At 71.7% G+C, this 53607-nt stretch carries 61 protein-coding genes and 1 pseudogene (2 of these 62 cut by a window edge); 29 read left to right on the forward strand and 33 right to left on the reverse strand.

Annotated features, from left to right (window positions below):
• The 3 genes and pseudogenes from FDO69_RS34605 to FDO69_RS34615 all read left to right on the forward strand — a co-directional run.
• Positions 1–749, forward strand: partial view of a hypothetical protein gene (locus tag FDO69_RS34605; protein WP_104786339.1) — the 3' portion only. The gene continues 280 nt to the left of window position 1, outside the view; the window shows 749 of its 1029 coding nt (coding positions 281–1029); its start codon lies beyond the left edge, outside the window; its stop codon occupies positions 747–749.
• 62 nt (positions 750–811) lie between these two features.
• On the forward strand, positions 812–1237 hold the full coding sequence (locus FDO69_RS34610) for an SsgA family sporulation/cell division regulator (RefSeq protein WP_104786342.1): 426 nt from the start codon (positions 812–814) through the stop codon (positions 1235–1237).
• Between the two features lie 83 nt (positions 1238–1320).
• Positions 1321–1953 (forward strand): annotated as a pseudogene (locus FDO69_RS34615) (DUF2238 domain-containing protein); the annotation flags it as partial.
• Here FDO69_RS34615 and FDO69_RS42455 read toward each other — a convergent pair.
• Positions 1954–2451: a DUF6328 family protein gene (locus FDO69_RS42455; RefSeq protein ID WP_234388224.1), complete on the reverse strand. Its 498-nt coding sequence runs from the start codon at positions 2449–2451 to the stop codon at positions 1954–1956. It lies immediately after the preceding pseudogene.
• 149 nt (positions 2452–2600) lie between these two features.
• Here FDO69_RS42455 and FDO69_RS34620 point away from each other — a divergent pair, with 149 nt between their 5' ends.
• Positions 2601–2948, forward strand: coding sequence for a hypothetical protein (locus tag FDO69_RS34620; protein WP_104786348.1), 348 nt, complete (start codon positions 2601–2603; stop codon positions 2946–2948).
• Between the two features lie 9 nt (positions 2949–2957).
• On the opposite strand, the gene FDO69_RS34625 is transcribed toward FDO69_RS34620, so the two are convergent.
• Entirely contained in the window at positions 2958–3941 is a 984-nt protein-coding gene (locus tag FDO69_RS34625; RefSeq protein ID WP_104786351.1) for an aldo/keto reductase, read from the reverse strand.
• 139 nt (positions 3942–4080) lie between these two features.
• Here FDO69_RS34625 and FDO69_RS34630 point away from each other — a divergent pair, with 139 nt between their 5' ends.
• Complete coding sequence (locus tag FDO69_RS34630) at positions 4081–5805, forward strand: cholesterol oxidase substrate-binding domain-containing protein (RefSeq protein WP_104786354.1); 1725 nt, start codon at positions 4081–4083, stop codon at positions 5803–5805.
• Here the strand turns inward: FDO69_RS34630 and FDO69_RS34635 are convergent.
• Both FDO69_RS34635 and FDO69_RS34640 read right to left on the reverse strand, forming a co-directional pair.
• Positions 5802–6386 (reverse strand): TetR/AcrR family transcriptional regulator, encoded by a 585-nt coding sequence (locus tag FDO69_RS34635; protein WP_104786357.1) that lies wholly within the window; start codon positions 6384–6386, stop codon positions 5802–5804. The two genes, FDO69_RS34630 and FDO69_RS34635, sit on opposite strands and share 4 nt — an antisense overlap.
• A complete protein-coding gene (locus tag FDO69_RS34640; protein WP_104786360.1) occupies positions 6383–7873 on the reverse strand; it encodes an MFS transporter in 1491 nt (496 codons plus the stop codon). Before FDO69_RS34640 ends, FDO69_RS34635 begins: the two co-directional genes overlap by 4 nt.
• 420 nt (positions 7874–8293) lie before the next feature.
• Between FDO69_RS34640 and melC1 the strand changes: the two genes are divergently transcribed.
• Both melC1 and melC2 read left to right on the forward strand, forming a co-directional pair.
• Entirely contained in the window at positions 8294–8662 is a 369-nt protein-coding gene (melC1, locus tag FDO69_RS34645; protein ID WP_104786362.1) for an apotyrosinase chaperone MelC1, read from the forward strand.
• A 32-nt stretch (positions 8663–8694) separates the two neighbouring features.
• The gene (gene melC2, locus FDO69_RS34650; protein ID WP_104786365.1) at positions 8695–9516 is read left to right on the forward strand and encodes a tyrosinase MelC2; all 822 of its coding nucleotides are present in this window, start codon (positions 8695–8697) and stop codon (positions 9514–9516) included.
• On the opposite strand, the gene FDO69_RS34655 is transcribed toward melC2, so the two are convergent.
• Complete coding sequence (locus FDO69_RS34655) at positions 9517–10230, reverse strand: ribonuclease H family protein (protein ID WP_104786367.1); 714 nt, start codon at positions 10228–10230, stop codon at positions 9517–9519.
• Positions 10231–10271: 41 nt separating this feature from the next.
• The gene (locus FDO69_RS34660; protein WP_104786557.1) at positions 10272–11069 is read right to left on the reverse strand and encodes a VOC family protein; all 798 of its coding nucleotides are present in this window, start codon (positions 11067–11069) and stop codon (positions 10272–10274) included.
• 164 nt (positions 11070–11233) lie between these two features.
• Between FDO69_RS34660 and FDO69_RS34665 the strand changes: the two genes are divergently transcribed.
• Positions 11234–12133, forward strand: coding sequence for an SGNH/GDSL hydrolase family protein (locus FDO69_RS34665; RefSeq protein ID WP_104786370.1), 900 nt, complete (start codon positions 11234–11236; stop codon positions 12131–12133).
• Positions 12134–12165: 32 nt separating this feature from the next.
• Positions 12166–13041, forward strand: a complete 876-nt coding sequence (locus FDO69_RS34670) for an aminoglycoside phosphotransferase family protein (RefSeq protein ID WP_104786373.1) — start codon at positions 12166–12168, stop codon at positions 13039–13041.
• 48 nt (positions 13042–13089) lie between these two features.
• Here the strand turns inward: FDO69_RS34670 and FDO69_RS34675 are convergent, their stop codons facing one another.
• On the reverse strand, positions 13090–13572 hold the full coding sequence (locus tag FDO69_RS34675; RefSeq protein ID WP_104786376.1) for a VOC family protein: 483 nt from the start codon (positions 13570–13572) through the stop codon (positions 13090–13092).
• 416 nt (positions 13573–13988) lie between these two features.
• Here FDO69_RS34675 and FDO69_RS34680 point away from each other — a divergent pair, with 416 nt between their 5' ends.
• Together FDO69_RS34680 and FDO69_RS34685 are read left to right on the forward strand one after the other, a co-directional pair.
• Positions 13989–14630 carry an ATP-dependent Clp protease proteolytic subunit gene (locus FDO69_RS34680; RefSeq protein WP_104786379.1) on the forward strand — a complete coding sequence of 214 codons (642 nt, stop codon included), beginning with the start codon at positions 13989–13991 and terminating at the stop codon, positions 14628–14630.
• Positions 14630–15232: a ClpP family protease gene (locus FDO69_RS34685; RefSeq protein WP_104786382.1), complete on the forward strand. Its 603-nt coding sequence runs from the start codon at positions 14630–14632 to the stop codon at positions 15230–15232. The genes FDO69_RS34680 and FDO69_RS34685 overlap by 1 nt, the downstream gene beginning before the upstream one ends.
• Positions 15233–15250: 18 nt before the next feature.
• Here the strand turns inward: FDO69_RS34685 and FDO69_RS34690 are convergent, their stop codons facing one another.
• A complete protein-coding gene (locus tag FDO69_RS34690) occupies positions 15251–15655 on the reverse strand; it encodes a helix-turn-helix domain-containing protein (RefSeq protein ID WP_104786385.1) in 405 nt (134 codons plus the stop codon).
• Between the two features lie 215 nt (positions 15656–15870).
• On the opposite strand from FDO69_RS34690, the gene FDO69_RS34695 reads away from it, so the two are divergent.
• Positions 15871–16758, forward strand: coding sequence for an RNA polymerase sigma factor SigF (locus FDO69_RS34695; RefSeq protein WP_104786560.1), 888 nt, complete (start codon positions 15871–15873; stop codon positions 16756–16758).
• A 265-nt stretch (positions 16759–17023) separates the two neighbouring features.
• Here FDO69_RS34695 and FDO69_RS34700 read toward each other — a convergent pair whose 3' ends face one another.
• The gene (locus FDO69_RS34700) at positions 17024–17488 is read right to left on the reverse strand and encodes an ATP-binding protein (RefSeq protein WP_104786388.1); all 465 of its coding nucleotides are present in this window, start codon (positions 17486–17488) and stop codon (positions 17024–17026) included.
• A gap of 141 nt (positions 17489–17629) precedes the next feature.
• Positions 17630–17776 (reverse strand): hypothetical protein, encoded by a 147-nt coding sequence (locus FDO69_RS41395; protein WP_159030676.1) that lies wholly within the window; start codon positions 17774–17776, stop codon positions 17630–17632.
• A 36-nt stretch (positions 17777–17812) separates the two neighbouring features.
• On the opposite strand from FDO69_RS41395, the gene FDO69_RS34705 reads away from it, so the two are divergent.
• Together FDO69_RS34705 and FDO69_RS34710 are read left to right on the forward strand one after the other, a co-directional pair.
• Positions 17813–18397, forward strand: a complete 585-nt coding sequence (locus FDO69_RS34705; protein ID WP_104786391.1) for a PRC-barrel domain-containing protein — start codon at positions 17813–17815, stop codon at positions 18395–18397.
• Positions 18394–18810: a PRC-barrel domain-containing protein gene (locus tag FDO69_RS34710; protein ID WP_104786394.1), complete on the forward strand. Its 417-nt coding sequence runs from the start codon at positions 18394–18396 to the stop codon at positions 18808–18810. The genes FDO69_RS34705 and FDO69_RS34710 overlap by 4 nt, the downstream gene beginning before the upstream one ends.
• A gap of 10 nt (positions 18811–18820) precedes the next feature.
• Here FDO69_RS34710 and FDO69_RS34715 read toward each other — a convergent pair whose 3' ends face one another.
• Positions 18821–19825, reverse strand: a complete 1005-nt coding sequence (locus FDO69_RS34715; RefSeq protein ID WP_104786397.1) for a DUF6777 domain-containing protein — start codon at positions 19823–19825, stop codon at positions 18821–18823.
• Between the two features lie 335 nt (positions 19826–20160).
• Here FDO69_RS34715 and FDO69_RS34720 point away from each other — a divergent pair, with 335 nt between their 5' ends.
• Positions 20161–21459 carry a streptophobe family protein gene (locus FDO69_RS34720; protein ID WP_104786400.1) on the forward strand — a complete coding sequence of 433 codons (1299 nt, stop codon included), beginning with the start codon at positions 20161–20163 and terminating at the stop codon, positions 21457–21459.
• Positions 21460–21468: 9 nt separating this feature from the next.
• Here the strand turns inward: FDO69_RS34720 and FDO69_RS34725 are convergent, their stop codons facing one another.
• Genes FDO69_RS34725 through FDO69_RS34745 form a run of 4 tightly spaced genes read right to left on the reverse strand, consistent with a single transcriptional unit; the run spans position 21469 to position 27426 of the window.
• Positions 21469–22464 carry a serine/threonine-protein kinase gene (locus FDO69_RS34725; protein WP_104786403.1) on the reverse strand — a complete coding sequence of 332 codons (996 nt, stop codon included), beginning with the start codon at positions 22462–22464 and terminating at the stop codon, positions 21469–21471.
• On the reverse strand, positions 22461–24611 hold the full coding sequence (locus tag FDO69_RS43145) for a hypothetical protein (protein ID WP_420878567.1): 2151 nt from the start codon (positions 24609–24611) through the stop codon (positions 22461–22463). The genes FDO69_RS34725 and FDO69_RS43145 overlap by 4 nt, the downstream gene beginning before the upstream one ends.
• A 9-nt stretch (positions 24612–24620) precedes the next feature.
• On the reverse strand, positions 24621–26960 hold the full coding sequence (locus FDO69_RS34740; protein ID WP_104786406.1) for an FHA domain-containing protein: 2340 nt from the start codon (positions 26958–26960) through the stop codon (positions 24621–24623).
• A 55-nt stretch (positions 26961–27015) separates the two neighbouring features.
• Entirely contained in the window at positions 27016–27426 is a 411-nt protein-coding gene (locus tag FDO69_RS34745) for a hypothetical protein (RefSeq protein WP_104786409.1), read from the reverse strand.
• 335 nt (positions 27427–27761) lie between these two features.
• Here FDO69_RS34745 and FDO69_RS34750 point away from each other — a divergent pair, with 335 nt between their 5' ends.
• Entirely contained in the window at positions 27762–28145 is a 384-nt protein-coding gene (locus FDO69_RS34750) for a nuclear transport factor 2 family protein (RefSeq protein ID WP_104786411.1), read from the forward strand.
• A 96-nt stretch (positions 28146–28241) separates the two neighbouring features.
• Here the strand turns inward: FDO69_RS34750 and mgrA are convergent, their stop codons facing one another.
• Positions 28242–29234, reverse strand: a complete 993-nt coding sequence (gene mgrA, locus FDO69_RS34755) for an L-glyceraldehyde 3-phosphate reductase (protein ID WP_104786562.1) — start codon at positions 29232–29234, stop codon at positions 28242–28244.
• A gap of 118 nt (positions 29235–29352) precedes the next feature.
• On the opposite strand from mgrA, the gene FDO69_RS34760 reads away from it, so the two are divergent.
• From FDO69_RS34760 to FDO69_RS34770, 3 genes are all read left to right on the forward strand, one after another.
• Positions 29353–30270 carry a LysR family transcriptional regulator gene (locus tag FDO69_RS34760; RefSeq protein ID WP_104786414.1) on the forward strand — a complete coding sequence of 306 codons (918 nt, stop codon included), beginning with the start codon at positions 29353–29355 and terminating at the stop codon, positions 30268–30270.
• 67 nt (positions 30271–30337) lie between these two features.
• Positions 30338–31834, forward strand: a complete 1497-nt coding sequence (locus tag FDO69_RS34765) for a carotenoid oxygenase family protein (RefSeq protein WP_104786416.1) — start codon at positions 30338–30340, stop codon at positions 31832–31834.
• Positions 31835–31902: 68 nt separating this feature from the next.
• Complete coding sequence (locus FDO69_RS34770) at positions 31903–32418, forward strand: mycothiol transferase (protein WP_104786419.1); 516 nt, start codon at positions 31903–31905, stop codon at positions 32416–32418.
• On the opposite strand, the gene FDO69_RS34775 is transcribed toward FDO69_RS34770, so the two are convergent.
• Both FDO69_RS34775 and FDO69_RS34780 read right to left on the reverse strand, forming a co-directional pair.
• Positions 32400–33479: an adenosine deaminase gene (locus FDO69_RS34775; RefSeq protein ID WP_104786421.1), complete on the reverse strand. Its 1080-nt coding sequence runs from the start codon at positions 33477–33479 to the stop codon at positions 32400–32402. The two genes, FDO69_RS34770 and FDO69_RS34775, sit on opposite strands and share 19 nt — an antisense overlap.
• A 42-nt stretch (positions 33480–33521) precedes the next feature.
• Positions 33522–33914, reverse strand: coding sequence for a VOC family protein (locus tag FDO69_RS34780; RefSeq protein ID WP_104786424.1), 393 nt, complete (start codon positions 33912–33914; stop codon positions 33522–33524).
• A 135-nt stretch (positions 33915–34049) separates the two neighbouring features.
• Here FDO69_RS34780 and FDO69_RS34785 point away from each other — a divergent pair, with 135 nt between their 5' ends.
• Together FDO69_RS34785 and FDO69_RS42800 are read left to right on the forward strand one after the other, a co-directional pair.
• Positions 34050–34481: a tautomerase family protein gene (locus tag FDO69_RS34785; protein ID WP_104786427.1), complete on the forward strand. Its 432-nt coding sequence runs from the start codon at positions 34050–34052 to the stop codon at positions 34479–34481.
• Positions 34482–34506: 25 nt separating this feature from the next.
• Positions 34507–34641, forward strand: coding sequence for a hypothetical protein (locus FDO69_RS42800; RefSeq protein WP_267896268.1), 135 nt, complete (start codon positions 34507–34509; stop codon positions 34639–34641).
• A gap of 9 nt (positions 34642–34650) precedes the next feature.
• On the opposite strand, the gene FDO69_RS34795 is transcribed toward FDO69_RS42800, so the two are convergent.
• Entirely contained in the window at positions 34651–34929 is a 279-nt protein-coding gene (locus FDO69_RS34795) for a hypothetical protein (RefSeq protein WP_170320986.1), read from the reverse strand.
• A 243-nt stretch (positions 34930–35172) separates the two neighbouring features.
• Here FDO69_RS34795 and FDO69_RS34800 point away from each other — a divergent pair, with 243 nt between their 5' ends.
• Entirely contained in the window at positions 35173–36039 is an 867-nt protein-coding gene (locus FDO69_RS34800) for a GNAT family N-acetyltransferase (RefSeq protein WP_104786430.1), read from the forward strand.
• Positions 36040–36154: 115 nt separating this feature from the next.
• On the opposite strand, the gene FDO69_RS34805 is transcribed toward FDO69_RS34800, so the two are convergent.
• Positions 36155–36544: a TIR domain-containing protein gene (locus tag FDO69_RS34805; RefSeq protein WP_167526739.1), complete on the reverse strand. Its 390-nt coding sequence runs from the start codon at positions 36542–36544 to the stop codon at positions 36155–36157.
• A 147-nt stretch (positions 36545–36691) separates the two neighbouring features.
• Between FDO69_RS34805 and FDO69_RS34810 the strand changes: the two genes are divergently transcribed.
• A complete protein-coding gene (locus tag FDO69_RS34810) occupies positions 36692–37150 on the forward strand; it encodes a pyridoxamine 5'-phosphate oxidase family protein (RefSeq protein WP_104786433.1) in 459 nt (152 codons plus the stop codon).
• A gap of 7 nt (positions 37151–37157) precedes the next feature.
• Here FDO69_RS34810 and FDO69_RS34815 read toward each other — a convergent pair whose 3' ends face one another.
• The 4 genes from FDO69_RS34815 to FDO69_RS34830 form a co-directional block, all read right to left on the reverse strand.
• Positions 37158–38066: an oxidoreductase gene (locus tag FDO69_RS34815; protein ID WP_167526740.1), complete on the reverse strand. Its 909-nt coding sequence runs from the start codon at positions 38064–38066 to the stop codon at positions 37158–37160.
• Positions 38067–38108: 42 nt separating this feature from the next.
• On the reverse strand, positions 38109–39476 hold the full coding sequence (locus FDO69_RS34820; RefSeq protein ID WP_104786439.1) for a phosphoinositide-specific phospholipase C-related protein: 1368 nt from the start codon (positions 39474–39476) through the stop codon (positions 38109–38111).
• 69 nt (positions 39477–39545) lie between these two features.
• The gene (locus tag FDO69_RS34825; protein WP_104786442.1) at positions 39546–40436 is read right to left on the reverse strand and encodes a glycoside hydrolase family 19 protein; all 891 of its coding nucleotides are present in this window, start codon (positions 40434–40436) and stop codon (positions 39546–39548) included.
• A gap of 272 nt (positions 40437–40708) precedes the next feature.
• Positions 40709–41146, reverse strand: coding sequence for a MarR family winged helix-turn-helix transcriptional regulator (locus FDO69_RS34830; protein WP_104786445.1), 438 nt, complete (start codon positions 41144–41146; stop codon positions 40709–40711).
• 79 nt (positions 41147–41225) lie between these two features.
• Here FDO69_RS34830 and FDO69_RS34835 point away from each other — a divergent pair, with 79 nt between their 5' ends.
• Both FDO69_RS34835 and FDO69_RS34840 read left to right on the forward strand, forming a co-directional pair.
• Positions 41226–42335, forward strand: a complete 1110-nt coding sequence (locus FDO69_RS34835) for a substrate-binding domain-containing protein (RefSeq protein WP_104786448.1) — start codon at positions 41226–41228, stop codon at positions 42333–42335.
• Positions 42336–42415: 80 nt separating this feature from the next.
• Entirely contained in the window at positions 42416–43465 is a 1050-nt protein-coding gene (locus FDO69_RS34840; protein WP_104786451.1) for an acyl-CoA dehydrogenase family protein, read from the forward strand.
• Here the strand turns inward: FDO69_RS34840 and FDO69_RS34845 are convergent.
• From FDO69_RS34845 to FDO69_RS41400, 5 genes are all read right to left on the reverse strand, one after another.
• Positions 43462–44664: a serine hydrolase domain-containing protein gene (locus tag FDO69_RS34845; RefSeq protein ID WP_104786454.1), complete on the reverse strand. Its 1203-nt coding sequence runs from the start codon at positions 44662–44664 to the stop codon at positions 43462–43464. The two genes, FDO69_RS34840 and FDO69_RS34845, sit on opposite strands and share 4 nt — an antisense overlap.
• Before the next feature lie 159 nt (positions 44665–44823).
• Positions 44824–45975 carry an LLM class flavin-dependent oxidoreductase gene (locus tag FDO69_RS34850; RefSeq protein WP_104786457.1) on the reverse strand — a complete coding sequence of 384 codons (1152 nt, stop codon included), beginning with the start codon at positions 45973–45975 and terminating at the stop codon, positions 44824–44826.
• 45 nt (positions 45976–46020) lie between these two features.
• Positions 46021–46575 carry an NADPH-dependent FMN reductase gene (ssuE, locus tag FDO69_RS34855; RefSeq protein WP_104786459.1) on the reverse strand — a complete coding sequence of 185 codons (555 nt, stop codon included), beginning with the start codon at positions 46573–46575 and terminating at the stop codon, positions 46021–46023.
• Positions 46576–46748: 173 nt separating this feature from the next.
• A complete protein-coding gene (locus tag FDO69_RS43150) occupies positions 46749–46832 on the reverse strand; it encodes a putative leader peptide (protein WP_350710819.1) in 84 nt (27 codons plus the stop codon).
• A 167-nt stretch (positions 46833–46999) separates the two neighbouring features.
• The gene (locus FDO69_RS41400) at positions 47000–47176 is read right to left on the reverse strand and encodes a hypothetical protein (protein ID WP_167526741.1); all 177 of its coding nucleotides are present in this window, start codon (positions 47174–47176) and stop codon (positions 47000–47002) included.
• A 230-nt stretch (positions 47177–47406) separates the two neighbouring features.
• On the opposite strand from FDO69_RS41400, the gene FDO69_RS34860 reads away from it, so the two are divergent.
• A complete protein-coding gene (locus FDO69_RS34860) occupies positions 47407–47847 on the forward strand; it encodes an SPW repeat protein (RefSeq protein ID WP_104786462.1) in 441 nt (146 codons plus the stop codon).
• Positions 47848–47939: 92 nt separating this feature from the next.
• Here FDO69_RS34860 and FDO69_RS34865 read toward each other — a convergent pair whose 3' ends face one another.
• The 3 genes from FDO69_RS34865 to FDO69_RS34875 form a co-directional block, all read right to left on the reverse strand.
• Positions 47940–48866: an NAD-dependent epimerase/dehydratase family protein gene (locus FDO69_RS34865; protein WP_104786465.1), complete on the reverse strand. Its 927-nt coding sequence runs from the start codon at positions 48864–48866 to the stop codon at positions 47940–47942.
• 166 nt (positions 48867–49032) lie between these two features.
• A complete protein-coding gene (locus FDO69_RS34870; protein WP_104786468.1) occupies positions 49033–49578 on the reverse strand; it encodes an MOSC domain-containing protein in 546 nt (181 codons plus the stop codon).
• Between the two features lie 163 nt (positions 49579–49741).
• Positions 49742–50518 carry a GNAT family N-acetyltransferase gene (locus FDO69_RS34875; RefSeq protein WP_104786471.1) on the reverse strand — a complete coding sequence of 259 codons (777 nt, stop codon included), beginning with the start codon at positions 50516–50518 and terminating at the stop codon, positions 49742–49744.
• A gap of 148 nt (positions 50519–50666) precedes the next feature.
• Between FDO69_RS34875 and FDO69_RS34880 the strand changes: the two genes are divergently transcribed.
• Positions 50667–51152, forward strand: coding sequence for a nucleoside deaminase (locus FDO69_RS34880; protein ID WP_104786473.1), 486 nt, complete (start codon positions 50667–50669; stop codon positions 51150–51152).
• 205 nt (positions 51153–51357) lie between these two features.
• Positions 51358–52092 (forward strand): class I SAM-dependent methyltransferase, encoded by a 735-nt coding sequence (locus FDO69_RS34885; RefSeq protein ID WP_104786476.1) that lies wholly within the window; start codon positions 51358–51360, stop codon positions 52090–52092.
• 12 nt (positions 52093–52104) lie between these two features.
• Here the strand turns inward: FDO69_RS34885 and FDO69_RS34890 are convergent, their stop codons facing one another.
• Complete coding sequence (locus FDO69_RS34890) at positions 52105–52770, reverse strand: chaplin (RefSeq protein ID WP_104786478.1); 666 nt, start codon at positions 52768–52770, stop codon at positions 52105–52107.
• A gap of 298 nt (positions 52771–53068) precedes the next feature.
• On the opposite strand from FDO69_RS34890, the gene FDO69_RS34895 reads away from it, so the two are divergent.
• Positions 53069–53607 carry the 5' end (the start) of an alpha/beta hydrolase gene (locus FDO69_RS34895; RefSeq protein WP_104786481.1) on the forward strand. It continues 1033 nt past the right edge of the window, so the window shows 539 of its 1572 coding nt (coding positions 1–539); its start codon is at positions 53069–53071; its stop codon lies off the right edge, out of view.

A 53607-nucleotide genomic window follows, 5' to 3' on the forward strand; every position in this document is an offset into this window, starting at 1 on the left:
CGCTGACGCCGGGTCAGGAGGTGGATCTGCCGGACGCCGACGTGTGGCTGAGCTACTACGTCTCCCGCAACAGCGCCACGTCCGAGCGCGGCACCGCCATCTCCGAGGCCGCCGAGGCGGAGGGCATCCGGCCCACGAAGGCGCTGGAGGTCGCGGAGAACCCCACCGCCCTGCGGGCCGCGATCCTCGCCGACCCGTCGACAGCCCGCGCGGCCCGCCAGGCCCTGCTGGACCGGGTCCGCGAGGACCCGGACCTGCAGTCGGAGCTGGCCCGCGACGTCGTGCGCACCGACGAGCTGAAGAAGGCCGTCGCCGGTGAGAGCAGGGCGGCCGACCGGATCGGATACGTGCGCCAGATCGCCGAGTCGGGGCAGATCAGGACGCCCGCCGGGCAGACCGTCGACGCGCCCGTCGATCTTCGTCAGGAGGCCGAGCGCCACCTGTCGCTCATCGACGAGCTGGACGAGGGCGAGGACGCCGGCGAGTGGGCCTTTGAGGCCTACGACACCATGAAGTCCCTCGTGGTGGAGGCCGTGGAGGCGGACCCCGGTCTGCGGGTGCAGGAGCGGCGCACGAAGTTCTACAGCAGCCTGCAGAAGGCGACGAAGGTGTTCGAGGAGCTGACCTTCGACGACGCCGGGGAGTTCTACGAGGACGACATGGTGCAGCGCCTGGAGGACCTGCAGCGGGCCGTCGCGGTGTGCATCGAGTCGCTGCGCGGTGCTCGCGGGAATCACCCGGCCGGCTGAGCATTCCGGCGAAATCGGGGGTACTAGAGGGCTCTACGTCGGTTCTTCCCGGAGGCCCTCTCGTGAACTCGTTCGTCCACAAGACCCTGGTGGTGCAGCTCCAGGCGGGCGACACGGAACGTTTCTCCGTGCTCGCCCACCTGAGCTACGACGCCGCGGACCCGTTCGCCGTCACCGTGGTCTTCAGCCACGACGGCCGCGTTCTCGCCCGGTGGCAGCTGGACCGGGAGATGCTCGGTGACGGGCTGCGGCGTCCGGTCGGGGTGGGCGACGTGCGGATGCGCCCGCAGTCGCGGGGGATGTGGCAGGAGCTGCGCATGGAGTTCCTCGGCGATGCCCGCCCCGACGGCGGCCGGCACCACGCGGTGGTGTTCGGGTGGGCGCCGGGGTTCGCGGCGTTCCTGCGGGAGACCCACGAGGTGGTCCCGCCGGGCCGCGAGGAGGTCCATGTCGACGACTTCCTGCAGGGGGTCCTCGCCGGGGGCTGAAGCGCGGCCGGTATGAGTAGGCGTACTCATGCCGGAGGCCCGCCCCCGCCACGACGATGGGCTCCCCCGAAGAGGAGCCCGCCATGCCCGCTGTGTCCGACGTACGCCCAGGTCCCCGGCCGTCGCTGCCCGCCGCCCTCGCCTGCGGCGTGCTCGTGGTGCTGGTCCTGTCCGGATGGCACCCGCACGACCGCATGACCTGGTTCCTGGAGGTCGTGTGGGTCCTCGTGGGCCTGCCGCTGCTGGTACTGACCCGGCGGCGCTTCCCGCTCACCGGCCTGCTGTGCTGCCTGCTGGCCGCCCACGCCGTGGTGCTGATGGTGGGCGGCCACTACACGTACGCAGAGGTGCCGCTCGGCGACCGGGTCCGGGACGCCTTCGGTCTGGACCGCAATCCCTACGACCGGTTCGGCCACCTGATGCAGGGCTTCGTCCCTGCCGTGCTGGTGCGCGAGCTGCTGGTGCGCACCTCGCCGCTGCGCGGCAGCCGCTGGCTCGCGCCGCTGACCGTGTGCGCCTGCCTGGCCTTCAGCGCCGTCTTCGAGATGCTCGAGTGGGCCGCCGCCGTGGCCGGCGGGCACGCGGCGGACGCCTTCCTGGCCACCCAGGGCGATGTCTGGGACACACAGTGGGACATGTTCTGCGCCCTCATCGGGGCGAGCGCGTCGCTGCTGCTGCTCAGCCGACTGCACGACCGGCAACTGGCCACGGTGCCGTCACCGCGAGGTGTAGCGGCGGCGGGTCCACAGCGGCAGGACGAACCAGCACAGCAGGTACCAGCCGACCACGCCGGCGACCAGGTAGGGCACGAAACCGTCGTGCGTCGCCACGCGCAGGATCAGCAGCAGTGAGGCGGTCGTCGTGGCGAGCAGCAGCACGAGGCCGAGCAGGGTGAGCCGGGAGGCCAGCTGCACCGCCTGCGGTTTGACGCGCCGACCGGAGACGAGGCGGTGCAGGGACACCGGTCCTATGAGCGCCCCGGTCGCGCAGGCACCCAGAACGACCGTCACGAGGTAGATCGTCTGGTCGGTGTCGGAGAGATCCGCGTACTTCTCGGTGAACACCACGGTGAGCAGGAAGCCGAACAGGATCTGGACGCCCATCTGCGCCACGCGGACCTCCTGGATGAGCTCCTGCCACATCCGGTCCGCTCTCTCCTCCTCCGTCTCGTTGCGCCCCCGGCGCATGGCCCCGCCCTCAGCCGCGTCCGCCACTGTTCCTCCTTGGTGTGAGATCCGAGCCCTCCTCTTGCCCGGGTTCCCCGGAACGACTCCTCGTCCCGGCGCCGGTGGCGGTTTGAGCGATCAGGGGACGGTTACACGGACGGCGCGAATGACGCAGAGCCCGAGGAGGTCGTGGACGCATGTCCGATACGCAGCTCACCGTGACGCTCAGCGGCGGAGGCACCGACGACGCACGAGCGGTCGTCCGGGCCCTGGAAGGCACGTTCGGTGCGCCGGACGAGCTCCCCGCCGACGGCAGCGCGACGGTCCACACGGCGACCTTCGACGGGGAGAGCGGCGCGGGTTCCGCCGGTGGTGACGCAAAGGCCTCCGGGCGGCTGTCCGCGCCCGTGACCGTCACCGTGCAGGGCAGCCCGGAGGCCGTGCGGCGGGCGAGCGACACGCTCACCCGGGCCTTCACGGCACGCGACGACGGAGCCGCCTCCGGCGACCAGGAGCAGGAGAGGCAGCTGCTCCTGGAGCCGTGAAAGCCGGCCTCACCAGCGGGATTCGACCTGGTCCCGGATACGCCGGTCGTACAGGTCGCGGATCGCCGCCAGGGTCTCACCGGGCAGCTCCGGGAGGCGGGCGGCGGCCGCGTTGGCCCGGGCCTGCTCGGGCGAGCGCGCGCCGGGGATCACGGTCGTGACGCCCGGCTGTTCGACGATCCAGCGCAGGGCCAGCTGGGCGGGGGTGCAGCCCTCGGGGGCGAGTGCCGCGAACTCGGCGGCCGCCTCCACACCGGTGGCGTAGTCGACGCCGGAGAAGGTCTCGCCCTGGTCGAAGGCCTCGCCGTGCCGGTTGTAGGTGCGGTGGTCGTTCTCCGGGAAGACGGTGTCCCGGGTGTACTTGCCCGACAGCAGGCCGGAGGCCAGCGGCACCCGGGCGATGATGCCGACGCCCGCCGCACGGGCGGCCGGGAGCACCTCGTCGAGGGGCTTCATGCGGAACGGGTTGAGGATGATCTGCACGCTCGCGACGTTCGGCCGGGCGATCGCGGTCAGCGCCTCCTCGCAGGTCTCGACGCTGACGCCGTAGGCGGCGACGCGCTCCTCCTCGACGAGGGTGTCGAGCGCGTCGAACACCTCGTCCGTGGAGTAGACGGGGGTGGGCGGGCAGTGCAGCTGCACCAGGTCGATCCGGTCGACGCCGAGGTTGCGCCGGGAGCGGTCGTTCCAGGCGCGGAAGTTGTCGAGCACGTAGTTCCCGGGGATCTGGTCGACCCGGCGGCCCATCTTCGTGGCGACCATGACGTGCAGGTCCGGGCGGCCGCTGAGGAACGCGGCGATGGTCTGCTCGCTGCGGCCGTCGCCGTAGACGTCGGCGGTGTCGAAAAAGGTCACCCCGGCCTCGGCCGCCGTCTCCAGTACCGCGAGGGCTTCCTTGTCGTCGACGTCTCCCCAGTCGGCCCCCAGCTGCCAGGTGCCGAGTCCGATGACGGAGGCGTGCTGACCCGACCTGTCGAATGTGCGCTCGTCCATGGGCGTCAGTCTGTCACCTGTCACGACACCGCGCGGAAGGTATCGCTCCGGCCCGTCACGCCCACCCAATTCACTCACACGAGTGAATTGATGCGACAGGAACACGTCACGTGTCAACCGGCCCCTAGCGTGACCTGACGTGACCACCGGTTCAACGAACAACCACCCGTCGGACGCCTCGTCCTGGACCCGCCGACGCCTCCTCCTCACCGCCGCCGCACTGGCCGCCGTACCCGGTCTGCCGGCGGATCCGGCGGCCGCCGCCGCGCAGCTGCCCGACTTCCCCGGGGATGTCGCGCTGTACCGCTCGGCGTACCGGAACTGGGTCGGCGAGATCACCGCCGACGGCCTGTGGGCCTGTGCGCCGGACAGCCCGGAACGGCTGGCCGCCGTCGTCAACTGGGCGTGGCGGCACGGGTGGCGGGTGCGCGCCCGGGGCGCCTCGCACGGCTGGTCACCCCTGACGGTCACGGAGGGGACGCCGTCCGGAGCGCCGGTCCTCCTCGTCGACACCACGCCCCACCTCACCGGTCTGGCCCTGGACTCCCCCACCGCCGTGCGTGCCGGAACCGGCGTGACCATGGAGGCCCTGCTGACCTTCCTGGAGGGGCACGGCCTCGGTGTCACGGCCGCTCCCGCTCCCGGTGTGCTGACGCTGGGCGGTGCGCTCGCCGTCGACGCGCACGGCACCGCCGTACCCGCGCGGGGTGAGCGACGGCGGTCGGGGCACACCTACGGCTCCCTCAGCAATCTGGTCCTGTCCCTGACGGCGGTCGTGTGGGACTCCGGGGCCGGCGCGTACGTGCTGCGCACGTTCCACCGCGACGAGGCGGACTGCGCCGCGCTGCTGACCCACCTCGGGCGGTCCCTGGTGACCGAGGTGGTGCTGCGGGTGGGCGCGAACACCGACCTGAGGTGCGTGAGCCGTACGGACGTCCCGGCCGGGGAGCTGTTCGCCGCGCCCGGCTCGGACGACGGGCGGACGTTCGCGAGCTACCTGGACGAGGCGGGGCGGGTCGAGGCGATCTGGTTCGCCTTCACCGAGCACCCCTGGCTGAAGGTGTGGAGCGTCTCCCCCACCCGGCCGCTGACCTCGCGGAAGGTGACGCGGCCGTACAACTACCCGTTCTCGGACAACATCCCGGGGCCGGTGGCGGAGCTGGTCGGCCGGATGACGTCGGACGCGGCCTGGTACCTGGCGCCGGTGCTCGGCGCCGCCCAGTACGAGGCCGCGGCGCTGGGGTTGGTGACGACGCTGTCCGCCGACCTGTGGGGGCCGTCCAAGAACACGCTGCTGTATCTGAAGCCGAGCACGCTGCGGGTGCACGCCGACGGCTACGCGGTCCTCACCTCGCGGGACCGGGTGCAGGAGGTCGTCTCCGAGTTCGCCGCGTTCTACCGCGAGCGGCTGACGGCGTACGCCGCCCGGGGCAGCTTCCCGGTCAACGGCTCGGTGGAGATCCGGGTGACCGGCCTGGACGACCCGGGCGACGTGGAGGTCTCCGGGGCCCGCCCGCCGCTGCTGTCGGCGCTCCGGCCGCCCGAGGAGCACCCCGAGTGGGACACGGCCGTGTGGCTGGACGTCCTCACGCTGCCGGGCACACCGGACGCGGAGGCCTTCCTGCGCGAGATCGAGCGGTTCCTCCTGCGCACGTTCGACGGCGGTTCTGCGCTCACCCGGGTGGAGTGGTCCAAGGGGTGGGCGTACACGGACGACGGGGTGTGGAGCGACGAGGAGGTGCTGGGCGGCGTCGTTCCGGCGGCGGTCGGCACCGCCGCCTGGGCGGAGGCGGACGGGGTGCTCGACCGCCTCGACCCGCACCGCGTGTACGGAAACGCCTTCCTGGACCGGCTGTTCGGCTAGGGCGTGAGATACGCCTGGACGGTCGGGGCGTACCGGTCCGTCAGGGCGTCGACGGTGCTCGCCCTCAGCTCGGTGGCGCGGGCGATGCCGTACATCACGCCGAGGCCGAGCAGGGTGGCCACGGCCAGTTCGGCCCGCAGGGCCGCGTCGGGGCCGGTGAGGCGGGCGGTGAGCCGGTCGGTCACCTGGGTGCGGAAGTTGGCACGCAGGATGTCGCCCTGCTCGCCGTGCAGAGGGGCGAACACGATCCGCAGCAGTGGGTCGGCGCCCTGCTCGGACTGGCTGACCAGGACGTGCCGGACCATGTGCGGGCCGAGGGCGTCGAGCGGCGCGGCGAGCAGCGCTTCGGCGTCGGTCTCGAAGGACATGACCCGGGCGAACAGCGCGTCCTTGTTGCCGAAGTACTTGAGGATCAGCGGCGGGCTCACTCCGGCGCGGTCGGCGACGGCCTTGAGGGTGATGTCGCCGTGTGCGTGCCGGGCCAGCAGGTATCGGGCCGCTTTCAGAATGGCCGTCCTGGTCGACTCGGCGTCCCTGCGGGCGGGTGTGGGCGTGACGGGTGGAGTGCTCACGGCACTCATGCTCCCTCCATGGTCTGCTCGCGCGCGCCCCGGGTGCGCTCCCGGGCCCGATCCGGGCCGTCCGTGGCGTCCTCGGCGGAGTCGCCGGGGATGCACAGGGCCGCCGCCGCGGCCGGCAGGGCGACCGCCCCGGCCATCGCGAACGCCAGCAGATAGCCGTGCAGGGTGGGCACCGGGACGCCGGCGACCGGGCTGGTGTGGTGCACCAGGACGGCGGCCACGGCGGCGCTGGAGCAGGCCTGGCCGATCGTGCGCATCAGGACGTTGACGCCGTTGGCGGAGGCGGTCTGCCCGGGCGGTACGGCCCGCAGGATGAGGGTGGGCAGCGCCGAGTAGGCCAGGGTGGTGCCGATCGCGACGACCGTGGCCCCCGCGATGATCATCCACAGCTCACGGCTGTCGGCGATGCGCACGGCGTACCCGGCGGCGATGACCGTCGCCCCGAGGGCGAGGGTGATGCGCGGCCCCCGGGCGGCGGAGATGCGGGCGGAGACGGGCGACAGCAGCAGCATCACGATGCCGCTGGGCAGCAGGCACAGCCCGGTGGCGACGATGGACAGTCCGAGCCCGTACCCGGTGGCCTCGGGCGCCTGCACCAGCTGGGCGGTGACGAGGGTGTTGGCGTAGAACGCGAACCCGGCGAGCAGAGCGGCCACATGGGACAGGCCGACCCGGGGCTGCCCCACCAACCGCAGGTCCACCAGGGGCCATTCGCTCCGGAGCTGCTGCCACGACCACAGCGCGAGCACGACGACGGCGGCGGCGAACAGACCCACGACACGGGCGCTGCCCCAGCCCCACTGCCCGCCCTGCGACACTCCGAGCAGCAGGCAGACCAGCCCGGCGGCAAGACCGATGGTGCCCGGTACGTCGAAGCGGCCGGGCTCGCGCACCGGCGACTCGCGCACCGCCCACCACACCGAGGTCACACCTGCGGCGCCGAGGACGCTGGTCACCCAGAACATGGTGTGCCAGTTCGCGTACTGCACGATCACCGCGGCCAGCGGCAGGCCGAGCGCGGCGCCGATGCCGACGGTGGAACTCATCAGCGCCACGGCCGATCCCCGGCGTTCCGGCGGCAGTTCGTCCCGCAGGATGCTGATGGACAGGGGGACGACCGCGGCAGCGGCGCCGGACAGAGTGCGGGCTGCGATGAGCACGGCGATGTCTGAGGTCAGTGCGCACAGGACCGAACCGGCGGTCATCAGCCCGAGGGCCGCCATGAGGACGCGCCGCTTGCCGTACATGTCGCCGGCCCGGCCGAGGACCGGCGTGAGGACGGCGCCGGAGAGCAGGGTGGCCGTCACCATCCAGGAGACCGCGCCCGCCGAGGCGCCGGTGAGCCGGGGCAGGTCGGGCAGCAGGGGCACGACCACGGTCTGCATGACCGCCATGAGGATGCCGCCGAACGCGAGCACCGGGACGGTGAGCCGTGCCCGCAGGGTGTCCGCACCGGGCGGCTTGCGTATCGCGGGTGTCTGGTCCATGGGCGCTCCTGCGGGCGGCGCGCCGGGCGAGGGCGCAGGTGAATGGCAATTCACCTTAGTCGGTGAATGGCAATTCACCCAACCTTTGATTACTTAGAGTTTCTATTTTTGGACACAGAGTACTGGTCCGGATGCTGCGGCACCCCGGCCGCTGAATCGCGCCAGTTTCACGGCGTGACGCGCACCACCGGCAACGCGCGACTCGAGCAGAAACATCCGCCGCAACACCCTCCGCGGGCGGAATTTCCCCTTCCGCAGTCATGCCCGACCCCCGTGGAGCAAGATCATCTTCGTTCAACCTTGCACGACATAAGGGGAATTGCCCGGATCGCAGCCAACCGCCTCGCGTGGATTTCTCCCGGTAGCGGGCGGGCCGGTAGGCATGCGGGGTCATCAGCCGAACCCACCCAGGAGGTCCGCATGCCGGAACTCAGCCGTCGCAGCGCGCTCACCGCCGCGGCCGTCCTCGCCACGAGCGCGGGGGCGTTGTCAGCCGCCATCCCGGCCTCGGCCGCCGGGCATCACGACTCCCCCGGGACCTTCGACGAGGTCTACAAGGGGCGCCGGATACAGGGCCGTCCGGCCACCGGGTCCGGTCACCACGGCCATCACGGCGCGGGATACGCGGTGTTCGTCGACGGGGTGGAGCTGCACGTGATGCGCAACGCCGACGGCAGCTGGATCAGCGTCGTCAGCCACTACGACCCGGTCGCCACCCCGCGCGCCGCCGCCCGCGCCGCTGTGGACGAGCTGCAGGGCGCGCCCCTGCTGCCCTTCCCCGCCAACTGACCCACCACGCACGGCATCTGGAGCACCCGCACATGGCAGTCCGCAAGAACCAGTCCACCCTGACCGCCGACGAGAAGCGGCGTTTCGTCGCCGCGCTGCTGGAGCTGAAGCGCAGCGGCCGCTACGACGAGTTCGTCACGACGCACAACTCGTTCATCGTCTCCGACACCGACAACGGCGAGCGGACCGGGCACCGCTCACCGTCCTTCCTGCCCTGGCACCGAAGATTCCTCCTGGAGTTCGAGCGGGCACTGCAGTCGGTGGACGCGTCGGTGACGCTTCCCTACTGGGACTGGACGGTCGACCGTACGCCGCGCGCCTCGCTGTGGGCACCCGACTTCCTCGGGGGTACCGGGCGGGAGCGGGACGGCCGGGTGACGGACGGGCCGTTCTCCGCGTCCGGCGGGAACTGGCCGGTCGACGTGCGGGTCGACGGCCGTACGTTCCTGCGGCGCTCCCTGGGTTCCGGTACGCGCGAGCTGCCGACGCGGGCCGAGGTCGAGTCGGTGCTGGCGATGCCCACGTACGACATGGCGCCCTGGAACAGCGGCTCGGACGGCTTCCGCAACCACCTCGAAGGGTGGCGGGGCGTCAATCTGCACAACCGCGTCCACGTCTGGGTCGGCGGTCAGATGGCCACCGGGGTCTCCCCCAACGACCCCGTCTTCTGGCTGCACCACGCGTACATAGACAAGCTGTGGGCGGAGTGGCAGCGACGCCACCCCGGCTCGGGCTATCTGCCCACCGCGGGGACGCCGAACGTCATCGACCTGAACGAGACGATGCGGCCCTGGCACGACATGAGTCCGGCCGACCTGCTGGACCACACCAGGTTCTACACCTTCGACGTCTGATCAGACGGTCGCGCCCGAGCGGCACTCCGGGTGGCCCCAGCCGCTGTCGTTCTTGGCGATGGGCTCGCCGGCCGCGTAGGAGCGGCCGCACTGGCAGCGGCCGGGGAACTTCGCCTTGATGGTGCGCGTGGAGCCCTTCCCGCCCGTGGCCTTGGCCGTACGGGCGGCGGCGCCGCGCGGGCGGGAGCGGGGGGCCTTCGCCGGGGTGTCCGGGGAGGGCGGCGGCTCGGGAGATCCGAGGCCGCTGCCCGCGGGCTCCTGGACGACGGCGGCCTGACTCGCGGCGCGGTCGGCGAAGTCGTTGAGCCGGTCCCCGTCCACCTGGTGGGCGGGGACGTAGCGGAACTCGACCGAGCGGCCGTCCAGGAGCTCGTCGATGCGCACGACGAGGTCCTGGTTGGCGACCGGCTTGCCGGCGGAGGTCTTCCAGCCGTTGCGCTTCCAGCCCGGCAGCCAGGTGGTGACGGCCTTCATCGCGTACTGCGAGTCCATCCGGACCTCGAGCGGCACGTCCGGGTCGGTCGCCGCCAGCAGGCGCTCCAGCGCGGTGAGTTCGGCGACGTTGTTGGTGGCCTTGCCGAGCGGCCCCGCCTCCCACCGCTCCGGCGTCTCGGAAGCGTCGGCGACGACCCAGGCCCAGCCCGCGGGCCCGGGATTTCCCTTCGAAGCCCCGTCACACGCGGCCACAACACGTTCACGCATGCGCTCGATCATGCCATGGCCGTGAGGGCCGTCCGGCCACGAGGTCCGGGAGGCTAGGCCACGTCGGTCAGCTTCGGCATCTCTCCTTCGGTCGTCGTGGTGTCGATCACCGAGAAGCTCGCGCCCTGCGGGTCGCTGATGGCCGCGAACCGGCCGAACGGCGTGGTCATGGGACCGAACCGCAGCACGCCGCCCAGCTCGGTGGCCCTCGCCACGGCCGCGTCGCAGTCCTCGACGGTGAAGTAGACGTTGATGTACGGCTGCACCTCGGGCGGGAACTCCGCACCCATCTTCATCCGGCCCAGCACGGTGCGCTCGCCCAGGTCGTAGACCCGGAAGTTCATCTCGCCGTCCTCCATGTCCCGCTGCCGGTAGGAGAACACGGCGGGGAAGAACGCGTCGGACTTCTCCGGCTCGCGGGTGAAGACCTCCGCCCAGGTGAAGGCGCCGGGTTCGGCCATCGCCTGGAAGCCCTCGTGGGTGCCGGCCTGCCAGACGCCGAAAACGACACCACCGGGATCGCGGGCCAGGCACATGGTGCCGAAGTCGGCGACCTGCATCGGTTCCATCAGCACCTCGCCGCCGTGGTGGCGGATCCGGGCGGCGGTGGTGGCGGCGTCCTGGGACGCGAAGTACAGGCACCACTGCGACAGGCCCTCCTGGCCCGGCATCGGCGGAACGACGGCGGCGACCGCCTTGCCGTTCACGGAGGCCTCCGTGTAGTTGCCGAACTCCGCCGCCGCCTCGGCGAAGGTCCAGCCCAGGAGGTCCCCGTAGAAGCTCTTGGCCCCTTCGAGATCGCCGAACATCGCGTCGGCCCAGCAAGGGGCTCCTTCAGGTTGCACGGCCATGGCCACGGCCCTTCCCGCATGAGAGGAATCATCCGTTTCCTCACGCTAGTCACCCGGGCGTGGACTCGCGCGTCGAGTGGTCCTTCCGCCGCGCACGTCTTCCCCCCGGCGCGCGGTTGTGCTTGCCTGAGTGCCGTTTCGGTGGCCGGGGCGGGAGTTGCCGTATGCGCAAGCCGTGGGTCGTGGGGGTACTGCTGGCCGGGGTGCTCCTCGGCGGGTGTGGGGACCCCGCGTCCGCACCCGAGGAGCCTGCGCCGGCCGCACCGAGCGCGTCGGCCACCACTCACCAGCGCGCCCCCGCCTCCCCGGGCCCGGAGCCGAAACGGGCGCCCACGGTGCTGTACCTCGGCGACTCGCTGGCCATGGAGGGCCAGGAGGTACTGGGCGAGGAGTTACGCCGGGACCTGAAGGCGAAGTACACCGGTGCCCCGTACTCCGGCACCACCCTGTGCGACTACCTGGAGGGCACGGCCGACCGCTCCCTGGTACCGGCCGCCGACAAGGCCGCCGCGCTGGTGCGCAGGCTGCGGCCCGACTTCGTGGTCCTGCAGTTCTGGGGGAACTCCTGGGGCTACACGCCGTGCATGGACGGCATCACCTACGGCAGGTCCCCGGCCCGGTACTTCACCCGCTACGACGCCGACGCGCGCCGGCTCACGGAGCAGATCGCCGCGGCCGGGAGCGGCGGCCGCCCGCGGATCGTCTGGGTGTCGCAGGGCCCGGACCCGATCACCCCCGAGCGGATCCGGCGCGTCAACGCGCTGTACGAGAAGCGTGCCGCCGTCTCGGGCGACCTCGTGGCGGACGCCGGGAAGGCGGTGAGTCCGGCCACCGGCCGCTACACCTGGGCGCAGTACCTGCCGTGCACCGCTTACGAGCGCTCCCACCCCGGCTTCTGCACACAGTCCGGCCGCGACCGCACGGCCCTGCACCGCGACGACGACTACCTGCACTTCTGCCTGGCCCCCACGACGTCCAAGCCGAAGCCCTGCCCGGTCCGCTCCCCCGGGATCCTGCGCATCGCCCGGGAGATCACCAAAACCGTTCGACAGGCCGCGCGTTGACCGCTCGAATGGGCGGCATGTGTGCGGTGCGAATGCATGAGGACGAGCTGGACATCGACGTCTCACTCGTCGGCCGGCTGATCGCCGGACAGTTCCCGCGGTGGGCCGGACTGCCGTTGCGGCGGCTGGAGTCCTCCGGGACGGAGAACGCCATGTTCCGCCTCGGCGCGGACAAGGTCGTACGGCTTCCCCGGCACCCCCGCGCCGTGGAGGCCATCGCACACGAGTTGCGCTGGCTGCCCCGGCTGGGCCCCGCGCTGCCCGTCGGCGCGCCCGAAGCCCTCGGGCGGGGCGAGCCCGGGGACGGCTTCCCCTGGCCCTGGTCGGTGTACGGCTGGCTGGACGGCCGCAACCCGGTGCCCGGCGCGCTCGAGGAACCCGCGCTGCTCGCCGAGGACCTGGCGGCGTACGTCACGGCCTTGCGGCGTGTCGACGCGTCGGACGGCCCTCCGGGCTACCGGGGGGTGCCGCTGGCGAGCCGGGACTCCTTCATGCGTGAGGCCCTCGCACAGCTCGCGGGCCGGATCGACACCGCCGTGGTCACGAAGGTGTGGGAAGAGGCCCTGAGCGCTCCGGAGCACACCGGCCCGCCGGTCTGGGCCCACGGCGACCTGATGGCCGGGAACCTGCTGCTCACCGGCGGACGGCTGAGTGCCGTGATCGACTACGGGACGGTGGGGGTCGGTGATCCCGCCGTCGACCTCATCGGCGCCTGGTGCCTGCTGCCGGCGGCGGCCCGCGGGGTGTTCCGCGAATCCGTGGGCGCCGGTGAGGCCGAATGGGCCCGGGCCCGGGGCTGGGCCCTGTCGATCGCGGTCATCGCGCTGCCGTACTACTGGGACACGAACCCGCCGGTCGCGGCGAACTCCCGGTATGTGATCGCGGAGATCGCGGCCGAGACGGTGTAGGGGCGGAGCCGCCGGGGTGCGGGACGGCTCCGCCCCTGTGGGGGCACGTCACCCGCCCGCGTACGCCTTGTCCAGGGCGGCGATGTCGAACTTGCTCATCGCCATGAACGCCTGGGTGACGCGGGCGGCCTTGACCGGATCCGGGTCGGTGATCATCTCGTCGAGCCGGTCGGGGACGACCTGCCAGGACACGCCGAACCGGTCCTTGAGCCAGCCGCAGGGGCCGGGCTCGCCGCCGTTCTCGGTGAGCCTGTTCCAGTAGTGGTCGATCTCCTCCTGGTTCTCGCAGAAGATCATGAAGGAGACCGCCTCGCTGAACGTGAACTGGGGTCCGCCGTTGAGGCCCAGGAACCGGTGTCCGTTGGCCGTGAACTCGACGGTCATCACGCTTCCGGCGGGCTGCGGCGCTCCCTCGGGGTAGCGGGCGATCTTGCCGATGCTGGAGTTCTTGAAGACCGAGACGTAGAAGTGGGCAGCCTCCTCGGCCTGACCGTCGAACCAGAGGCAGGTGGTGAATCCGTCGGTGGTCATGAGTCCTCCCGGGTGCGCGGAACGCTGTCACCACTGTCGACCGGCGCTCCCTCCGGAACTCATCGGCCGGGCGGCCGGCAAATCAGGTGGCCGTTACACCGACCGGAACCGGCATCGCGGTCCTGACGTCCACGCCCGCCGGAAGCGGCATCCGTTCCTTCCGTATCGACGTCCCGCAGCGCCTGCCGACTGGCTCACGGGCACGGCGGGCTCGTCAGCCAGGGTCTCCTACGAGCGGGCCCACGCCCGGGGCGAGCGGATCGCCACCGGAAGAGCCGAGCGGGCGGGCTCTGCCGGTAGCGGATCTGCCGAGGGCAGAGAAACCGTTCGCGGGCATCGCCCGAGGTCAACAGTGGAGTCGACGGCACATCCCCGACACGTCAGGCGGCACCTGTCGCCGCACACGAGGAGAACCGATGACTCCACTCACGACGCTCGCCCCGCGGGCGGAGGAGGGCGACACCCCTCCGACCCGTTTCGACGACCATCTGGCCGCCCAGCTGCTCGCGCAGCGCATCGTGCTGCTGGGCACCCAGGTCGACGAGGTCTCCGCCAACCGGGTCTGCTCCCAGCTGCTCATCCTGTCCGCGGAGGACGCCCACACCGACATCAGCCTGTACATCAACAGCCCGGGCGGCGCGGTGCACGCGGGCCTCGCCATCTACGACACGATGCGGCTCATCCCGAACGACGTCTCGACGCTGGCCATGGGCTTCGCGGCCAGCATGGGCCAGTTCCTGCTGAGCGTCGGCGCGCCGGGCAAGCGCTACGCCCTGCCGAACGCGCGGATCATGATGCACCAGCCGTCGGCGGGCATCGGCGGCACCACCGCCGACATCGAGATCCAGGCGGAGAACCTGGACTTCACCAAGCGGACCATCGAGCGGATCACCGCCGAACACACCGGCCAGAGCCCGGAGACCATCTCCCGGGACGGCGACCGGGACCGCTGGTTCACGGCGGAGGAGGCCAGGGAGTACGGCATGGTGGACCGGGTCGTGGAGTCCCTCACGGACGTCCGCCCGGCGGCCACCCGGCGCAGGATGGGGCTGCAGTGATGGGTACGTACACGATCCCGAACGTCGTCGAGCGCACTCCGCAGGGCGAGCGGTCCTACGACGTGTTCAGCCGGCTGCTGTCCGAGCGGATCATCTTCCTCGGCACCGAGATCGACGACGGCGTCGCCAACGTCGTCATCGCCCAGCTCCTCCACCTGGAGTCGTCGTCGCCGGAGAGCGAGATCTCCATCTACCTCAACTCTCCGGGGGGCTCGTTCACTTCACTCATGGCCATCTACGACACCATGACGTTCGTGCAGGCGCCGATCTCCACGTTCTGCGTCGGGCAGGCGGCCTCCACGGCGGCCGTGCTGCTGGCCGGCGGGGACCCGGGGCGGCGGTTCGTGCTGGAGCACTCACGGGTGCTGCTCGGCCAGCCGGCCGCCGGGGGGCAGCGCGGCATGGTGTCCGATCTGGCGCTCCAGGCCAAGGAGATGGTGCGGATCCGCTCCCAGGTCGAGGAGGTGCTGGCGCGGCACACGCACCACGACGTGGCGACCCTGCGGGCCGACATGGATCGTGACAAGGTGTTCACCGCCCAGGAGGCGGTGGGCTACGGGCTGGCCGACGAGGTGCTCAGCCGGCGCCTCGCGAGGGTCTGAGGCGCCGGCCGGTACGGCTCAGGCGGCCAGGCACATCCCGTTGTGGGACGAGCCGGACACGCCGCGGTGGCCGCCGCCCGCGTAGCGCGAGCTGAGACGCGTCAGCTCGCCCTGCGCCCTGGTCAGCAGGTCACCGAGGTTCAGCCCGAGGGCGTGGGCGGCGGCCGCGAGGACCTCCGAGGAGGCCTCCTTGCGGCCCCGCTCCACCTCCGAGAGGTAGGGCATGGAGATGCGCGCCTCGTCGGCGACGTCCTTCAGCGTGCGCTCCTGCGCGAGGCGTTCGCGGCGCAGGACGTCACCCACCAGGTCCCGCCACAGCGGTTCCTTGGCCGGGGGCGCCTGGCGCGGTGGCGCGACGACGGGACGCGCGCCGTGCGGGCGCAGCGCGATGACTCGGGCTTCGTTCGGCAGGTGGTTGTTCACTGCTCCAGCCTAGGAATCCCGGCAGCCGGGGGAAGGGCCCGGCGTTCCGCCCTGGGTGGAATCACCGCGCCCACGGCGGGGACGAAGGACGGAAGGTTACATTCCGCCCTATTTCGCCCATGGGAAAATCGGGGGGCATGGTGCGCGCCGACCCGGGTACCCGCAACTCGGGAGTACCTATGCAGATGTCCGCCGTGACGTTCGTGGGAGAGGTAATGGAGAGCGCCGTGATCCGGTCGAAGGCACAGGTCGCCGAAGAGAACGTCGAGGCCGGCGCGGGTGACGGAGCACTGCCAGGAGTCGTGGACCCCCGGTCCGTGGCTCCGCGGGACGCCAGGCAGCTGTCCCGCCAGTTCTTCCAGCGCCTGACGGAACTCGAAGAGGGAACGCACGAGTACCAGTACGCGCGCAACACCCTCATCGAGATGAACATGTCGCTCGTGCGCTTCGCCGCCGGCCGGTTCCGCGGCCGCGGGGACGACATGGAGGACATCGTCCAGACCGGCATGATCGGCCTGATCAAGGCCATCGACCGGTTCGAGCTCTCGCGTGAGGTCGAGTTCACCTCCTTCGCGCTGCCGTACATCGTCGGCGAGATCAAGCGGTTCTTCCGGGACACGACGTGGGCGGTGCACGTGCCCCGGCGGCTGCAGGAGCTGCGCGTCGAGCTGGCCAAGGCCCGTGAGGAGCTCGCCAGCCGACTGGACCGCGAGCCGACGGTCGCCGAGCTGGCCACGCTGATGAACATCTCCGAGCGTGAGGTCGTGGAGGGGCAGATCGCGGCCAACGGGTACAACTCGTCGTCGCTGGACGCCGCACTGACCGGGGACGGCCCGGAGGGCGGCGAGGCGGTCCTGGCCGACTTCATCGGTGTGGAGGAGGACGGGCTGCGGCTCGTCGAGGACTTCCACTCGCTCGCCCCGCTCATGGCGGAGCTGAGCGAGCGTGACCGGCAGATCATCCACATGCGGTTCGTGGAGGAGGCCACCCAGGCGGAGATCGGTGAGCAGCTCGGCTGCTCGCAGATGCACGTCTCCCGCCTGATCAAGCGGATCATCACACGGCTGCGCGAGGGCATGCTGGGCGAGCTGGGCTGCGCCTGACAGGGTCCGTCCGACCAGCGGGTGCCGTCCCCCATGCGGGAGTGGGGCGGCACCCGTGAGTGCTGTCCGGCTCGTTCAGGTTTGCCGACGGCCCCTTTCGAGGCGTCCTGCGGACCCCTCGACGCTTCTCGGATTCTCCGACGGCATTTCTCGGTGAGGGACAGGGCTACTCGATGAGAGAGAGGGTTGCCCGACCAGGGACGGGGCTCCTCGATGGGGTGGAAACGATTCGTTCCGTCCGGGTGCCGCATCTCACCCGGACGGCTCACCCGCCGGTTCCGCCGGAGAGCGGCAGGACGGCACGCACCCGCTTGCCCACCGGCACCCGTTCCACGCTGACCTGCTCCGCGAGCGCGTGGACGATCTCCAGGCCGTGCCGGCCGATGCGCTCGGGGTTGCGAGGGAAAATGCGGGGCAGTGCGGAGCTGCTGTCGTAGACCGACACGGTCACCGCTGCGTCGGTGCCGTCGAGCTCCAGGATGTACGGCCCGTTGCTGTGACGGTCGGCGTTGGTGATCAGCTCGCTCACCACCAGCAGTACGGCGCCGTCGACCCGCTCGTCGATACGCGCGCACCACTCGGTCCTGAGCTGGTCGAGAAAGAGCGCGGCGAAGGACCGCGCCTCGGCGATGCATCCCTGCTCGCCGGTGTAGTGTGCGGCCCGCCTCAGCGGTTCCACGGGCACGTCGAAACCAGTCGGTATCACTGCCCCGTCCAGGTGGTCGATCATTCTTCTCTTTCCGGGAAGCCGGACTGGCCGGACGCTCTGCACCAGTGCTCATACCCCCGGCCGGGCTTCACAGTCCTGACAGATTCTCCCCCATTCCATGACCCGGGCATTGTCCCCCCTTCGCGGGGCACCCGGAAGGAATCAGGGCCCGCCGAGGGCGGCCTCGCCGGATCGCCGGAGGTGCGCTGTGGCCTGGTGGACATGGCTGGTCGTGGTGATCGCGGCACTCGCCGCCGTCGCGGCGGTGACGCTCGCCGTGCAGGCGGGGCGGCGGTCGGGAACCGTCATCGCGGTCCGGCATCGGCCCGGCAGGAAGGGACCGCGATGAACGAGCTGCTGGCTGCACGCAGTCTGACCACCCTCCCGGTGGTCACCCTGGGCGGCGACGCCGTCGCCCAGGTCAAGGACACCGTGTTCGACGCCGCCGCCGGTCGCATCACCGGTTTCACGCTGAGCGGGCGCGGCCTGCTGAGCGGGCCGCTCAAGCAGAGCCTGCCGTGGCCGGGGGTACACGCGCTGGGCCCGCACGCGGTCATGATCCGCGACGCCCTGGCACTGCAGGACACCACCGTCGTGGTGGCCCGACGCGAGGCCCATCAGGGCCGGGTGCTGCACGCGAAGGTACTGACCGACGAGGGCGCCGAGGTGGGCACGGTGCTCGACGTGATCGTCGAGGGAGGCACCAGCGGCCGGGTCGTCGGCTTCCGGATCGCCGCGGCCAAGGCGCTGGTGCAGGGCTCCAGACGCCGCCGGCACCGGGTCTACGTGCCGCGCGGCGAAACGCTCGCCGTCTCGGGCCGTGCCCTGGTCATCCCGGCGGGCGCCACCCGTTACGTCGCCGACGACCTGTCTGCCTTCGTCGCCCGGGTCGGGGCCTTCCGGGCCGGGCAGGAGGGGTCGGCGCCATGATGCTGTTCTCCGAGGCGCGGGGCCTGCCGGTGCTGACACTGAACGAGGCGGAGGACATCGGCGCGCTGAGGTCGCTGACGGTCGACGCCGTGTCCGGTGTGGTCACGCACGTCCGGGTGCGGGGCCGGCACTCCCGCAAGGAGACCGTGCTGGCCTGGGGCGCCCTGCACGCCATCGGCCCGGACGCGGTGATGGTCCGCACGACCGCCGAACCGGCCGAGGTGCCGCCGCACCACGAGCTGCCGGGCCTCAGGATCCTCACCGAGACGGGCGACACGCTCGGCACGGTCCAGGACGTCGCGTTCGAACCGGAGACGGGCCGCGTCGAGACGGTCGTCACGGCTCACGGCGACCTGCCGGGCGACCGGCTGCTCGGACTCGGTGACTACGCCCTGGTGGTCCGCGCCGCTTGAGCCGGCCGGGTCAGGAGGCCGGGGCCTGCTCCGTGGTGCCACCGCCGGTGTCGCTTCCGGTATCGCTCCCGGTGTTGCTGTCGGGCGGCGGCTGCTGGGTGTCGGACGTCGGCGGCTCTTCCGTCGTCGGCCCCGACGTGTCCGTGTCCGAGGGCGGCGGTTGACTCGTGGGCGGCTTCGACGACGTCGAGTCGGTCGGTGCCGTCGGCGTGGTGACGCTCGCCGACGGGGACGGCTTGTCGGGTTTCTTCGTCTTGTGGTCCTTCTTGCCCGTGTCGCCCGCTTCGCGCTGGAACCACTCGCCGTCGGGTTCGCACATCACGAAGACGTCGACCGGCTCCGGCGCGGGCGTCACCGCGACGACGTTCGACGCCTTGTACCCCGGCCACGCGTCGCCGGTCGTCTTCGGCGCGCTCTGCTGCGCGACCGGCGGGGACAGCGGGTTGCCGCATGCGCAGCGCACCCGGGGCACACCCCGGTCGTCGACGAGGACGGCCGTGCCGGCCTGGAGGACGGCCTGATAGCTGGTGGGGGCGCCGTTCTTGTAGCCGTGGTTGGTGACGCGGGTGTCCATGCGCAGCTGCACGGGAGTGAGCGAACGCAGGTAGGAGGGGACGTCGGACGGCTGGATCCCGGCGACCGAGGCGAAGGCGCGCTGCTTGTCCGGGGCGTCGGCGAAGTACGTGATCTGCTTCTCCACGTCGCAGCTGGCGACGTTGCGCGTGCCGCCGTAGAGGCCGGGCGCGTCGCCCTCCACGCCGCGGACCGCGTTCTGCGGCGCCGACTCGGTGGCTCCCGAGGGCGTGACCGGCGAGGCGGAGCTCTTCTCCTCGGCCGTCGACTCGGTGAACTCGTCCGGGCCCGTGTCGGCCGCGGGCTGGAGGAAGACCTCACCGGTGGACGTGCTGGTGCCGCCGTCGGACGCACCGGTACCGCCCTTGTCGGGCCGGGAGAGCACCACGGCCAGGACCACGGCGGCCACCACCGCGGTGGCGATGATCGCGACCCGGGGCACGGACCCCCACCACGGGCGGCGGGGCTCCGGCTCCTTGCCGCCTCCGCTCGGCGGCTCGGAAGGCGGGCCGCCGCCCGAGGGTGGCTGGGAGGGACCCGACAGCGGGCCCGAGGGAGGCCCTGTGGGGCGGCCGGACGACGGTGGATCGACGCTCACGAGCTCTTCTCCCGCGTGGGTTGCCTGCGGCCTTCACACACCCCAGGCGATTCGCCCCGGTGTATGTCGCTTTTTCCACTACGAGTTCATTGTGTGCCCCGGTCCCGTGCGCCCCGCAAGCCGACGCGGACGGACCTCTCCGGCGGGCGCCCTGCACAGGGGCTGCTTAGCGTGGCAGCGTGAGTTCGCGCACTCCCTCCGGCCAGACACGTACCTCCGGCGAGCGGGCCGTCGCCCGCCACGGCTGGGCGCATGCCCTCGTCACGGTGCTCGCCGGGCTGCTCGCCATGGCGGTGGTGGCGGCCCTGGGCCTGTGGGCGGCCGGGGCCGGCGATCTCCCGGACGGGTCCTTCGGCCCCGTCGTAGCGGCCACGATGGTCACCGCGGTCGGCGGCACGGTGAAACTCACCGGAAGCGCCGGCGACCTCGCCTCGACACAGGCGGGTTTGACGGTGATTCCGCTGTCCGTCACACTCACCGGGGCGCTGGTGCTCGCCTGGGGCTTCCTGCGGCCGTTGCGGCATCGCGCGGTCGCCGGTGCGGCGGAGCTGGCCGGTTGGGCCGGCCGGGTGGCGGCCCTGTGGCTGATCGCGCTGATCGGCCTGACTCTCGCCGCCCGCCACACCTTCGACATCTCCCTCGGGGACGACACGCTCGGTGAACTCGGCGACCTGTTCGGCGCATCGCCGAAGGTCGGCTTCACCACCGATGTCCCGCTGTCCGTGTTCGTCGGCGTGGTGTGGCTGGCCGGCGTGCTGGTGCTGACGCTGCTGGTGTCCCGCGGGGCGCCGTTGCCCGCGGGGCTGCTGCGCTTTCAGGCGTCGGTGCGGCCGGCCGCGTACGCGATGGTCGCCTTGCTGCTGGCCTGCGTCGTCATCGGCGTGGTCGCCGCCCTGGTCGTCGCGGCGACCAAGGGGCATGCGCGGGAGACGTTCGCGGTGATCCTGTTGGGCATCCCCAACCTGGTGTGGCTGGCGCTGACGATCGGGCTCGGCGCCACCTGGAACGGCAGGGTGGAGGGACCGTTCGGGCTGCCCATGCCACATGTGCTCGACGAGGTGCTGCGCACCCCGGACGTCTCCGAGCTGAACCTGCGGACCCTCGCCGAGCACGACGGCCGGGTGTGGTGGCTGCTGGTCGTCGACGTCGTGCTGCTGCTGGCCGCCGGGTTCGTGATGGCGGCCCGGTCACCGGCCCGGGTGCGGGCCTGGCAGCACGCGGTGCACATGGCACTCGCACTCGGGCTCACGGTGTTCACGATCTGCCTCGTGGGGCGGATCTCCGCGCACTTCGGCCTCTCCGTACTGGGCATCGGTGACCTGGGCGGCGGTCTGGGGGGCGAGCTGTTCCTGAGGCCCAAGCTGTGGGGTGCCGTGGGTCTGGCCGTCCCGTGGGGGCTGGCGGCCGGGTTCGCCGGGGCATTGCTGGCGCGTCGCGTGCGGCGACGGGGCGAAGTGCGCACCGGCGGCGAGAGCTGACGCCGCGAACTACGTCCGCTGTACGAAGACCGGTTCGGCCCAGCGGGGCGGCTGCTTGGGCCGCTCCTCCCCCGTGCCCGGCAGCTGCCGGTCCACCCGCGTGGGCATCCTGGGGGCGTCGGCTTCGCCGCCGGTCGTCGCGGCGCGCAGTGCGGCCACGAACGCGAGGCAGGACGGGTACCGGTCGTCGGGGCTCTTGGCGAGGGCCTGGGCGAGGACGGGGTCCACGCGCGGGTCGAGGTCGGGCCGGCCCTCGGTCAGCGGCGGCGGTTCGTCGTACTGGTGGGCCCAGAGCAGGGCCATGTCGTCGTCGCGGAGGAAGGGCGGATGGCCGGCCAGGGTCTCGAAGACGACGCAGGCGAAGCCGTACACGTCACAGCGGGCGTCGACCGGCTTGCCGGAGATCTGCTCGGGGGCGACGTAGTCGAGCGTGCCGACGAACTGGCCCACTGTGGTGAAGCCGGTCAGCGACAGGGACTTCTTCGTCAGGCCGAAGTCGGTGAGGTAGACGTGCTCGGGGTGGTCGCTGTCGGTGCCGCGGGCCACCAGGATGTTGCCCGGCTTGACGTCCCGGTGGACCAGTCCGTGATCGTGGGCCGCGTCGAGTGCGGAGGCGACCTGGGCGGCGACGCGCAGGGCGGTGACGGGTGGCATCGGGCCCTCGCGGTCGAGGACGTGCCGCAGGTCGCTGCCGGGGACGTATCGCATGGCGATGTACAGCACGCCGTCGGTCTCGCCTGCCTCGAACACGGGCACGATGTGCGGGTGGTCGATCGCCGCGGCGGCCCGCGACTCGTGGGTGAAGCGGCGGCGGAAGGTGTCGTTGCGGGCGAGTTCGGGGGCGAGCAGCTTCAGGGCGACGGTGCGTTCCAGGCGCAGGTCGCGGGCCCGGTACACGACGGCCATGCCGCCGCGCCCGATCTCGTGCTCGATCCGGTACCCGGCGATCTGCTGCCCGACCAGCTCGGAGGGCCGCCCGGCGAACAGGCTCGTCTCGCGGGTCAACGCCCGTCACCCTCGGGCGAGACGACCCTGGTGGGCTCATGCCCCACGACCCGCGTGGGCGGCGCGGCGCCCGGACGATCCGCCTCCTCCTCACCTTCACCCCCGCCCTTGCGCTCCACGGGAGACACGAGGCGCGTGGGCTCGGGCGCATCCGGCGCCACGACCCGCGTGGGCGGCGCGGCGCCCGGACGATCCGCCTCCTCCTCACCTTCACCCCCGCCCTTGCGCTCCACGGGAGACACGAGGCGCGTGGGCTCGGGAGCGTCGGGGCTCACGACCCGCGTGGGCTCGGGCGCATCCGGCGCCACGACCCGCGTGGGCGGCGCGGCGCCCGGACGATCCGCCTCCTCCTCGCCTTCGCCCCCGCCCTTGCGCTCCACGGGGGACACGAGGCGCGTGGGCGCGGGAGCGTCGGGGCTCACGACCCGCGCGGGCTCGGGCGCATCCGGCGCCACGACCCGCGTGGGCGGCGCGGCGCCCGGACGCTCCGCCTCCTCCTCACCTTCGCCCCCGCCCTTGCGCTCCACGGGGGACACGAGGCGCGTGGGCTCGGGCGCATCGGGAGCCACGACCCGAGTGGGCTCGGGCGCATCCGGCGCCACGACCCGCGTGGGCTCCGGAGCGTCGGGGCGCACGACCCGGGTGGGCTCGGGAGCCACGACCCGCGTGGGCAGCGCGGCGCCCGGACGATCCGCCTCCTCCCCCTTGCGCTCCTCGGGAGACACGAGGCGCGTGGGCTCGGGAGCATCCGAAGCCACGACCCGGGTGGGCTCATGCCCCACGACCCGCGTGGGCGGCGCGGCGCCCGGACGATCCGCCTCCTCCTCGCCTTCGCCCCCGCCCTTGCGCTCCTCGGGGGACACGAGGCGCGTGGGCTCGGGCGCATCCGAAGCCACGACCCGGGTGGGCTCCGGAGCGTCGGGGCGCACGACCCGGGGGGGCTCGGGCGCCACGACCCGCGTGGGCGGCGCGGCGCCCGGACGATCCGCCTCCTCCCCCTTGCGCTCCTCGGGGGACACGAGGCGCGTGGGCTCGGGCGCATCCGGCGCCACGACCCGCGTGGGCGGCGCGGCGCCCGGACGATCCGCCTCCTCCTCGCCTTCGCCCCCGCCCTTGCGCTCCTCGGGGGACACGAGGCGCGTGGGCTCGGGCGCATCCGGCGCCACGACCCGCGTGGGCGGCGCGGCGCCCGGACGATCCGCCTCCTCCTCGCCTTCGCCCCCGCCCTTGCGCTCCTCGGGGGACACGAGGCGCGTGGGCTCGGGCGCATCCGGCGCCACGACCCGCGTGGGATCGGGCGCATCCGGTGCCACCACCCGGGTGGGCTCCGGAGCGTCGGGGCGCACGACCCTGGTGGGCTCGGGAGCCACGACCCGCGTGGGCTCGGGCGCATCCGAACCCACCACCCGCGTGGGCTCCGGAGCCTCGGGGGGCACGGGCCCCGTCGTCGGTCCGGGGGCCTCGGGCGGGGCCGTTCCCGAGGGCGAGGGTGCCTCGGGTGGGACCACCCGCGTGGGCCCGGCGGGTGCGCTCTGCGCCGGCGGCGGCGACTTGGCCGGGCCGGCGGCCTTCCGTGCCCGGGACGGCTCGACGGGATTCTCGGGCGGCACCACTCGCGCCGGGTGTTGCACCGGCGCCGCAGCCGGGCTGGACGCCGTTCCCGCCTCGGGCGTCTCGTCCGTCGCGTACGTGGTCATCCGGGTGCCGTCGGCGTACACCCAGTGCCCATGGGCGGAGTCGTAGAGCCACACGGACTCACCGTCGACGACGACGCCGATCCGCATGCCGTGGGTGCGGGTGCGGAACGACTCGCGGTCGAGGCCGGTCGCGAGGTCCTCCACCGCGGAGCGGTAGCGCGCCAGGGCTTCCTGCGCCCGGCCCAGCAGCGGCCGCGGATCGGCGGTGCGGGTGAGCGGCCCGTCCGCGGCGGGCGGATCCTGCGGTACGGCGACCAGACGGCGCCCGTCGACCCATGCCGACCAGCCGTTGAAGCACAGCACGTGCCCCCAGTCGCCCTGGCGCTCCAGCAGCTGCACCGGCAGCAGGGGATCGAGGTCCACGGTGGGCCGGGCCGGGTCGGGGGCCTCCCAGGCGGGCATCCCGTGCTGCGGGACGACGTGTGTGGGCCGGAAGCCGGGGGTCGTCATCGGCGCTCCCTACTTCCGCATGACGGCCGGTTCGTGCCGGCGCAGCATGCGGGACACCAGGAACCCGAAGAGCACCGACAGGACGACCAGCATCCCGACGTCCAGCAGCCACGTGCCCACCGCATGCTCGAAGAGCGGGTCCTTCGTCAGGTCGTCGGGCACGATCCGGGCGAGCCCCACGGTGCCGGCCATCGCGGCCAGCGCCCAGCGCGCCGGCACCAGCCAGCCGAGTTGCTCGAGCCCCGGGGTGTCGGCCAGCTTCAACAGGGCTCCGCAGAAGACGACCTGGACGATGGCGATGAGCACCAGCAGCGGCATCGTCACCTCTTCCTTGCGCACCAGGGCCGAGACGAGCAGGCCGAGCATCATCGCCGTGAACGCGAGCAGGGCGACGGCGACCGTGATCTCCACCAGCGGCGGCATCAGCACGCCTTCGCCGCCCGGTGCGTTGAGATCCACGCCGAACAGGGCGACCAGGGTCAGCACCACCGCCTGGAGCACGGTGATGACGCCCAGGACGATGACCTTGGACATCAGGTACGCCGATCTGGACAGGCCGACCGCCCGTTCCCGCTGGTAGATCACGCGTTCCTTGACGAGTTCGCGGACGGCGTTGGCGGCCCCGGTGAGCACCGCACCGACGCACAGGATGAGCAGCGCGTTCATCGCCGTGTCCTGCGTCAGTTTGCCGCCCGCCAGGGCGCGGGCCATCGCGCCCATCACGAACGGCAGGGCGATCATGATGATCAGGAAGGTGCGGTCGGCGCTGAGCGCGGCCGCGTACCGGCGCACCAGCGTGCCGAGTTGGGCACCCCGGCTGCGCGGCCGGGGCGGAGCGGTGATGACGACGGGCTCGGACCGGGGCTGCTGGGGCTGCGCGGAGGCGTCGCTCACGTACCGACCGTGGAAAGGCGAGGCGAGGTACTCCCCCGCCCAGTCCCGGTCCGTGTCCCGTTCGAAGGCCTCGAAGGCCTCCGGCCACTCCTCGAAACCGAAGAAGGACAGGGCGTCCTCGGGCGGCCCGTAGTAGGCGATCTTGCCGCCGGGCGCGAGGACCAGCAGCCGGTCGCACACGTCCAGGCTGAGCACGCTGTGGGTGACGACGATGACGGTCCGGCCGTCGTCGGCGAGGCCGCGCAGCATGTGCATCACCGAGCGGTCCATGCCGGGGTCGAGGCCGGAGGTCGGCTCGTCGAGGAACAGCAGCGACGGCTTCGTCAGCAGTTCCAGGGCCACGCTGACGCGCTTGCGCTGGCCGCCGGACAGGCTGTGCACCGGCTGGTCGGCGCGCTGTTCCAGGCCCAGTTCGCGGATGACCTCGTCGACCCGGGCGCGCCGCTCGGCCTTGGCGGTGTCCTGCGGGAAGCGCAGTTCGGCGGCGTAGGAGAGGGCTTTGCGGACGGTCAGCTGCGCGTGCAGGATGTCGTCCTGCGGGACCAGTCCGATGCGCTGGCGCAGCTCGGCGTAGTCGCGGTAGAGGTCACGGCCGTCGTAGAGGACGGTGCCGTGGCCCGCGGGCCGCTGGCCGGTGAGGGCGTTGAGGAGCGTGGACTTGCCGGCGCCGCTCGGGCCGACGACGGCGAGCAGGCACTTCTCCCCCACCGGGAAGGACACGTGGTCCAGCAGCGTCTTGCGGCCGCGGTCGACGCTGACGGCGAGGTCCTGCACGTCGAGGGAGACCTCGCCGGTGTCGACGTACTCCTGGAGTTGGTCGCCGACGAGGCAGAAGGCCGAGTGGCCGATGCCGACGATGTCGCCCGGGCCGACCGGGGCGCTGGTGACGCGGCTGCCGTTGAGGTAGGTGCCGTTGTGGCTGCCCAGGTCGGTGATCTCGTAGGTTCCGTCGGCCAGGGCGCGCAGTTCGGCGTGCCGACGGGATACCACGAGGTCGTCGATGACCAGGTCGTTGTCGGTGGCGCGGCCGATGCGGACGGTGCGGGAGGGCAACGGCCGTACGGTCGTGGGCTGCCGGTAGGTGCCGGTGTGGGCCGGCATGGAGACTGCGGAGGGGCGTTCCGGCCTGCGTGCGGCGGGGGCGGGGCGTCCCGTCAGGGTCATGCGGGGTCCGTCGGCCGGATTGCCGAAGCGGATGACGCTGCCGGGCCCGACGTCCCGTTCACGGATGCGGCGGCCGTCGGCGTAGGTGCCGTTGGTGCTGTGCTCGTCCTCGATCGTCCAGTGACCGTCCTCGGGCTTCAGCACCGCGTGGTGCCAGGACACCCGGTCGTCGTCGATGACGATGTCGCACAACGGGTCGCGCCCTACGTGGTAGTCGTGGCCCGGGATCATCACGGTGGTGCCCGTCTCCGTCTCCAGGACGAGCTCTGGTGCTACCGAGGGTTGCGCCATGGTCAAGATTCTACCGATGTGCCCTGGTACGCGCCTGGGCGAAGAGGTGCGCAGGTCAACCGACGGTGATGCCGACGAAGGGGGCGGTGCGCTGCATCCGCAGGGCGTCCACGGACTCGGCGAGCAATTCGTACTCGGTGGTGTCGTCACTGGTGGCGATGCGCACCAGCCGTCCGGCCGCCAACTCCTCGGCGACCCGCTCCTGCTGGGCGGGATCGGCGCACCAGGCGCGCAGCAGCATGGGCACGTCGGGCACGGTGGGGGCGACCGGCACGAGCGAGCCCTGCGGTAAGTGCTCGGCGTCCGGCCGGGGGTCGAGGCGCTGGGCGATCCAGGAGGCGCGGTCGCGCAGCCACCACAGGGCCAGGGCGAGGGTGGGCGCCCGGTAGGTGCCGAGGGGGACTCCGATCCGGCGGCCGTCGCACACTCCGTACGCCGTGACGTGGCACAGAAACTCGTCGTGCACGTGACCCTCCCCCGTAGCCCTGCCCGTCTGCCGGCCGGCCTCGCCCCTTCTGCGGTTCGCGTGCTGTGCGTGAAGGCGCCGTCGCTCGATGTGAAAAGCGCTCTCGCAGGTCAGTATGTTCACTACTGAATCACTGTCACCACGACTTTCCGGCCACTCTCCTGGCATATTCACCCCCCGAGTTGGCCGAAATCCGGCGAGCGGTGGCGACGGCCCATGACTGCGGAGGTAATCGACGCTCCCGGCGGGTGCGGGCAAGGTGGTCGTACCGGGTCGGCCGAGCGCGGGCCCGGTCCCTGACCAGCAGTGACAACCTTTCCGGAGGCTGATCTCCCATGTCCGCAACCGCCCCCCGCCACGAGGACGCCGTCGCCCGCTACTTCGAGGCCTGGAACGCCGACAACGGCTCGGCACGCGCAAAGGCGGTCGCCGCCGCCTGGACCGAGGACGGCAGGTACACCGATCCCCTGGCCGACGTCAGCGGCCACGAGGGGATCGCCGCGGTGATCGCGGCGGCCCGGGAGCAGTTCCCCGGTTTCGAGTTCCGGCTCACCGGTGGTGTCGACGGGCATCACGACATCGCCCGCTTCTCGTGGGAGCTGGTGAGCACGGTCGACGGCTCGGCGCCGGTCGCCGGGTCGGATGTGATCACCCTGGACGGGCAGGGCCGTATCAGGGCCGTGCTCGGCTTCCTGGACCGGCTGCCCGCCGGGGCGTGAGTCCGGCGCCTGCGATGCACCTCGAGGAGCGGATCAGCTCGTCAGCCGATCCGCTCGTGGCTCGGGTGCCCGGGGGCCGCCCCGGGCAGGCGCCCGCTACTGCTTGACGATGGCGTCGATCCGGGCCAGCTCCTCCGCGTCGAAGTCCAGGTTGGCGATCGCGCCGACGCTGTCCTCGATCTGCCGCGCGCTGCTCGCGCCGACCAGCGCGGAGGTGACCCGGCCGCCGCGCAGCACCCAGGCCAGAGCCATCTGGGCCAGGGTCTGACCGCGGGACTTCGCGATGTCGTTCAGGTCGCGCAGCCGGCCCACCAGGTCCTCGGTGAGGGCGTCGGAGTTGAGGAAGGGGCTGTCGCTCGCGGCCCGGGAGTCCTCGGGGATGCCGTCCAGGTAGCGGGCGGAGAGCACGCCCTGCTCCAGCGGGGAGAAGACGATGGAGCCGACCTGGAGCTCGTCGAGGGCGTCGAGCAGGCCCTCGTCCTCGGGGCGGCGGTCCAGCATCGAGTAGCGCGGCTGGTGGATGAGGAGGGGGGTGCCCAGCTCGCCCAGGATGCGGGCGGCCTCGCGGGTCTGCTCCGCGGAGTAGTTGGAGACGCCGACGTAGAGCGCCTTGCCCTGCTGCACCGCCGAGTGCAGGGCGCCCATCGTCTCCTCGAGCGGGGTGTCGGGGTCGGGGCGGTGCGAGTAGAAGATGTCGACGTAGTCCAGGCCCATCCGCTTCAGGCTCTGGTCCAGCGAGGACAGCACGTACTTGCGGGAGCCCCACTCGCCGTACGGGCCCGGCCACATCACGTAGCCGGCCTTGGTGGAGATCACCAGCTCGTCGCGGTACGGCGCGAAGTCCGCCTTCAGGAACTCGCCCAGCGCGGACTCGGCGGCGCCGGGCGGCGGTCCGTAGTTGTTGGCGAGGTCGAAGTGGGTGACGCCGAGGTCGAAGGCGCGGCGCAGGATGGCGCGCTGCGTCTCGACGGACCGGTCCGGGCCGAAGTTGTGCCACAGGCCGAGCGACAGCGCGGGGAGCTTCAGACCGCTGCGTCCGGTGCGCCGGTAGGGCATGTCCGCGTAGCGGTCGGGGTGTGCGGTGTACAACGCGACTCCAGAGGGGTTGGCACGGTCGGTGAGGAAACCGGTGTCCACTCTGGCGTGACCTGCGCCCATACGTCCAACAGAAGAATCCGATGGAATTCAGCGGCTACGCTTCTCAGTCATGGAACTGCGTCACCTGCAGCACTTCGTCGCGGTCGCCGAGGACCAGCACTTCACCCGCGCGGCGGAACGCCTCTTGGTGTCCCAGTCGGGCCTGTCGGCGTCCATCCGGGCCCTGGAGCGGGAGCTGCAGACGCCGCTGTTCGTCCGCACCACCCGCCGGGTGACGCTCACCCCGGCCGGACGGGCGCTGCTCGGCGAGGCGGAGCGCATCCTCGCGCAGGTCCGCTCGGCGCACGAGGCGGTGGCCGCGGTGCAGGGCGTGCTGCGCGGGATGCTCGCGCTCGGCTCCGAGCAGTGCATCGCCGGGGTGCATGTGGCGGGGCTGCTGGCGGCCTTCCGAAGACGCCACCCGGACGTGGAGATCTGTCTGCGGCAGGCGGGCTCGGGCGCCCTCGCCGAGGAGGTCGCGGCCGGGCGGCTGGATCTGGCGTTCGCGGTGCGCACCGCCCAGGAGGACACCGACCAGCTGCGGACCGTGCCGCTGACCTGCGAGCCGATGACCGTGCTGTGTCATCCGAGCCACCGGCTCGCGGCGGCCGGGGCCGCGGTGACGCCGGAGGATCTCGGCGGTGAGGTCTTCGTCGACTTCCATCCGGACTGGGGGCCGCGGCGCACCACCGACGCCGCGTTCGCCGCGGCGGGTGTCCGCCGGAGCGTCGCCCTGGAGGTCAACGACGTGCACAGCCTCCTCGACCTCGTCGACGAGGACCTGGGCATCGCCGTCGTGCCACGTCACTTCCGGCACAAGCGGGCCTCGCTGACCGCCCTGCCGGTGACGGGCGCCGAAGACGCCGTGTACGAGACGGTGGCCCTGCTCCCGCCCGAGCAGGCGACCAGTCCGGCGGCCCGGGCTCTGATGGGCCTGCTGGAAACAGGGGGTCTGGCACCACCCCAGGAGGGTGTCCACCCCTCCTGACCCGATCCGTCCCGCACAGCAGACTCGTGACCGTTCCCGAAGGCGACGACGGTCAGGAGCAGGGCAGATGACGGATCCCACACGACGGAACGTGCTGCGCGGGGCAGCGGCGATCACGGCGGCCGGCGCACTCGTCGGCACCGGCGCCGGGGCCGCCCCGGCCATGGCAGCGCCCGCGGCGCCGCGCCGCTTCCCCTTCCTCGAGGGCGCGTTCGAGCCGGTCACCGAGGAGCTCACGGCCTTCGACCTTCCGGTCACCGGCCGCGTCCCGCGTGAGCTGAACGGCCGCTACCTGCGCAACGGCCCCAACGTCCTGGGGCTGGAGGACCCGCGCGCCCACCACTGGATGCTCGGCGACGGCATGGTGCACGGCGTGCGGCTGCGCGAGGGCCGGGCCGAGTGGTACCGCAACCGCTGGGTGCGCTCCTCGCAGGTGGCGAAGAAGCTCGGCGAGCCCTACCCGGGTCCCGTGCCGCCGGACGACTTCCCGTGCAACACCCATGTGATCCCTCACCGGGGGCGGATCCTCGCGCTCCAGGAGAGCGGCCCGCTGCCGTACGAGCTCGACGACGAGCTGAACACCGTCGGCACGTACGACTTCCGGGGCACACTCCAGGGCCCGCTCACCGCGCACACCAAGTTCGACGTCCATGCCGACGAGCTGCACGCGATCGCCTACTACCCGACCTGGGACCACGTCCGCCACCTGGTCGTCGGCCCGGCGGGCCGGGTCGTGCGGACCACGAGGATCCCGGTGGCGGACGCCCCGATGATCCACGACTTCGCGCTCACCGAGCACCACGTGGTGATCCTCGACATGCCGGTCACCTTCGACCCGGCGGGCGCCGAGCGCGGCGACCTCGTGCCGTACGTCTGGAACGACGGGCATCCGGCGCGGGTCGGTGTGCTGCCCCGCAAGGGCGGCGCGGTCCGCTGGTTCGAGGTCGATCCGGTCTACTACTCGCACACCCTCAACGCGTACGAGGAGGGGCCGCACATCGTCGTCGACATGACGAACTTCGACGCGCCGTTCCTCGTCGCCGGCAACGGCTCGGGCGGCCCCCACACGGCGGGCACCCCCCGGCTCGACCGCTGGACGATCGACCTGCGCCACGGGCGGGTGCGGACCAGGACCCTCGACGACCGCCCCCAGGAGTTCCCGCGCGTCAACGAGGCGCTGGTGTCCCGTCGGCACCGGTACGGCTACTCGGCCGCGGCCGCGGAGATGTCGCTCGCCTACCAGGCCGTCGACGGCACCCCGCCCGACGGGGCCTTCTCCAACGCGCTCCTCAAGCACGACCTGCTGCGCGGCACCTGCGACGTGCATCGGCTGCCCGTCGGCGCGGCGGCGAGCGAGGCCGTGTTCGTGCCGTCCGACCCGGGTGACGGAAGGGCGGCGGAGGACGACGGGTACGCGATCGCGTATGTGCACAACCCGGACCGCGGGGCGTCGGACCTGGTGATCCTGGCGGCCCAGGACTTCACCGGGGAACCGGTGGCACGGATCCATCTCCCGGGCCGGGTGCCGCTCGGCTTCCATGGGAGCTGGATTCCCGACGCGTGATCCCCCTGCGTGTGATTGCGGGCGCGCCCCCCGGCGCGTGATCCCCGGCGATGCGCGATGGTGGAGCTATGCATGCGAAGGACATCCTCATCGACGGTTTCAGCCGCATCCGCGAAGAAGTCCACGCCACCGTCGAGGGGCTCGGGCCCGACGAGCTGAGCGCCCGTCCCGCCCCCGACACCAACTCGATCGCCTGGCTGGTCTGGCACCTCACCCGCGTCCAGGACGACCACATGGCCGACGCCTTCGGCCACGACCAGGTCTGGCTGTCCCAGGACTGGGAGAAGCGCTTCGGTCTTGACCTCCCCCGCCGCGACACGGGCTACGGCCACAGCCCGGCCAAGGTCGCCCGGGTCCGGGTCGACTCGGCCGAGCTGCTGACCGGCTACCACGACGCGGTGCACGAGCAGAGCCTGGACGCCCTGCGGGGCCTCGCCGCCAAGGACCTGGAGCGCGTCGTCGACGAGCGCTGGGACCCGCCGGTCACCCTGGGCGTCCGGCTGGTCAGCGTCCTGTCCGACGATCTCCAGCACATCGGACAGGCCGCCTACCTGCGGGGACTGCTTCAGAGCGCGGCGGCGTAACCGGGCAGCACCACGTCAGCGATGAGTGCGTTGCGCTCGTCGAACGGGACGAACGCGCTCTTGAGGGCATTGACGGTGACCGTGCGCAGATCCTCGACGGTCCAGCCCGCCTGCTCGACCAGCAGGGACATCTCACGGGTCATCGTGGTGCCCGACACCAGCCGGTTGTCGGTGTTGAGGGTGACGCGGAAGCCGAGGTCCTTGAGCGCGGTGATCGGGTGCTCGGCGATGGAGGTGGCGGCGCCCGTCTGGAGGTTGGACGTCGGGCACAGCTCCAGCGCGATGCGCCGGTCGCGCACCCAGCCCGCGAGCCGGCCGAGCTTGCCCGCCGCGAGGTCCGGGATGTCGTCGGTGATCCGCACGCCGTGCCCGATGCGCTGGGCGCCGCACACCTGCAAGGCCTGGTGGATGCTGGGCAGGCCGTGCGCCTCTCCGGCGTGGATGGTGAACGGCACGTTCTCGCGGCGCAGGTGCTCGAAGGCCGCGAGGTGGTCGGCGGGCGGGAAGCCGTCCTCGGCACCGGCGATGTCGAAGCCGACGACGCCGGCGTCGCGGAACGCCACGGCCAGGTCGGCCGCCTCGCGCACCCGGTCGAACATCCGCATCCCGCACAGCAGGGTGCCGACCCGTACGGGTGTGCCCGCGGCAGCGGCCTTCGCCATGCCCGCCGCGAGGCCCTCCTGGACGGTCTCCACGACCTCGGCCATGGTCAGCTCGCCGTTGGTGTTCAGCTCGGGGGCGTAGCGCACCTCGCCGTACACGACACCGTCGGCGGCCAGGTCGAGCACGTACTCCTCGGCCGTGCGCAGCAGGCCCTCGCGGGTCTGCATGACGGCGAGAGTGTGCTCGAAGGTGGCTATGTAGCGCACCAGGTCGCCGGAGTTGGCTGCCTCGTAGTACCAGGCGGCGAGCTCGTCCGGGTCGGTGGTGGGCAGGGTGTGGCCGACCGCCTCGGCCAGCTCCACCACGGTGGCGGGGCGCAGACCGCCGTCGAGGTGGTCGTGCAGCACGGCCTTGGGGAGGCGGCGGATCAGGTCGGTGTCTACGCGCGTAGCAGTCATGGCGGTCTTTCCTCGGGCAGATGGTTCGAAGGGGCGGGAAGGTCAGCCGGCGGGCTGCAGCAGGTCCCAGCGATTGCCGTACAGATCCTGGAAGACGGCGACGGTCCCGTACGGCTCGTGACGCGGGTCCTCCAGGAAGGTCACGCCCGCCGCGGTCATACGGGCGTGGTCGCGGGCGAAGTCGTCGGTGTGCAGGAAGAAGCCGACCCGTCCGCCGGTCTGGTCACCGACCCGGGCGGCCTGGGTCTCCCCCTTGGCGCGGGCCAGCAGCAGACCGGTGCCGGCCCCCGGGGTGCCGGGTTCGACGACGACCCAGCGGGACCCGTCGGGCCGGGGCGCGTCCTCGGCGAGCCGGAAGCCGAGGGCGTCGGTATAGAAGCGGATCGCCTCGTCGTAGTCGTCGACGACGAGGGTGACCAGGGCGATACGTCTCATCAGGGCCTCTCGGAGCGGGCGGTTGACCGGAGAGGTTATACGTAAAACCTCACGGATGCCAACTACCGGGCCGACTTCCGTGAGCAGCGTTGTAACTACTAGTATGTACAGTCCCGATCGCCCCCAGGAGGTCCCATGCCTTTCGTCCGCATCGACACGCTCCGCGCCGGGCCCGAGCGCCTGGCCGCACTCGGCCGTGCCGTGCACGACGCCCTGACCGAGACCATCGGCATCCCGCCCGACGACCGGTTCCAGGTCCTCGTGGACCACGACGGCACGAGCGGCACCCTGCGCTGCGACGACTACCTCGGCGTACACCGCGACGAGGGCATCGCCTACATCGCGATCACCCTGCGCTCCGGTCGTACGCCCGCACAGAAGCAGGCGCTGTACCGCCGGACCGCCGAGCTCGCCCACGCGTACGCGGGCACCGAGCCGCGGAACGTGTTCGTCGTGCTGACCGAGAACGAGTCGGCCGACTGGTCACTGGGCGAGGGCGTGGCGCAGTATCTGGACACGGCCCTGAGCCTGAGGCGGCCTAGTGCTGGGCTGCCGGCCGGTCGGTGAGCAGGCCGGCCATGGCGTGCACGCCGTGGCCGATCGCCCGCTCGTCGGCGGCGAAATCGGGTGTGTGCGGCGCGCCGTTCATCCCCGACTCGGCGTCCGCGACGCCGAGGTGGAACTGCGCGCCCGGAGCCTCTTCGAGGTACAGGGCGAAATCCTCTGAGAAGGCTTCTCAGGACTCATCATCGATCAGCCCGAAGCCCTCCGGGAACTCTTCCAGGAACGCGCGGCGAGCCGGGTTGCCCTCGGCGGCTGCCATCTCCCCGACCAGCGCGATCAGCTCCTGTCGTTGATCACTCGGCAGCGTGCTGACCACGTGCCCAAACCCCTCCATGACCTTGACCGCGTCGTCCTGATCCATCTGCTCGTCCTCGCTGCCGTCGATGAACCACAGGACATCGACCAAAGCCTCGGCCAGGGCACGAGTCAGAGTCGGGTACGAGGACGTCACGAGGGCCTCCCGGCGGATCAGCGGCAGAGTCCGGTCATCCCACCACACACCACTGACATCACTGTCCGGGAGCCTTAAGAGGCCCTTCTCACTGCGGAGGCGGGCGCGTTCGCGGCGTTGGGCGGCCAGGATCCAGGGACAGGACACGACCCGGGATGTCGCCGTGCCGGATGCGCCCCGGCCGGGAGGCGCAGAGGATGGAAGCGAGAGGTGGGTCGCCGCGCGGGGTGTGCTGAGAAGGGGATGGCGATCGTGGATCTCATACTGCGCCCGGGCACTGCGGACGATGCCGCAGAGTGCGGAAGGATCTGCTACGAGGCCTTCGCCGGCATCGCCAAGGAGCACGCGTTCCCGCCCGACATCCCGAGCCCCGACGTGGGTGTCGCGCTGATCGAAGCAGCCCTGACGCACCCGGGTTTCTACAGTGTCGTCGCCGAGCTCGACGGGCGGATCGTGGGCAGCAACTTCCTCGACGAACGCTCGATCGTCGTCGGGGTCGGGCCCGTCACCGTCGACCCCACCGTGCAGAACGCGGGCGTGGGCCGCCGCCTGATGCTGGACGTGATGGAGCGGGCCGACGAGCGGGGGGCGCCGGGCATCCGGCTGTTGCAGAGCGGCTACCACAACAGGTCGTTCTCCCTGTACATGAGCCTGGGCTTCGCCCACCGGGCCACGGTGGCCTGCGTGCAGGGCGCGCCGATCGGGCGCGCGATGCCCGGGTACGAGGTGCGGGAGGCAACGGACGCGGACCTCGGCGCCTGCAACGACGTGTGCCGGCAGGTCCACGGCGTGGACCGCGGCGGCGAGGTGGCCGACGCGCTCAAACAGGGCACCGCCCGGGTCGTCGAGCGCGCAGGACGGGTCACGGGCTACGCCACCGACCTGGCCTTCTTCGCGCACGCCGTGGGCGAGACCGTCCCGGACCTCCAGGCCCTGATCGCGGCGGCCCCGCAGTTCGGCGGTCCCGGCATCCTCGTACCCGCGGGCGACAGCGCGCTGCTCAGGTGGTGCATGTCCAACGGCCTCAAGGTCGTGCAGCTGATGAGCCTGATGACCATCGGCCTGTACAACCGGCCCGACGGGGCTTACCTGCCCTCGATCCTCTACTAGATGATCGATTTCAAGGGATGCCTGCGGAGGGTGTGGGGTGGGCGGCGGCCGAAGCCACCGCGAGACGGTCAGGCGGCGGGCTGCCGGCCCTGGTTGTCGACGTGGCAGCGGGCGGTCAGGCGTCAGGGTCGACTTCGGGGTGCGTGAACCGCACGGGCTTGCCCAGCGACCGGGCGTAGGCGATTTCGGCTCGGGTGCTGTCTCCGATGTAATCGCCGACCACGAGCACCTCGTCAGCGAGCCGGATCTTCGCCCGGTGCAGGTCGTCGAGTCGAACCTTCAGCGCCTCGGCCTCGGCAGGATCGGACCAGAGTTCGTGCGGCGACTTCATGTCACAGCCCGGTTTGACGACAATCTTTCCGGCTTTGGTCTCCCGCAGATCGGCCTCGCTCATCTCGGCCATGAAGCGGGTGGAGCCGCAGATCACGACGATACGCGGGAGGCTCAACAGCTTCTTCGCGTCGGCGAGCTTCTCCTCGGGGGTGAGCGGTTGCGGGTATGACACTGGTTCCTCCTGGTGATGCGGTCCAAGGGGTGCCGGGAACAGATCGTCCAGGACGTGCGGCCCCGGACGCCAGGCGGAAGACGCGGTCCCCGGGCCTAGGACCGTGGCCCGAGGCGCCGGGCGCCGCCGCTCGCTACCGTCGCGTCCATGACGATCAACGAGCCACCCCGCACCCCCGAGCAGCGCAAGGCCGACCTGCTGGGCCGCCTGGAGCGGGAGATCGACATCTGGGTCGCGACGGCGGATGCCGGAGGGATCCCCTGCCTGGTGCCGCTGTGGTTCGTGTGGCACGACGAAGCGGTGTGGCTGTGCACCCGGCTGACCAACCCCACCGGCCGCAGTCTGCGGGACGGTGCGCAGGCCCGGCTGGCCTTCGGGGACACCCGGGACGTCGTACTCGTCGACGGTGAGGTGCGGACCTACCCGATGCGGGAGGCGCCGTCGGCGGCGGCCGAGGCGTTTCGCGCGAAGACCGGCTGGGATCCGCGCACGGACCACGCGTCGTACGCGTTCTTCCGGGTGCGGCCGCGGGCGGTGCAGGCGTGGTGCGAGCAGCACGAGCTGCCCCGCAGGCACCTCATGCGGGAGGGCGCCTGGGCCGTGTAAATGTCGCTCAACCGGCCTCGTGGCGACGCGAGCCGAGCCGCTTCAGTTCCTCGTCGGTGAGGCGGATCGCGCCCGCTGCCACGTTCTGCGTGAGGTGGTCGGGGTTGCCGGTGCCGGGTATGGCGAGGACGTGGGGGCCCTGGTGGAGGGTCCAGGCGATGCGGATCTGGGCGGGGCTCGCGCCATGGGCCCGGGCCACGGCTCGGACGTCTTCGTCGTGGTCGGTGGTGGCGCCCTGCTCACCGGCCTCGCCGGCGACGGCGTAGAACGGCACGAAGGCGATGCCCTGCTCGCCGCAGACGCGGAGCAGTTCGTCGCTGTCGGGGTCGGGGCGGTCGAGGGCGTACCGGTTCTGGACGCAGATCACGGGGGCGATGGCCTGGGCCTCGGCCAGATGGCGGGCTGTGACGTTGGAGATGCCGAGGTGGCGGATCAGGCCCGCCTCGCGCAGCTCCGCGAGGGCGCCGAAGTGCTCGGCGACGGAGTCGTACCTCGGCATCCGGCGCAGATTGACCACGTCCAGGTGGTCGCGGCCGAGCTGGCGCAGGTTCTCCTCGACGTGGCCGCGCAGGTCCTCGGGGCGGGCCGAGGTGGCCCATTCGCCGTCGTAGGCGCGGTACGGGCCCACTTTGGTGACGATGACGAGGTCGTCGGGGTAGGGCGCGAGCGCGCTGTTGATGAGTTCGTTGGCGGAGCGCAGGGACGAGAAGTAGAAAGCGGCCGTGTCGATGTGGTTCACGCCGAGCTCGACCGCCCTGCGCAGGACGGCGATCGAGCGTTCGCGGTCGCTGGGTGTGCCGTGATGGAAGGCGGCGCTGCCCGTCAGCCGCATCGCGCCGAAGCCGATGCGGTGGACGGGCAGGTCGCCGAGTTCAAAGGTGCCCGCGGCGGCCGCGGTGATCGTCTGTGAGTCCATCGGCGGAGTTTCACACACGGCACCCGGGTCGGCGTAACCGGTTTACGGATACGTGTACGCGTTGAGCGTGGTGACGGCGGAGGCCGGGTTACCTCGGTCGTAGTGGTCCACGGCGAGGAAGTTGGGCTTCTTGCGGGCGGCCGGCTGGCAGAACCTCTGGGCGCGGTCGGCGAGTTTGGTGTTGTCCGTGCCGGCCGTGCCGGCGAGCGGGACGTCACGGAAGTGGTTCATGACGAACAGCGGGCGGAATGCGGGTTCGGTGCGGGTCAGCGGGATGTTGGTGTCGGGGCCGTACCAGCGGCTGTAGCAGGACCAGTCGGAGGTGCCGACGCCCGAGCCCATCGACCAGTAGTTCTCGACCGTCCATTCCCGTTGGTACATGACGCCGAAGCTGTCCCGGGTCAGGCCCGCGGCCTGGTCGGCGGAGCGGCTGTGGTCGGTGAGGATCAGCAGCCGGTGGCCGGCGGCGGCCAGGTCCGTCATCGTCGGCCAGCCGCTGTGCCGTACGCCGGTGAGATCGGGCCGGTACAGCACGTCCGACAGGCCGTTGACACGGGCGAGTTCGGCGCGCAGGACGGCAGGGTCGACGTAGTCCTCCAGGAAGACGGTGACGAACTGGTCGGGGTGGGCCTTCAGGAAGTCGACCATGCGCTGGAGGTCGACCCACAGGGCGACGGGCCTGCTGACGAGGGTGCAGCTGTTGTGGCAGAGGATCGCGCCGTCCGGCGTCTGGTGGATGTCCATCATGAATCCGCGGACGCCGTCGGCCAGTTGCTGCTGGATGCCGCGGGTCTGATTGGGCACGAGGTTGACGAAGGGCGGGGCGAAGCCGCCGTCGACGCCGTTGGCGTATGCGTTGTGCGTGGTGAGGAACGTGACCTGGTCCAGGGTGCGACGGTCCGGAGGCGGCATGGGACCGGTGACGGGGGCCACCGGGGTGAGGTACCAGGCGGCGAGTTCGCCCGCGCCTGCGAGGGCCAGGCGCGCGGGGTAGTCGGCTCCGGAGGGCTTGGGCGCCACGGTGAGGTGGCGGGCGGTTCCCGGAACCCTGAGCGTGTAGCGGTCGGCGTCGAGCGGGGTGATCTCCCAGGGGGCGTCGGCGCTCGCGCAGGCGACGGTCGCTGCCTGGTCGCCGGTGCGGCCTAGACAGGTGCCGGGCGCGTCGGTGCTCTCCAGGAGGTACGAGGAGCCGTTGGCCTTCAGCTGCCACTGCTGGCGGTCCTCGTTGCCGCGGGGTCTGTGCTGCTCGACAGCGCCGCCGTCGTCGGCCGCGTTGAGCCCGGTCGTGGCGCTCTGGACGTAGTACGTGCCCGGAGCCGGAACGGCGGCGGCAGCGGGCTGGGGGGCCACGACCGCGGCGGCCAGTGCCGCGGCCGTGGCGAGCAGGGCGTGGGGGGTGCGTAGGCGCATGAGGGATGCCCTCCGATCATCGGTCAGGTTCATGACATCCCGCATGACACCACGCCGGCCGCTCCGGCGTCAGCAGTACAGGTTGCCGCCGGGCGACGTCCCGAGGATCTGCGTGAAGCGCTGGTAGTTGTTCACCCGGCTCTGCACCTGCGCCGGGTTCTTGCCGTCGCACTCCAGGGAGCCGTTGATGCTGCGGATCGTCTGGCCGAAACCGGCGCCGTTCACCATGGCGTTGTGCGGGGTCATGCTGCCGGGGCCGGTCTGGGTGTTCCAGTACCACAGGGCCGTCTTCCAGGCGACGGCCGAGTCGTTCTGCACCAGCCAGGGGTTGTTCAGCAGGTCGACGCCGAGCGCGTCGCCCGCCGCCTTGTAGTTGAAGTTCCAGCTCAGCTGGATCGGGCCGCGCCCGTAGTAGGCTGCCTGCCCGGCCGGACAGCCGTAGGGCCGGCTCCAGTCGCAGTAGTGCGGATAGTTGGCGGTGTTCTGCTCCACCACGTGCACCAGACCGCCGGTCTCGTGGCTGACGTTGGCGAGGAAGGCCGCGGCCTCCTGCTTCTTCACCGTGTCGCTGCCGGTGTTGGCGAAGCCGGGGTAGGCGCTCAGGGCCGCGGTGAGGCCGCTGTAGCTGTAGAACGAATTCCGGTTCGGGAACATCTGGTTGAACTGCGCCTCGCTCACCACGAAGCGGGCGTTGGGCGTGCCGGGACCGCTGTCGCAGGCGTAGGGCTCCCAGTACCAGGTGCTGATGACCGGGTCGTAACCCGGGTTGGCGTGCTCGGCGATGTACGCCTTGCCGTCGGTGTAGCGGACGATGTCGCCTGCGGCGTACGACTTCCCGGCCGTCCAGTTCGGATAGCTGGAGCAGGCGGCGGCCGAGGCGGTCGTGGCGGGCAGGAGCACCGGCGCGGTGCCGGCGAGGGCGAGGGTGGCCAGGACTGCGGAGATGCGGCGTCTCGACACGGGTTCAACTCCTTCGCGGAGCACGGCCGCACCCCGACGAGGGCAGGGTGAAGCAGACCCTTGACCGCACGCGCCGGTGGTCCGGTCACGGCGTGGGGGCGGCCGTGGTGGGGGGCTGGGAGGCACACTCAACCGCTTTGGTCTGTACCAGTCAAGGGTGTAGACCAGTCAGGTACAGACCTGGCCGGCAGAGACTGGTCGGACACAGACCTGTCCGGCACAGACCTCTCGGGTCCGAGCCGGTTCACGGCCCGCCGTGTCTCGCTCGTGGCTCACACGCGCGCCGAGCCCTCCAGCGTCGCCGCCAACCGGTCCAGCAGGGACCGCAGCAGGGCGTCGTCGCCGTCACCGAGCGGCGGCCAACCGGCACGGACGGCGCGGTCGACGCGCTGCCAGTACTCCCGGCCGCGCGGGGTGAGATGGGCGAGGACGCGGCGCCGGTCGAACGGATCGACCCTGCGGTGCACCAGGTTCTGGTCGACGAGCTGGTCGACCAGCTTGGTCAGCGTCGGAGGCGGCAGGAAAGCGGCCTCGGCGAGCCCCGTCATGTGGTGCCCCTCGCCGTCGGACAGCGCGGCCAGCACCCGCCACGCGTCGAGCGAGCAGCCCTCCGCCTCCAGCACGCCCTGCAAACGCCGCGCCGCCAGCCGTTCGGCCCGCGTCAGCAACTGCACGAGGTCGTCGGGACGACGCGGGTTCGGGCTGTGCATCCCTGCTCCTAGGTCACGAGGGGTGTCCATCGTAGGAGACGCACTGGAGTTCGTCCGGTGGAGCCGGAATCATGACGCCATGTTCCGGCACGACCTCCCAGGGCCCGAGTGGTTCACGGCCGACGACTCCGTGCTCGGCGTGGCCCTCGTCTTCCCCCTGCGGGGCCCGGCCGGGATCTTCGGGCCCACCTGCGAACTGTGCGCGCGGCTGGCCGCCGAGGAGGTCAACCGGGACGGCGGCGTGCTCGGCAGGGAGCTGCGGCTGGTGCCGGTCGACGGCTCGGGCCCACCCGACGAGATCGCGGACGAGGTCGAGGCGCTGGTGGACCTGGGTGCCGTGCAGGGAGTCACCGGCTGGCACATCTCCTCCGTACGGCAGGCGCTCGCGCCGAGGATCGCGCACCGCGTCCCGTACGTGTACACCGCGCTGTACGAGGGCGGGGAGGGCACGGCGGGGGTCTTCCTGACCAGCGAGACCCCGGGCGACCAGCTCCGGCCCGCGATGGATCTGCTGGCGCGCGAGCGCCGGGTCCGGCGTTGGTTCGTGGTGGGCAACGACTACGTGTGGCCGCGGCACACGGCCCGCTCGGCCCGCCGGTACGCCCGGGACGGCGGCGGCCGCGTCACCGGTGAGGCCTACCTCCCGCTCGGCACCCACGACTTCGAGCCCGTGCTGCGCCGCGTGGAGCGCTCGAACGCCGACGCGGTGCTGATGCTGCTCGTCGGCAGTGACGCGGTGCGCTTCAACCGGGCGTTCGCGGCATACGGCCTGCCCGCGCGCTGCCTGCGGCTGAGCACGCTGATGGACGAGAACATGCTGGTGGCGAGCGGACCCGAGGCGACGGAGGACCTCTACAGCACCGCCGGGTTCTTCGCCTCGCTGGCCAATCGCGACACCCTCGACTTCCACGGGCGGTACGCCGCCCGCTACGGCGTCCAGGCACCCGCCCTCGGCAGCCTCGGCGAGTCCTGCTACGAGGGTGTGCTGCTGCTGGCCGCGCTGCTGAAGAGGGCCGGAACACTGGACGTCTCGGCGATCGGCGCCACGGCGGGGGCCGGGGCGGTGTCCTACGAGGGCCCGCGCGGGCTGCTGCACCTGCGGGACGCCCATGTGCGCCAGCGGATCTACCTGGCACGGGCCGACGGACTGGACTTCGACGTGCTCACGGAGCTGGACACGCGTCCGTGACGGGACGGTCGTGGCCGACACGCCCCCCGGATCGACGCCCCGCGCCGCCGGACCGTGCCGTCGACCGCGAGAATCCCCTCATGACCACCACACCCCATCCGCTCGTCACCCGCGCCCTGCGGCTGGCGCGCGATCTCCTCGTCCCGCAGGCCGAACGCGTCGACCAGGAGGGTGTGCCCGCGAGCCATGTCGCCGCGGTGAAACGGGCCGGGCTGCTCGGGGTGGTCGCGCCACAGGAGTACGGCGGCGCGGACGCGCCCGTGGCCGTGGCGCGGGAGACCGCCGAGATCCTGGCCGGGGCGTGCTGCTCCACCTGGTTCGTGCAGACACAGCACCACACACCGGTGAAGCTGCTCGCCACCTACGACTCGCCCGTCCGGGACAAGCTCCTGCGTCCGCTGGCGACGGGCGAACTGATGGCCGGCATCGCCTTCGCCCACGTCCGCGCCTTCCCCCGGGTGCCGGTGCGGGCCGTTCGCCAGGAGGGCGGCTGGCGGTTCGAGGGGAAGGTGCCCTGGTACACGGGGTGGGGTCTGAACGACGTGATGCTGCTGGCCGGGGTGACGGACACGGCCGAGGTGGTGTTCGGGTTCGCCGAGGCCCGCGAGCAGCCGGGGCTGACACCGTCAGCGCCCATGCGGCTCGCGGCCCTGACCGCCGCCCGTACGGTGTCCCTGGACCTGGACGGCCTGTGGCTGCCGGAGGAGGCCGTGGTGCTGCGCACCTCGCAGGAGGAGTTCGCCCAGGTCGACCTGCCCCGGGCCGCCAACGCCAGTCCGGCCGTTTTCGGGGTGGCGTACGCGGCGCTCGACCTGGTGGAGCAGACCCCGGACGGCCGGGACACGGCCCGGTCGCTGCGCTCCCGGCTCGACGAGGTCCGCACGGAGGCCTACACCCTGGCCGACCGGCCCGCCTCGCACGACTGCGTCCCGGAACGCCTGGCCGTCAAGACCCGCGCGTACGACCTCCTGCGCGCGGCCACGACCGCGGCGATCGTGGCCGGGGGCGGCCGGTCCATGGACCTGGGCAGCCGGGCGCAACGGCTGGCGCGAGAGGGCATGTTCCTGCTGGTGCAGGGCCAGACGGCCGAGGCACGCAGGACACACCTCGGCTCGCTGGCGTCCCGCTAGCCGAGGCGGGGCACGACCGGCGCCCGGTCCGTCCGGGACGGTGTCCTCCCGCAGAACTCCGCCTCGATGACGTCCGTGTAGAGGGACGAGTTCGGGAGCCAGTCCCCGTTGATGTTGAAGGTGAGCTGGTGTTCGCCGTCCAGGGTGCCGGCCATCGCGGACAGGGAGCCGTTCGTACGGCCGCTCTTGCCCACCACCTTCACCCCGCAGGACAGTTGCGCGAACTCGACCCCGAGTCCGTACCCGGTGCCGTGCCCGGCCGGGACCTCTTCGAACATCTCCTTCATCTGCCGCTGGGGCAGCAAGTGACCTTTGACCAGGGCCCGTTGGAACCGGTTGAGGTCGCCGCTGGTGGAGATGACGTCACCGGCCGCGCCCAGCCAGGTCATGTTCTGTTCGGTGGCGTCGTGGATCTCGGCGTCGGGGGCGTCCTGGTGGAGCCGGGAGTAGCCGACGGGGTGGGGCTTCGGCATGCGGGGCGAGGTGCCGGGGAACGACGTCCCGCGCAGCTTCAGCGGCCGGAGGATACGGCGGGTGATCTCCTGGGCGTAGCCGTGGCCCGTGGCCTTCTCGATGACCATGCCCGCGATGACGAAGTTAGTGTTCGAGTACGACGGCTCGCTCTCCGGGCCCGACTGCGGTGGGCGCCGCAGAGCGATCGCCACGAGTTCCTCGGGCGTGTGGGTGTCGTACCGGTGCTCCGGGAAGCCGGGGCCCGCGCTGTCGTGGAGGAAGGCGGGGTCGTCGGTGTAGCCGGCGATGCCGCTGGTGTGGTTGAGGAGCCGGCGCAGGGTGACCTTGCTGCCGTCGTAGCCGTTGCCGCGCAGCAGTCCGGGCAGCCATCGCTCGACCGTGTCGTCCAGGTCCAGTCTGCCTTCGGCCTCCAGCTGGAGCAGGACGGTCGCGACGAACGTCTTGGTGATGCTGGCTCCGCGGAAGTGCTCGCCGGCCGACCGCTTGCGGCCGGTTCCGGTGTCCGCGTAGCCCGACTCGCCGAACCAAGTCCCCTTGCTGTCCACGGCCTTGGCCGCCGCTCCGGGGAGTCCGCCCTTCTCGACCAGCGCGCTTAACGCGGTCCGGGTGGCCTCGTGGCCGTGCTGCCGATCCGCCGCCTGTGCGGCCGGGGCCAGTGCCGCCGTTCCGGCGGACAGCGCCACGGCGAGGGCGATCGAGACGGTGCGTGCGGCGCGCTGCTTCATGGGTGTGCCTCCTGTTCACCGAGGGGCGGGTCGTGCCCACTCGGTGACCAGGACGCCCGGGCCAGGCCCAAGGGTTGATCTCCGTCTCAGGTCTCCGGTCTCAGGTCTCAGGTCTCAAATCTCTGGTCTCTGATCTCCGGTGACGGAACGGACGGGGTGTCAGCTCGCGACCGGCACGAAGGGGGCCGCGGCGACGGGCGTGTCCCGACTGCCCGCGGGGTGCCGCCACAGTCCCTGCGCGGCCAGGCGCGGCAGGACTCCCTCGCCGAACCAGTACGCCTCCTCCAGATGCGGATAGCCGGAGAGGATGAACTCGTCGATGCCCAGCGCGTGGTACTCCTTGATCCGCTCGGCGACCTCGTCGTGGCTGCCGACCAGGGCGGTGCCCGCCCCGCCGCGCACCAGGCCGATCCCGGCCCACAGGTTGGGGTGGATCTCCAGGCGGTCGCGGCGGCCGCCGTGCAGGGCGAGCATGCGCTGCTGCCCCTCGGACTCGCTGCGGGAGAGACCGGCCTGCACCGACGCCACCGTCTCCGGATCGAAGCCGTCGAGCAGCCGGTCCGCTTCGGCCCAGGCCTGCTCGGCGGTGTCCCGGGTGATGACGTGCAGCCGGATGCCGAAGCGCAGGGTGCGGCCCTGGGCTTCGGCCAGCGACCTGAGCCGGGCGATCTTCTCGGCGACCTGAGCCGGGGGTTCGCCCCAGGTGAGGTAGACGTCGGCGTGCCGGGCGGCGATCTCACCCGCGATGGGCGAGGAGCCGCCGAAGTACACCTCGGGCACGGGGTCGGGCACCCGGGCCAGCGCCGCCTCCTCCACCCGGACGTGCTCGCCCCGCAGGTCGACGGTGCCGCCCTGCCACAACTCCCGTACGACGTGCAGGAACTCGCCGGTGCGGCGGTACCGGCCGTCCTTGTCGAGGAAGTCACCGAAGGCGCGCTGCTCCTTGTTCTCGCCGCCGGTCACGACGTTGAGCAGCAGCCGCCCGCCGGTCTGCCGCTGGAAGGTGGCGGCCATCTGCGCGGCGAGCGTGGGCGAGATCAGGCCGGGCCGGAAGGCGACGAGGAACTTCAGGCGTTCGGTGTGCTGGGCGACCATCGCGGTGGTGAGCCAGGCGTCCTCGCACCAGGCACCGGTGGGCGTGAGCGCTCCCGCGAAACCCACTTCCTCGGCGGCCCGGGCGATCTGGCTCAGGTAGGCGACCGTCGGCGGCCGGTCCCGCCCGGACGCGGTGGCCGGGGTGCCATGACCGCCGCCGACGACATGACGGCTGTCGCCGTTGGTGGGCAGGAACCAGTGGAACGTGAGGGACACGGGGAACTCCGATCGAGGGGGACGTACGTGCGGCGGCGGGCGGCGTCAGCCCGCCACGGCCAGCAGCGGGGTGCGGCCCAGCGCCGCGGAGAACTGGTCGACCACCTGGTCCAGGGCCTCGGTGGCGTCCGGCGCGACGGTCAGGGAACCGTCGTCGTGAGCGGTGAGGTGCTTGTCGAGGGTGAACCAGCCCTGCACGATGTGGGCCGCGCCCATGGAGTTGAGGACCGGGCGCAGGGCGTAGTCGATGGCCAGGACATGGGCGACACTGCCGCCGGTGGCGAGCGGCAGCACGGTCTTGCCGGTGAGGGCGTACTGCGGGAGCAGGTCCAGCAGGGCCTTCAGCACACCGGAGTAGGACGCCTTGTAGACGGGTGTGCCGATGACGACGCCGTCGGCCCGGGCGAACAGTTCGGTGGCCTCGACGATGGCGGGGTGACGGAAGTCGGCGCCGAGCAGGGCCTCGGCGGGGATGGTGCGGACGTCGAGCGGGATCACGTCATGACCCTGGGCCGCCAGCCGCTTGTCCAGGTGGCGCAGCAGTCGGCTGGTGCGGGAGGAGGCGGAGGGGCTGCCGGAGACGGACAGGACGGTGGCCATGGGCTCTCATTTCCGGGAGAAGGCGCGACTGCGCGGGGCACCGCCGAACTCGGGGACGCCACGTTCGAAGGGCATGCGAGAATGCCGAATTCAGGCGGGGGGAAGATCACCGCTCAGGGCGTGCCGACGGCACGGCGGATACGGCGGTGAGGAGAAGCGGCGAGCCGGAAGACTCAGGCTGCGGCGCGACAGGAAGCGCTGGAGACACGAGCGAGGTCGACATGGCGTCGCCGCGTGAGGTCCAGTCGCATGGTCATGCCATGGATCGTGGCAGTGGAGGTCGAGGGCCGTCAAGGAAATCGCGGCTCATCTCGTATCCCGGACCGGCCCGTTCACAAAAGGCACCCCGGAAAAACCGTGCGCGCCCTCCCGGTTCGGCTCGAGCCGAGGGGCGCGCTCCGTTGCTGCGCGGTATGCGCCGGCCTCAGTCGCCGTCCGCCGGAACGACCACGAGGAAGGCGTCCGTCTCCAGGTCCATCACGACGGTGGCCGGCTCTCCCTCGGCGCGGCGGCGTGCCGCGTACTCCTCCGCGGGCCACGATCCGCGCGGAGACCCCGCCGGGAACCGCTCCAACACCTTCGCACTGATGGCCGCAGTCACGTCCGCTGCCCTCCCCTGTCCCGCGCCGCCCCCGTCGGGCGACGTCGATCGGTCGCTGTCGTACCCGTCCGGATGCCCCCGATCCGCCCGGACATGTACCGCCGGTAGCTTCCGCACCCTCCCCCGAGCTCTACACATAAAGGGAAAATAAGAGCAGAATGACGCTTACGCGGCGTTCACCGCACAACCCCTCCAGACGCGGTCGCCCTGCACCATGAAGGAGACGAGTCATGGCCAACGTCTCGCACACCAGAGGTGACATCACCACCCACCCCGACGCCTCCGAGATGCGGGACCGTTACGCCCGCGTGCTCGGCGGCCGTGATGTGGCGCTCGTGGACGGACCGGTGTTCCTGCTCGGTCTGTACTGCGCCGCCTCCCCGTGGATAGTTCACTACACGACAAGCCAGCCGGCACTCGTGCCCCACAACCTGATCATGGGTATCGCGATCGGCCTGCTGGCGCTCGGGTTCACTCGCGCTCCGGAGCGCATGTACGGCCTGAGCTGGGCCATGTGCGCCCTCGGGGTGTGGATGATCATCTCGCCCTGGATCGTCGGCGACAGCCCGGACGCCGGTGTCGTGTGGAACAACATCATCATCGGCGCACTGGCCGTGATCCTGGGGCTGGTGTGCGCCGGGACGGCGGCGAAGGCCTCGCCCAGGCCGTAGCACCCGCCGGAAGGGAATCGAAGGCCGGTCCGCGTCCCGGACCGGCCCTTTCACGCCCTGCTCGCCGCCACCCGAGACCGGGCCCGGGAGCCTCAGCGGTGACCGGCCGACCGCATCGCGGCGAGCCCCTCACCGCTCGACGCGTGGAGCGGCCTCCAGCCGAGCTCGCGTTCCGCCTTGGCACAGGACAGGCGGAGCCGGGACGACATCATGGTGTGCGCGTACGACATGGGTTTCATCAGCCACAGCGGTACGGTCATCGGCTTCGACAGTCCGAAGGCCCGGGCCACGGCCTCGATGTGCGTGCGGAAACCCATCGGGGTGAGGTCCGCGATGTTGTAGGCCTGCCCCGGCCGACCGCGTTCCACGGCGGCGACCACCGCACGAGCGGCGTCGGTGAGCTCCACCCAAGGCAGCACGCGACCCCGGTCGCTGGGCACGGGCAGCTGCCGCCGGCGCAGCAGTGGCAGCAGGGCATCGGTGCCGCCGGGGCCGTAGAAGAGGCCGAAGCGGAGAGCCACGCCCTCCAGCGCCTGCGCCTCGAAGGCGAGTCTCTCCTTGGTCCGCATGGCCGCGAGGTGCCGTTCCAGGCGCGGTGTACGGCCGGGCGGGCCGAAGGGGTGGTCCTCGGTGAGCGGGCGGGCGCCGTGGTCGCCGTAGCCGTACCCGAAGGCCATCGACTCCACGACGAACCGGCGGGTTCCGGTGGCCCGGGCGGCCTCGACCAGGTGGGCCGTGCCCTGGGTGCGCAACGCGTCGGTGACGTACATGTCGCGGTCGCGCATGGGGGGTTTGCGCAGGGCGGTCGCGGCGTGGATCACGGTGTCGAAGTGGTGTCCGTCGACGGCGCGCAGCAGCGCGTCGCGGTCCAGGAGGTCGGCACGCAGGCCGTTCTCCGCGCCGCGGCCGAGGCCGGTGACCTTGTGGCCCGCCTCGGTCAGGGCGTGCGTGATGTGCCGGCCGAGAACGCCGCTCGCGCCGGCGAGGAGGATGCTCTGACTCTCGTCGTTCGTCGTCATGACAGTGCGACGAGTCGGACGGACCCGTATGTGACATCCGCTTCCGGAGCCCGCGCACCATCTGCGCGCCGTACGGCTGGCGCGTGTCTCTCTGGAGACGATCCTCGCCGCTGTCCGCCTCGTTGCCACCCTCATCCGGGCACGCCGATGACCACGGAACAAGAACCTAGACCCGTTCCAGCGGGCGGTGAGGGAGGGGCGGGGGCTCGACCCGGATGGAATCGTCGGGGCGGACGGTCCCTCCACGGCGGACCACAGCCATGACGCCACACTTGAAGGTGAACTCGCCGGACAACGGGTCCATGACGAAGACCTCACCGAGCAGCCCCTTGCGGAAGTCGTTGATCTTCGAGCACGGGTTGCGCAGTCCTGTCACCTCGAGCACCGCCTGCTCCCCGAGATGGAGCAGAGCGCCGGTGGGCAGGCCCAACAGGTCCACCCCGCGGGTGGTGATGTTCTCGCCGAGCTGACCCGCAGAGACCTCGAAGCCCTTGAGCGCGAATTCGTCGAAGAGTTCCTCGTGCATCAGGTGGACCTGGCGCAGGTTGGGCAGGTCCGGTTCGTAGGTCATGCGGAACTGGTGGCGGATCGTCTCACCTGCGTGAACGTCTCCTTCCACTCCGAGACCCGTGAGCAACGTGATGGAATCGCGATTGGGCTTGCTGAACGAGTACACATCGTTACGGCTCACTGCGGCGACCTGACCAGGCATCCGCCCTCCACCTGTTGTCGTTCTGCGGCCGGTCGATCATAGAGGCGGTGCAACCAGTCTTGTGAGGGAGGCATGCAATGAGCGTGACCTCATCGGGCGGATGCGTCAGGTCCGGCACCCGACCGGCACCGTCCCGTCACTGAACACCGAGGAGACAGCTCCTCTAGATCGTGTACTCGTACGGCGTCGTGGTCGTCAGCGCCGCGAAGCCGAGCCGTTCCAGGATCGGCCGGCTCTCGCTGGAGGCGTCGACCTGCAGGTAGCGGTAGCCGCGGGCCGCGGCGGCCCGGGCGCGGTGGGCGACCAGGGAGCGGTAGATGCCCTGGCCACGCCAGCCCGGGGCAGTGCCGCCGCCCCACAGACCGGCGAAGGGGGTGCCGGGCACGAGTTCCATGCGGGCCGCGCTCACCGGCTGGTCGCCGGCCATGGCCACGACGGCGACGACGGTGTCCGGGTCCGCCGACAGCCGGGCGAGGAGCTGGTGTCGCAGCCAGGAGCTGTCCGCGCCGAACGCCTTCTCGTGAACGTCGGCCACATGGTCGACGCCCGCCGGGTCGGTGACCGGCACGACGCGCACGCCCTCGGGCAGCTCGGCGTCGAGGGCGAGAGCGCCGACCTCGCCGATCATCAGCGTCTCCTCGGCCCCGGGCGTGAACCCCGCCGCGCGCAGCCGCCGCCCGAGGTCGGCCGGCCGGTCGTGCCCGTACAGCTTCCACTCGAAGTCGAGGCCGAGCCCGGTGTAGTGGCTGATCTGCCCGGCGATCGCCGCGTCCGCCCCGGCCTCGTCGAGGTCGGACCACACGATGCCGTTCCAGCCCCCCACGGAGGCGACCTGGCGCACGACACCGCCGGTCCGCTCGGCCCGGGCACCGGGACCGTCCGGCCGGGCTCCGGCACGTAGGTCACGGTCGAACAGGGCAAGCAACGCAGCATGTTCCATGGGCAGACCCCAGCAGGCACCGGGCGGGAAGGCAAAGGATTTTGCTCGCGGCGACTGCCCCTCCCGGCCCGCAGCCCCGTTCCTTTCCTCAGATGTGCAGGCGCCATAAGGTCCTTGTGATCACATCGTCTCGCGAAGGGCCGGCCCTATGGTCGTGAAGGACACGGAACTGCCGTATCTGCGCCGCTGCGTGGAACTCGCGGCCGAAGCCCTTGAGGCCGGGGACGAACCGTTCGGTTCGGTCCTGGTGGGCGGTGACGGAACCGTCCTCGGCGAGGACCACAACCGGGTGGCCTCGGGCGACCGCACCAGGCACCCCGAGTTCGAGCTGGCCCGCTGGTCGGCGGCGCACCTCACGCCCGGGGAACGGGCGGCCGCCACGGTCTACACCTCCGGCGAACACTGCCCGATGTGCGCGGCCGCCCACGCCTGGGTCGGCCTCGGCCGGATCGTCTACGTCGCCTCGTCCGAACAGCTCGGCTCCTGGCTGAGCGAGCTGGGTGCCCCCGAGCCGCCGGTCCGTCCACTCCCCGTGCGCGAGGTGGCACCCCATGTAGCCGTGGAGGGCCCCATACCAGAACTGAGCAGTCAGGTAAGGGAGTTGCACGTCAGGTTCCACCTCGGACGCAACTGAGGGCCTCGACGCGCCCGGCCCGGCGGGCGGCTGCCCGAGATGCAGGGCCACTCGGGCGAACCTATGATCGATTTCACTGGACCCAGGCGTACGACCAGGCGTACACCCCGGTCTCCCCGACAGGGGGAGGCACGATGGGGGACATCTACGTCGCGCCGGCCGCCTCCGACCACGCATCCCGCTGCGGCTGAAAGACTGGCCGACCATGACGACGCACAACGACGACGTGGACTGGGACCGCTGGCCGGTTGCCGACTACCTCGCGGAGAACTACCGCGAGGTGCATCCCTGGGACGCGGCGGTCATCGCGCACCACAGCGCCTTCTACCGGCGCCTTCCGCCCGGCGGCATCGATCGCTCGGTGGAGTTCGGGGCGGGCCCCAACCTCTACGCGCTGATGCTCGCGTCCGCCGCGAGCCGCGGGATCGACGCCGTCGAGGCGGGCGCGAGCAACGTCGCTTACCTCACGGACCAGATCTGTCACCGTCCCGACGCGAGCTGGCTGCCGTTCCACGCGCTGTGCCGGGAACTCAACCCCGAGGTTCCGGCGACCCTGGCCGGGGCGCTGGCGCCGGTCGACGTCGTCCACGCCGACGTCCGGTCCCTGCCACGGGGTGCGTACGAACTCGCCTCCATGCACTTCGTCGCCGAGGGCGCGACGGAGGACTTCGCCGAGTTCGCCGATTTCTGCCGCACCTTCGTCCGCACGGTCCGGCCGGGCGGCCGCCTGGTCGCCGCCTTCATGGAGAACATGCCGACGTACCGCATCGGGCCGGCCTCCCGCTGGCCGGGCTGTCCGGTGAACCCGGCCACCGTCACGGAGGTCTTCGCGCCCCTGACCCGGGAGCTGGACGTGACCCGCCTCGACATGAGCCCGACCCTGCCGGACCACGGCGACTCGGGGATGGTGCTGCTCACGGCGGTGGCGGAGGCGGTGTAGCCCCCGTGCGGGTCAGCCGTCCGCCCCCGGACGGAACCTCCGGCGCAGCACCACTCCCCCGGCGAGCAGTGCCGCGCTCGCCGCCACGGCCTGGAGGGCGTGGTCCGTACCCGTGTGGGCCAAGGCGCCCCTGGCGTGCGGGACGGTGCGCGGAGCCGGTTCGGGGGCCGGGTTCGGCCGGGGAGGCGGGGTCGGCTTCGGGACCGGCTTCGGCGGATGCTGGGGACGGACCGGGCGGTGGTCGCCGGGGGTGTTCGAGGACTCGTTGCCGGTCGAGGCGTTGCCGATGCCGACCACGTCGACCGAGTTGCCCGTGACGTTGACGGGGAGGTCGACCGGCAGCTGCACGCCATTGCCCGAGATCACTCCCGGCGAACCCTTTCCGCTGCCCTCGGCGACCGCGCCGCCGGACCCGCCCGGCCGGCCGCCCCGCCCCTCGTCCCGGTTCGCGCAGCTGTTGCCGGCGGCGGGGTTCAGCAGCCCCACCAGATTCACGGTGTTCCCGCACACGTTCACCGGGACGTGCACCGGCAGCTGGACGGTGTTGCCGGAGACCACCCCCGGCGAGCCGGCCGCCGAGCCGTCCGCGCCGGAACCGGCGTACGCGGGAACGGTCACGGCCATCGCGCCCGAGGCGGCGGCGACGGCGATCACTCCGTTTCGGGTCATCCTTCGCATGGACCCCTGCCTTCCAGACATCGTCGCGGGCACTCACCCGCATCGGAGAGAACGCCGAGCGCCCGGTCCGAGTTATGGCTTATCGGCCTTTCACTCCATCGAGCGGGCCGGTTGTCGAACTAGCGGTAAAGCCCTTCGTATACCGGCTCCGCACACGGGCTCGTACGGGGGCGAGCCTCGCGGACACGTTTCGCCGCGCGGCCCCTCCCGCCCCGGAGGCGAGGCCTTCGGGGCGCGCATATGGTGAGCCAGGGCGTCCCGGTCCGCTGCGGGTCGCCCCGCGTCCCTGGAGGCATCGATGCTGGCCAAGCTGTCCACGCGCCCCTCGATACGGCGCTGCGCGGTCACCGGCGCGGCCGGGCTCGCCCTGCTGGGCACGGCACTGCCCGCCGCCGACGGCCCTCCGCCCGGCCTGTCGCGCTTCTACGACCAGAAGGTCACATGGTCGAGGTGCGAGGGCATGGACATGCCGAAGGACCTCCAGTGCGGGAAGGTCACCGTCCCGCTCGACTACGCCAGGCCCGGCAAGGGCACCCTCGACCTCGCCGTCGCCCGCTACCGGGCCACGGGCAGGTCCCGGGGCTCGGTCCTGCTGAACTTCGGCGGCCCCGGCGGTCAGGGCGTGGCCCAACTCGCCATGGGCGGCAAGGACTTCATGGGCCTGACGAACGGCTACGACGTCGTCTCATTCGACCCTCGCGGCGTCGGCCGCTCCTCGCCGGTGAGCTGCGGAAACGCCTCGGACAACGCCCTGGACGCGACGGACGGCAACGCCGAGGTGGCCGATCCCGGGGCCGTGCTCGAAGAACTGCGCGCGGCGGCGGCCGAGTGCACCGA

Source organism: Streptomyces tibetensis (assembly GCF_007655005.1).
Classification (GTDB): Bacteria; Actinomycetota; Actinomycetes; order Streptomycetales; family Streptomycetaceae; genus Streptomyces; species Streptomyces tibetensis.

Bases quoted from the DNA above. Each gene is read 5' to 3' on its own strand.
- FDO69_RS34770 (WP_104786419.1), top strand. From the start codon at position 31,903: ATGCATGCGAAGGACATCCTCATCGACGGTTTCAGCCGCATCCGCGAA.
- FDO69_RS34775 (WP_104786421.1), bottom strand. From the start codon at position 33,479: ATGACTGCTACGCGCGTAGACACCGACCTGATCCGCCGCCTCCCCAAG.
- FDO69_RS34785 (WP_104786427.1), top strand. From the start codon at position 34,050: ATGCCTTTCGTCCGCATCGACACGCTCCGCGCCGGGCCCGAGCGCCTG.
- FDO69_RS34625 (WP_104786351.1), bottom strand. From the start codon at position 3,941: ATGGACGAGCGCACATTCGACAGGTCGGGTCAGCACGCCTCCGTCATC.
- FDO69_RS34835 (WP_104786448.1), top strand. From the start codon at position 41,226: ATGTTCCGGCACGACCTCCCAGGGCCCGAGTGGTTCACGGCCGACGAC.
- FDO69_RS34710 (WP_104786394.1), top strand. From the start codon at position 18,394: ATGATGCTGTTCTCCGAGGCGCGGGGCCTGCCGGTGCTGACACTGAAC.
- FDO69_RS34865 (WP_104786465.1), bottom strand. From the start codon at position 48,866: ATGACGACGAACGACGAGAGTCAGAGCATCCTCCTCGCCGGCGCGAGC.
- FDO69_RS34670 (WP_104786373.1), top strand. From the start codon at position 12,166: ATGCATGAGGACGAGCTGGACATCGACGTCTCACTCGTCGGCCGGCTG.
- FDO69_RS34750 (WP_104786411.1), top strand. From the start codon at position 27,762: ATGTCCGCAACCGCCCCCCGCCACGAGGACGCCGTCGCCCGCTACTTC.
- FDO69_RS34840 (WP_104786451.1), top strand. From the start codon at position 42,416: ATGACCACCACACCCCATCCGCTCGTCACCCGCGCCCTGCGGCTGGCG.
- FDO69_RS43150 (WP_350710819.1), bottom strand. From the start codon at position 46,832: ATGACCATGCGACTGGACCTCACGCGGCGACGCCATGTCGACCTCGCT.
- FDO69_RS34880 (WP_104786473.1), top strand. From the start codon at position 50,667: ATGGTCGTGAAGGACACGGAACTGCCGTATCTGCGCCGCTGCGTGGAA.
- FDO69_RS34830 (WP_104786445.1), bottom strand. From the start codon at position 41,146: ATGCACAGCCCGAACCCGCGTCGTCCCGACGACCTCGTGCAGTTGCTG.
- FDO69_RS34685 (WP_104786382.1), top strand. From the start codon at position 14,630: ATGGGTACGTACACGATCCCGAACGTCGTCGAGCGCACTCCGCAGGGC.
- FDO69_RS34740 (WP_104786406.1), bottom strand. From the start codon at position 26,960: ATGGCGCAACCCTCGGTAGCACCAGAGCTCGTCCTGGAGACGGAGACG.
- FDO69_RS34705 (WP_104786391.1), top strand. From the start codon at position 17,813: ATGAACGAGCTGCTGGCTGCACGCAGTCTGACCACCCTCCCGGTGGTC.
- FDO69_RS34665 (WP_104786370.1), top strand. From the start codon at position 11,234: ATGCGCAAGCCGTGGGTCGTGGGGGTACTGCTGGCCGGGGTGCTCCTC.
- FDO69_RS34680 (WP_104786379.1), top strand. From the start codon at position 13,989: ATGACTCCACTCACGACGCTCGCCCCGCGGGCGGAGGAGGGCGACACC.
- FDO69_RS34815 (WP_167526740.1), bottom strand. From the start codon at position 38,066: ATGGACTCACAGACGATCACCGCGGCCGCCGCGGGCACCTTTGAACTC.
- FDO69_RS34700 (WP_104786388.1), bottom strand. From the start codon at position 17,488: ATGATCGACCACCTGGACGGGGCAGTGATACCGACTGGTTTCGACGTG.
- ssuE (WP_104786459.1), bottom strand. From the start codon at position 46,575: ATGGCCACCGTCCTGTCCGTCTCCGGCAGCCCCTCCGCCTCCTCCCGC.
- melC2 (WP_104786365.1), top strand. From the start codon at position 8,695: ATGGCAGTCCGCAAGAACCAGTCCACCCTGACCGCCGACGAGAAGCGG.
- FDO69_RS34760 (WP_104786414.1), top strand. From the start codon at position 29,353: ATGGAACTGCGTCACCTGCAGCACTTCGTCGCGGTCGCCGAGGACCAG.
- FDO69_RS43145 (WP_420878567.1), bottom strand. From the start codon at position 24,611: ATGACGACCCCCGGCTTCCGGCCCACACACGTCGTCCCGCAGCACGGG.
- FDO69_RS34875 (WP_104786471.1), bottom strand. From the start codon at position 50,518: ATGGAACATGCTGCGTTGCTTGCCCTGTTCGACCGTGACCTACGTGCC.
- FDO69_RS34695 (WP_104786560.1), top strand. From the start codon at position 15,871: ATGGAGAGCGCCGTGATCCGGTCGAAGGCACAGGTCGCCGAAGAGAAC.
- FDO69_RS34845 (WP_104786454.1), bottom strand. From the start codon at position 44,664: ATGAAGCAGCGCGCCGCACGCACCGTCTCGATCGCCCTCGCCGTGGCG.
- FDO69_RS41395 (WP_159030676.1), bottom strand. From the start codon at position 17,776: ATGACGGTTCCCGACCGCCGCCCCGCCTGCACGGCGAGCGTCACCGCC.
- melC1 (WP_104786362.1), top strand. From the start codon at position 8,294: ATGCCGGAACTCAGCCGTCGCAGCGCGCTCACCGCCGCGGCCGTCCTC.
- FDO69_RS34860 (WP_104786462.1), top strand. From the start codon at position 47,407: ATGGCCAACGTCTCGCACACCAGAGGTGACATCACCACCCACCCCGAC.
- FDO69_RS34800 (WP_104786430.1), top strand. From the start codon at position 35,173: ATGGCGATCGTGGATCTCATACTGCGCCCGGGCACTGCGGACGATGCC.
- FDO69_RS34890 (WP_104786478.1), bottom strand. From the start codon at position 52,770: ATGCGAAGGATGACCCGAAACGGAGTGATCGCCGTCGCCGCCGCCTCG.
- FDO69_RS34635 (WP_104786357.1), bottom strand. From the start codon at position 6,386: ATGAGTGCCGTGAGCACTCCACCCGTCACGCCCACACCCGCCCGCAGG.
- FDO69_RS34660 (WP_104786557.1), bottom strand. From the start codon at position 11,069: ATGGCCGTGCAACCTGAAGGAGCCCCTTGCTGGGCCGACGCGATGTTC.
- FDO69_RS34820 (WP_104786439.1), bottom strand. From the start codon at position 39,476: ATGCGCCTACGCACCCCCCACGCCCTGCTCGCCACGGCCGCGGCACTG.
- FDO69_RS34885 (WP_104786476.1), top strand. From the start codon at position 51,358: ATGACGACGCACAACGACGACGTGGACTGGGACCGCTGGCCGGTTGCC.
- FDO69_RS34655 (WP_104786367.1), bottom strand. From the start codon at position 10,230: ATGATCGAGCGCATGCGTGAACGTGTTGTGGCCGCGTGTGACGGGGCT.
- FDO69_RS34675 (WP_104786376.1), bottom strand. From the start codon at position 13,572: ATGACCACCGACGGATTCACCACCTGCCTCTGGTTCGACGGTCAGGCC.
- FDO69_RS34640 (WP_104786360.1), bottom strand. From the start codon at position 7,873: ATGGACCAGACACCCGCGATACGCAAGCCGCCCGGTGCGGACACCCTG.
- FDO69_RS34810 (WP_104786433.1), top strand. From the start codon at position 36,692: ATGACGATCAACGAGCCACCCCGCACCCCCGAGCAGCGCAAGGCCGAC.
- FDO69_RS34870 (WP_104786468.1), bottom strand. From the start codon at position 49,578: ATGCCTGGTCAGGTCGCCGCAGTGAGCCGTAACGATGTGTACTCGTTC.
- FDO69_RS34620 (WP_104786348.1), top strand. From the start codon at position 2,601: ATGTCCGATACGCAGCTCACCGTGACGCTCAGCGGCGGAGGCACCGAC.
- FDO69_RS34765 (WP_104786416.1), top strand. From the start codon at position 30,338: ATGACGGATCCCACACGACGGAACGTGCTGCGCGGGGCAGCGGCGATC.
- FDO69_RS34780 (WP_104786424.1), bottom strand. From the start codon at position 33,914: ATGAGACGTATCGCCCTGGTCACCCTCGTCGTCGACGACTACGACGAG.